Annotated in this window: 56 protein-coding genes (1 of these 56 only partly in view); 25 read left to right on the forward strand and 31 right to left on the reverse strand. The window is 55.3% G+C overall.

Features of this window, described 5'->3' with window-relative positions; all coding sequences use genetic code 11:
• The 3 genes from V7Q41_RS09750 to glmS form a co-directional block, all read right to left on the reverse strand.
• Positions 1–1,202: type I restriction-modification system subunit M (locus V7Q41_RS09750; RefSeq protein ID WP_333845635.1), on the reverse strand; the 1,202-nt coding region annotated here is incomplete at its 3' end.
• Between the two features lie 47 nt (positions 1,203–1,249).
• Positions 1,250–1,582 carry a hypothetical protein gene (locus tag V7Q41_RS09755; protein WP_333845636.1) on the reverse strand — a complete coding sequence of 111 codons (333 nt, stop codon included), beginning with the start codon at positions 1,580–1,582 and terminating at the stop codon, positions 1,250–1,252.
• Between the two features lie 7 nt (positions 1,583–1,589).
• Positions 1,590–3,509, reverse strand: a complete 1,920-nt coding sequence (gene glmS, locus V7Q41_RS09760) for a glutamine--fructose-6-phosphate transaminase (isomerizing) (protein ID WP_333845637.1) — start codon at positions 3,507–3,509, stop codon at positions 1,590–1,592.
• 136 nt (positions 3,510–3,645) lie between these two features.
• Here glmS and V7Q41_RS09765 point away from each other — a divergent pair, with 136 nt between their 5' ends.
• On the forward strand, positions 3,646–4,137 hold the full coding sequence (locus tag V7Q41_RS09765; RefSeq protein WP_333845703.1) for an Lrp/AsnC family transcriptional regulator: 492 nt from the start codon (positions 3,646–3,648) through the stop codon (positions 4,135–4,137).
• 27 nt (positions 4,138–4,164) lie between these two features.
• On the opposite strand, the gene V7Q41_RS09770 is transcribed toward V7Q41_RS09765, so the two are convergent.
• Complete coding sequence (locus V7Q41_RS09770; RefSeq protein WP_333845638.1) at positions 4,165–6,543, reverse strand: bifunctional metallophosphatase/5'-nucleotidase; 2,379 nt, start codon at positions 6,541–6,543, stop codon at positions 4,165–4,167.
• A 328-nt stretch (positions 6,544–6,871) separates the two neighbouring features.
• Between V7Q41_RS09770 and V7Q41_RS09775 the strand changes: the two genes are divergently transcribed.
• On the forward strand, positions 6,872–8,689 hold the full coding sequence (locus tag V7Q41_RS09775; RefSeq protein ID WP_333845705.1) for a bifunctional metallophosphatase/5'-nucleotidase: 1,818 nt from the start codon (positions 6,872–6,874) through the stop codon (positions 8,687–8,689).
• Positions 8,690–8,765: 76 nt separating this feature from the next.
• On the opposite strand, the gene glmU is transcribed toward V7Q41_RS09775, so the two are convergent.
• Entirely contained in the window at positions 8,766–10,175 is a 1,410-nt protein-coding gene (glmU, locus tag V7Q41_RS09780) for a bifunctional UDP-N-acetylglucosamine diphosphorylase/glucosamine-1-phosphate N-acetyltransferase GlmU (protein ID WP_442918844.1), read from the reverse strand.
• Between glmU and V7Q41_RS09785 the strand changes: the two genes are divergently transcribed.
• Positions 10,165–11,055, forward strand: coding sequence for a DUF6279 family lipoprotein (locus V7Q41_RS09785; RefSeq protein ID WP_333845639.1), 891 nt, complete (start codon positions 10,165–10,167; stop codon positions 11,053–11,055). The genes glmU and V7Q41_RS09785 overlap by 11 nt on opposite strands.
• A gap of 4 nt (positions 11,056–11,059) precedes the next feature.
• Here V7Q41_RS09785 and V7Q41_RS09790 read toward each other — a convergent pair whose 3' ends face one another.
• On the reverse strand, positions 11,060–11,635 hold the full coding sequence (locus tag V7Q41_RS09790; RefSeq protein ID WP_333845708.1) for a 5-formyltetrahydrofolate cyclo-ligase: 576 nt from the start codon (positions 11,633–11,635) through the stop codon (positions 11,060–11,062).
• 13 nt (positions 11,636–11,648) lie between these two features.
• On the opposite strand from V7Q41_RS09790, the gene V7Q41_RS09795 reads away from it, so the two are divergent.
• The 4 genes from V7Q41_RS09795 to groL all read left to right on the forward strand — a co-directional run bounded on the left by V7Q41_RS09795 (position 11,649) and on the right by groL (position 16,376).
• On the forward strand, positions 11,649–13,691 hold the full coding sequence (locus V7Q41_RS09795; protein WP_442918845.1) for a transglycosylase SLT domain-containing protein: 2,043 nt from the start codon (positions 11,649–11,651) through the stop codon (positions 13,689–13,691).
• Between the two features lie 110 nt (positions 13,692–13,801).
• The gene (locus V7Q41_RS09800; protein ID WP_333845640.1) at positions 13,802–14,185 is read left to right on the forward strand and encodes a hypothetical protein; all 384 of its coding nucleotides are present in this window, start codon (positions 13,802–13,804) and stop codon (positions 14,183–14,185) included.
• A 213-nt stretch (positions 14,186–14,398) separates the two neighbouring features.
• The gene (groES, locus tag V7Q41_RS09805; RefSeq protein WP_333845641.1) at positions 14,399–14,686 is read left to right on the forward strand and encodes a co-chaperone GroES; all 288 of its coding nucleotides are present in this window, start codon (positions 14,399–14,401) and stop codon (positions 14,684–14,686) included.
• A gap of 34 nt (positions 14,687–14,720) precedes the next feature.
• Positions 14,721–16,376 (forward strand): chaperonin GroEL, encoded by a 1,656-nt coding sequence (gene groL, locus V7Q41_RS09810; RefSeq protein ID WP_333845642.1) that lies wholly within the window; start codon positions 14,721–14,723, stop codon positions 16,374–16,376.
• A gap of 182 nt (positions 16,377–16,558) precedes the next feature.
• On the opposite strand, the gene tal is transcribed toward groL, so the two are convergent.
• Positions 16,559–17,524, reverse strand: a complete 966-nt coding sequence (gene tal / locus V7Q41_RS09815; protein ID WP_333845643.1) for a transaldolase — start codon at positions 17,522–17,524, stop codon at positions 16,559–16,561.
• 55 nt (positions 17,525–17,579) lie between these two features.
• On the opposite strand from tal, the gene V7Q41_RS09820 reads away from it, so the two are divergent.
• The 3 genes from V7Q41_RS09820 to V7Q41_RS09830 all read left to right on the forward strand — a co-directional run bounded on the left by V7Q41_RS09820 (position 17,580) and on the right by V7Q41_RS09830 (position 20,547).
• Positions 17,580–18,494, forward strand: coding sequence for a complex I NDUFA9 subunit family protein (locus V7Q41_RS09820; RefSeq protein WP_333845644.1), 915 nt, complete (start codon positions 17,580–17,582; stop codon positions 18,492–18,494).
• 86 nt (positions 18,495–18,580) lie between these two features.
• On the forward strand, positions 18,581–19,282 hold the full coding sequence (locus tag V7Q41_RS09825) for a glutathione S-transferase family protein (protein WP_333845645.1): 702 nt from the start codon (positions 18,581–18,583) through the stop codon (positions 19,280–19,282).
• A gap of 35 nt (positions 19,283–19,317) precedes the next feature.
• Positions 19,318–20,547, forward strand: coding sequence for a multifunctional CCA addition/repair protein (locus V7Q41_RS09830; protein WP_333845646.1), 1,230 nt, complete (start codon positions 19,318–19,320; stop codon positions 20,545–20,547).
• 304 nt (positions 20,548–20,851) lie between these two features.
• Here V7Q41_RS09830 and V7Q41_RS09835 read toward each other — a convergent pair whose 3' ends face one another.
• Together V7Q41_RS09835 and V7Q41_RS09840 are read right to left on the reverse strand one after the other, a co-directional pair.
• Entirely contained in the window at positions 20,852–21,046 is a 195-nt protein-coding gene (locus tag V7Q41_RS09835) for a DUF2905 domain-containing protein (RefSeq protein ID WP_333845647.1), read from the reverse strand.
• Between the two features lie 8 nt (positions 21,047–21,054).
• On the reverse strand, positions 21,055–22,188 hold the full coding sequence (locus tag V7Q41_RS09840; RefSeq protein WP_333845648.1) for a class I SAM-dependent methyltransferase: 1,134 nt from the start codon (positions 22,186–22,188) through the stop codon (positions 21,055–21,057).
• A 68-nt stretch (positions 22,189–22,256) separates the two neighbouring features.
• Here V7Q41_RS09840 and V7Q41_RS09845 point away from each other — a divergent pair, with 68 nt between their 5' ends.
• The 4 genes from V7Q41_RS09845 to ttcA are packed head-to-tail and all read left to right on the forward strand — an operon-like array spanning position 22,257 to position 24,718.
• A complete protein-coding gene (locus V7Q41_RS09845; protein WP_333845649.1) occupies positions 22,257–23,048 on the forward strand; it encodes an SDR family oxidoreductase in 792 nt (263 codons plus the stop codon).
• Entirely contained in the window at positions 23,045–23,434 is a 390-nt protein-coding gene (locus tag V7Q41_RS09850) for a dihydroneopterin aldolase (RefSeq protein WP_333845650.1), read from the forward strand. The genes V7Q41_RS09845 and V7Q41_RS09850 overlap by 4 nt, the downstream gene beginning before the upstream one ends.
• A gap of 1 nt (position 23,435) precedes the next feature.
• Positions 23,436–23,804, forward strand: coding sequence for a dihydroneopterin aldolase (locus V7Q41_RS09855; protein WP_333845651.1), 369 nt, complete (start codon positions 23,436–23,438; stop codon positions 23,802–23,804).
• Between the two features lie 2 nt (positions 23,805–23,806).
• On the forward strand, positions 23,807–24,718 hold the full coding sequence (gene ttcA, locus V7Q41_RS09860) for a tRNA 2-thiocytidine(32) synthetase TtcA (protein WP_333845652.1): 912 nt from the start codon (positions 23,807–23,809) through the stop codon (positions 24,716–24,718).
• A gap of 321 nt (positions 24,719–25,039) precedes the next feature.
• Here the strand turns inward: ttcA and V7Q41_RS09865 are convergent, their stop codons facing one another.
• From V7Q41_RS09865 to V7Q41_RS09880, 4 genes are all read right to left on the reverse strand, one after another.
• Positions 25,040–25,903 (reverse strand): fumarylacetoacetate hydrolase family protein, encoded by an 864-nt coding sequence (locus tag V7Q41_RS09865; RefSeq protein WP_333845653.1) that lies wholly within the window; start codon positions 25,901–25,903, stop codon positions 25,040–25,042.
• Positions 25,904–25,983: 80 nt separating this feature from the next.
• The gene (slmA, locus tag V7Q41_RS09870) at positions 25,984–26,622 is read right to left on the reverse strand and encodes a nucleoid occlusion factor SlmA (RefSeq protein WP_333845655.1); all 639 of its coding nucleotides are present in this window, start codon (positions 26,620–26,622) and stop codon (positions 25,984–25,986) included.
• A gap of 15 nt (positions 26,623–26,637) precedes the next feature.
• Positions 26,638–27,510 carry an acetylglutamate kinase gene (gene argB / locus V7Q41_RS09875; RefSeq protein ID WP_333845656.1) on the reverse strand — a complete coding sequence of 291 codons (873 nt, stop codon included), beginning with the start codon at positions 27,508–27,510 and terminating at the stop codon, positions 26,638–26,640.
• A 36-nt stretch (positions 27,511–27,546) separates the two neighbouring features.
• Positions 27,547–28,413 (reverse strand): hypothetical protein, encoded by an 867-nt coding sequence (locus V7Q41_RS09880; RefSeq protein ID WP_333845657.1) that lies wholly within the window; start codon positions 28,411–28,413, stop codon positions 27,547–27,549.
• Positions 28,414–28,551: 138 nt separating this feature from the next.
• Between V7Q41_RS09880 and galE the strand changes: the two genes are divergently transcribed.
• From galE to V7Q41_RS09935, 11 genes are all read left to right on the forward strand, one after another.
• Positions 28,552–29,574 (forward strand): UDP-glucose 4-epimerase GalE, encoded by a 1,023-nt coding sequence (gene galE / locus V7Q41_RS09885; protein ID WP_333845658.1) that lies wholly within the window; start codon positions 28,552–28,554, stop codon positions 29,572–29,574.
• A complete protein-coding gene (locus V7Q41_RS09890; RefSeq protein WP_333845659.1) occupies positions 29,571–32,312 on the forward strand; it encodes a sugar transferase in 2,742 nt (913 codons plus the stop codon). Before galE ends, V7Q41_RS09890 begins: the two co-directional genes overlap by 4 nt.
• Positions 32,313–32,316: 4 nt before the next feature.
• Positions 32,317–33,336, forward strand: a complete 1,020-nt coding sequence (locus V7Q41_RS09895; protein WP_333845660.1) for a glycosyltransferase family 4 protein — start codon at positions 32,317–32,319, stop codon at positions 33,334–33,336.
• Positions 33,337–33,383: 47 nt separating this feature from the next.
• Positions 33,384–33,656: a BrnT family toxin gene (locus tag V7Q41_RS09900; RefSeq protein ID WP_333845661.1), complete on the forward strand. Its 273-nt coding sequence runs from the start codon at positions 33,384–33,386 to the stop codon at positions 33,654–33,656.
• Positions 33,616–33,885, forward strand: coding sequence for a BrnA antitoxin family protein (locus V7Q41_RS09905; RefSeq protein ID WP_333845662.1), 270 nt, complete (start codon positions 33,616–33,618; stop codon positions 33,883–33,885). Before V7Q41_RS09900 ends, V7Q41_RS09905 begins: the two co-directional genes overlap by 41 nt.
• A gap of 9 nt (positions 33,886–33,894) precedes the next feature.
• On the forward strand, positions 33,895–34,977 hold the full coding sequence (locus tag V7Q41_RS09910) for a glycosyltransferase (RefSeq protein WP_333845663.1): 1,083 nt from the start codon (positions 33,895–33,897) through the stop codon (positions 34,975–34,977).
• Positions 34,978–34,979: 2 nt separating this feature from the next.
• The gene (locus V7Q41_RS09915) at positions 34,980–36,287 is read left to right on the forward strand and encodes a hypothetical protein (protein WP_333845664.1); all 1,308 of its coding nucleotides are present in this window, start codon (positions 34,980–34,982) and stop codon (positions 36,285–36,287) included.
• 110 nt (positions 36,288–36,397) lie between these two features.
• Entirely contained in the window at positions 36,398–37,507 is a 1,110-nt protein-coding gene (locus tag V7Q41_RS09920; protein ID WP_333845665.1) for a DegT/DnrJ/EryC1/StrS family aminotransferase, read from the forward strand.
• A gap of 4 nt (positions 37,508–37,511) precedes the next feature.
• Positions 37,512–38,087, forward strand: coding sequence for an acyltransferase (locus V7Q41_RS09925; RefSeq protein ID WP_333845666.1), 576 nt, complete (start codon positions 37,512–37,514; stop codon positions 38,085–38,087).
• Positions 38,084–38,818 (forward strand): class I SAM-dependent methyltransferase, encoded by a 735-nt coding sequence (locus V7Q41_RS09930; protein ID WP_333845667.1) that lies wholly within the window; start codon positions 38,084–38,086, stop codon positions 38,816–38,818. Before V7Q41_RS09925 ends, V7Q41_RS09930 begins: the two co-directional genes overlap by 4 nt.
• A complete protein-coding gene (locus V7Q41_RS09935; RefSeq protein WP_333845668.1) occupies positions 38,818–39,780 on the forward strand; it encodes a glycosyltransferase family 2 protein in 963 nt (320 codons plus the stop codon). Before V7Q41_RS09930 ends, V7Q41_RS09935 begins: the two co-directional genes overlap by 1 nt.
• Before the next feature lie 13 nt (positions 39,781–39,793).
• On the opposite strand, the gene V7Q41_RS09940 is transcribed toward V7Q41_RS09935, so the two are convergent.
• The 18 genes from V7Q41_RS09940 to wecC all read right to left on the reverse strand — a co-directional run.
• Positions 39,794–40,750 (reverse strand): glycosyltransferase family 2 protein, encoded by a 957-nt coding sequence (locus V7Q41_RS09940; protein WP_333845669.1) that lies wholly within the window; start codon positions 40,748–40,750, stop codon positions 39,794–39,796.
• Positions 40,750–41,328 (reverse strand): class I SAM-dependent methyltransferase, encoded by a 579-nt coding sequence (locus V7Q41_RS09945; RefSeq protein WP_333845670.1) that lies wholly within the window; start codon positions 41,326–41,328, stop codon positions 40,750–40,752. The genes V7Q41_RS09940 and V7Q41_RS09945 overlap by 1 nt, the downstream gene beginning before the upstream one ends.
• Positions 41,329–41,341: 13 nt before the next feature.
• Positions 41,342–42,301, reverse strand: a complete 960-nt coding sequence (locus tag V7Q41_RS09950) for a glycosyltransferase (protein ID WP_333845671.1) — start codon at positions 42,299–42,301, stop codon at positions 41,342–41,344.
• 3 nt (positions 42,302–42,304) lie between these two features.
• Positions 42,305–43,138, reverse strand: a complete 834-nt coding sequence (locus V7Q41_RS09955) for a glycosyltransferase family 2 protein (RefSeq protein WP_333845673.1) — start codon at positions 43,136–43,138, stop codon at positions 42,305–42,307.
• A gap of 7 nt (positions 43,139–43,145) precedes the next feature.
• Positions 43,146–43,697 (reverse strand): dTDP-4-dehydrorhamnose 3,5-epimerase, encoded by a 552-nt coding sequence (gene rfbC, locus V7Q41_RS09960; protein ID WP_333845674.1) that lies wholly within the window; start codon positions 43,695–43,697, stop codon positions 43,146–43,148.
• Complete coding sequence (locus V7Q41_RS09965) at positions 43,694–44,479, reverse strand: GSU2403 family nucleotidyltransferase fold protein (protein ID WP_333845675.1); 786 nt, start codon at positions 44,477–44,479, stop codon at positions 43,694–43,696. The genes rfbC and V7Q41_RS09965 overlap by 4 nt, the downstream gene beginning before the upstream one ends.
• A gap of 213 nt (positions 44,480–44,692) precedes the next feature.
• Positions 44,693–45,568: a glucose-1-phosphate thymidylyltransferase RfbA gene (gene rfbA / locus V7Q41_RS09970; RefSeq protein ID WP_333845677.1), complete on the reverse strand. Its 876-nt coding sequence runs from the start codon at positions 45,566–45,568 to the stop codon at positions 44,693–44,695.
• 17 nt (positions 45,569–45,585) lie between these two features.
• The gene (gene rfbD, locus V7Q41_RS09975; RefSeq protein WP_333845678.1) at positions 45,586–46,482 is read right to left on the reverse strand and encodes a dTDP-4-dehydrorhamnose reductase; all 897 of its coding nucleotides are present in this window, start codon (positions 46,480–46,482) and stop codon (positions 45,586–45,588) included.
• Between the two features lie 20 nt (positions 46,483–46,502).
• The gene (locus V7Q41_RS09980) at positions 46,503–46,721 is read right to left on the reverse strand and encodes a hypothetical protein (protein ID WP_333845679.1); all 219 of its coding nucleotides are present in this window, start codon (positions 46,719–46,721) and stop codon (positions 46,503–46,505) included.
• Complete coding sequence (locus tag V7Q41_RS09985) at positions 46,708–46,935, reverse strand: DUF2281 domain-containing protein (protein ID WP_333845680.1); 228 nt, start codon at positions 46,933–46,935, stop codon at positions 46,708–46,710. Before V7Q41_RS09985 ends, V7Q41_RS09980 begins: the two co-directional genes overlap by 14 nt.
• Before the next feature lie 38 nt (positions 46,936–46,973).
• Positions 46,974–48,035, reverse strand: coding sequence for a dTDP-glucose 4,6-dehydratase (gene rfbB / locus V7Q41_RS09990; RefSeq protein WP_333845681.1), 1,062 nt, complete (start codon positions 48,033–48,035; stop codon positions 46,974–46,976).
• A 64-nt stretch (positions 48,036–48,099) separates the two neighbouring features.
• On the reverse strand, positions 48,100–50,298 hold the full coding sequence (locus tag V7Q41_RS09995; protein ID WP_333845682.1) for a hypothetical protein: 2,199 nt from the start codon (positions 50,296–50,298) through the stop codon (positions 48,100–48,102).
• A 66-nt stretch (positions 50,299–50,364) separates the two neighbouring features.
• Positions 50,365–51,330, reverse strand: a complete 966-nt coding sequence (locus V7Q41_RS10000; RefSeq protein ID WP_333845683.1) for a hypothetical protein — start codon at positions 51,328–51,330, stop codon at positions 50,365–50,367.
• Between the two features lie 123 nt (positions 51,331–51,453).
• The gene (locus tag V7Q41_RS10005; protein ID WP_333845710.1) at positions 51,454–53,499 is read right to left on the reverse strand and encodes a polysaccharide biosynthesis protein; all 2,046 of its coding nucleotides are present in this window, start codon (positions 53,497–53,499) and stop codon (positions 51,454–51,456) included.
• A gap of 107 nt (positions 53,500–53,606) precedes the next feature.
• Complete coding sequence (locus tag V7Q41_RS10010; RefSeq protein ID WP_333845684.1) at positions 53,607–54,167, reverse strand: sugar transferase; 561 nt, start codon at positions 54,165–54,167, stop codon at positions 53,607–53,609.
• A complete protein-coding gene (locus V7Q41_RS10015; protein WP_333845685.1) occupies positions 54,164–55,105 on the reverse strand; it encodes a UDP-glucose 4-epimerase family protein in 942 nt (313 codons plus the stop codon). Before V7Q41_RS10015 ends, V7Q41_RS10010 begins: the two co-directional genes overlap by 4 nt.
• Positions 55,102–56,262, reverse strand: a complete 1,161-nt coding sequence (locus tag V7Q41_RS10020) for a glycosyltransferase family 4 protein (protein ID WP_333845686.1) — start codon at positions 56,260–56,262, stop codon at positions 55,102–55,104. The genes V7Q41_RS10015 and V7Q41_RS10020 overlap by 4 nt, the downstream gene beginning before the upstream one ends.
• Before the next feature lie 88 nt (positions 56,263–56,350).
• Positions 56,351–56,988, reverse strand: the 3' portion of a protein-coding gene (gene wecC, locus V7Q41_RS10025; RefSeq protein WP_333845687.1) for a UDP-N-acetyl-D-mannosamine dehydrogenase. Its footprint extends 586 nt past the window's final position; only the last 638 of its 1,224 coding nucleotides appear in the window; the start codon falls outside the window, past its right edge — the gene reads right to left on this strand; its stop codon occupies positions 56,351–56,353.

Consider the following 56,988-nt stretch of genomic DNA (forward strand, 5'->3'; position numbering starts at 1 on the left):
TCTTTTAATAAATCGATTGATGATTCTGAGTGCTTGCCCGTGTTGTAAAACATTTCTGTTGGGAGAGCGATGATCGCTTCAAGCAAGTCATTTTCAATTACCCATTTGCGAATTTCGCTTTCACCTGACCCTGCACCGCCCGTGAACAGTGGAGAACCATTTAGAACAATAGCAACTCGTCCACCACCTTTTTCAGGCTCACGCATTTTGCTGATGAGGTGGAGTAAAAAGAGCAAACTTCCATCACTAATTCGTGGAAGACCTGGACCAAAGCGTCCAGCAAAGCCAAGGCGCTCATGCTCTTCCTTGACTATCTTCTCGACATTTTTCCATTCCACCCCAAAAGGAGGGTTAGCGATGCCGTAGTCAAACTTGGCACCAGCATGACCGTCGTTTGACAGAGTGTTTCCGAACTTGATGTTGCTTACATCCTGCCCCTTAATCAACATGTCGCCTTTGCAAATGGCGAATGACTCAGGGTTAAGTTCTTGACCACTCACAATTAAAGTTGCATCGGGGTTCAATCCATGAACGCCAGACAAATACTCTTCAGCCACTGAGAGCATCCCGCCAGTTCCAGCGGTCGGGTCATAGATGGTTCTGATAACACCAGCCTTTGACAAGGCTTCGTTATCTCCATGAAACAACAAGTCGACCATGAGTCGAATAACTTCACGAGGCGTGAAATGTTCACCTGCTGTTTCGTTTGAGAGTTCAGCAAATTTACGAATAAGTTCTTCGAAAACTCCACCCATGTCGGCGTTAGAAACAACTTCTGGATGAAGGTCTACTTCAGCAAATTTCTGGGCTACGAGAAATAGCAAATCTGCACTTGCCAGCTTTTCGATTTGGTTGTCGAAATCGTATTTTTCGAAAATGTCCCCAATGTTGCTTGAGAACCCATTCACATAACTTATCAAGTTCGCCTTGATGTGTGATGGGTCAGTCAGCGTTTTGGAGAGGTCTAGCGGCGAAGTGTTGTAGAAGCTTTGCTTTGCAATTCGGGTCAGAAATGGAGTTGGGTCAACACCTTCTTTAGTGCGTTTGGCATGTTCAGCTAGTACCGCTGCCTTCGTTGGCTCAAGAACGCAATCAAGGCGACGAAGAATCGTGAATGGAAGGATGACCTTGCCGTAGTCACTCTGACGGTAGTTGCCACGTAATAGGTCGGCAACCTGCCAAATAAATCCTGAAAGTTCCACACTAACCTCTATTAATTCTTTTATCGAATCTAGATTATGCGGGTCATTCAGCGATCAATCATTCCCTTCTGAAGACTCACCTTAACTAAATCTAGCTCGCTTGCCTGAGCCAACCGCTCAATCTTTATTTTGGCTTTCCTAATGATGCCGTAGATCAGTTCTGGGTAGAACTGTTTGCCTGACCATGAGTTCACCCCTAGGGCACTCAGGTGCGCTGCAATCTTCTTGGGAATCCAGCCCCTTTCATGGAGTTGCATGATGCGGTCTATTAGGGCTTGATGGTCTGGATTAAGGTAGACCAAGGACAGCGCCTTGGTTTTTACCTCTATTTGAACACAAAGGTAGTAATTAATTTCAACTTTGACCCCAAAGAAGGTCAAAAGGAAATTATTCCACCGTCACACTCTTGGCTAAGTTTCGCGGTTTGTCGACATCTGTGCCCCGCGCACACGCCGTGTGATAGCTCAGCAACTGCAAGGGCACCACATGCAAGATGGGTGACAGCACGCCGTAGTGTTCGGGCATGCGGATGACGTGCACGCCTTCGCTGCTTTCAATCTTCGTGTCTCCATCTGCCAGCACATAGATCACGCCGCCGCGAGCGCGAACTTCTTGCATATTGCTTTTCAGCTTTTCCAGCAATGCGTCGTTCGGGGCCACCGTTACCACGGGCATGGCGCTGGTGACGAGTGCCAAGGGGCCATGCTTTAACTCGCCAGCGGCATAGGCCTCGGCGTGGATGTAGGTGATTTCTTTGAGCTTCAAAGCGCCTTCTAGCGCGATAGGGTAATGCGTGCCACGGCCCAAGAACAACGCATTTTCTTTGCTGGCAAAGTCTTGCGCCCACGCCATGATTTGCGGCTCAAGCGCCAAGACAGCTTGAAGCGCGGCAGGCAAGTGGCGCATGTCTTTGATGTGGGCGGTTTCTTCTTCCTCGCTCAAACGGCCTTTGGTTTGCGCCAAAGCCAAGGTGAGCAAAAACAAACCCGCCAATTGTGTGGTGAAGGCTTTGGTGGACGCCACACCAATCTCCACCCCAGCGCGGGTCACGTAGGCCAGCTTGCACTCGCGCACCATCGCGCTGGTGGACACATTACAAATGGTGAGCGTTTGCGTCATCCCCAAGCTTTGTGCGTGGCGCAGAGCGGCCAAGGTGTCGGCCGTCTCGCCCGACTGGGTGATGGTGACCACCAAGCTGTGGGGGTTAGGCACCGATTCGCGGTAGCGGTATTCGCTGGCAATCTCCACTTGGCAAGGGATTTTGGCAATCGATTCAATCCAATACTTTGCCACGCAGCCGCTGTAGTAACTGGTACCGCAGGCGAGGATGAGCACGTTGTCGACGGCTTTGAAGACCGAATAAGCGCCGTCGCCAAACAGCTCAGGCGTGATGCCCTCGATGCCTTCCAGCGTGTCGGCAATGGCGCGCGGCTGCTCGAAAATTTCTTTTTGCATGTAGTGGCGATAGGGCCCCAAGTCGGCTGCGCCGCTGTGCGCTTGGACGGTTTTGACCTCACGGGTGACGGCTTTGTGGTGGCGGTCTTGCACCCAGTATTTGCCGATTTGAATGTCCACCACATCGCCCTCTTCAAGGTAGACGATTTGATCGGTCACGCCCGCCAAGGCCATGGCGTCGCTGGCGAGGAAGGTTTCGTTGTGTTCTTTGCCAACCCCCAAGATGAGCGGTGAGCCCGCACGCGCGCCAATCACACGATGCGGTTCGTCTTTGTGAAACACGGCGATCGCGTAGGCACCTTGCAGTTGTTGAACCGCGGCTTTGACCGCTTCGAACACATCGCCGTTGTAGAGGTTATCCACCAAGTGGGCAATGACCTCGGTGTCAGTTTGGCTCAAAAATTCATAGCCCTTGGCTTGCAGTGCAGCACGCAGCTCGTCGTGGTTTTCGATGATGCCGTTGTGCACCAAGGCGACCCGCCCTGGCTTGGCTGGGGTGGCTTTCACGTTGTCCCCTGGCTTGGCTGAGCCCGCGCCGGCCCCCGTTCCATGGCTGAAGTGGGGATGCGCGTTGTGCATCGCTGGCGCACCATGTGTGGCCCAACGCGTGTGGGCAATGCCGGTGCCGCCTTCGATGTGCTCGGCCTGGACTTGTGCCATCAACTCTGACACGCGTGCCGTGCTGCGGGCACGCTGCAAACCGCCTTGCAGCTCGCTGGGCGTGGCGCCAAGGCTGGCCGAATGCACCGCCACACCGCAGGAGTCGTAGCCACGGTATTCCAGCCGCTGCAAGCCCTGCACAAGAATGGGAACGATGTTGCGGGTAGAAACGGCGCCGACGATGCCACACATAGAAATACTCCAAAACAAAGAATGTGATGGATACTAAGACGATCAGCGAAAAATATCTGACTGATTTTTTGCTTATATTGACGATTTATTTCATTTAGAAATGAAAATGAAATAAAAAAATTTTAGGCTGATGAATATGAAATTTATCCCACTCGATGCTGTTGACTTGCAGCTGCTGGACATCTTGCAACACGATGCCAGCCTGAGCAATGTGGCGCTGGCCGAGAAGGTGGGTGTCTCTGCGCCCACCTGCTTGCGCCGCGTCAAGCGTTTGCGTGTTGAGGGCTGGATAGAGCGCCAAGTGGCGGTGCTCAACGCCGACAAGCTCGGTGCCGCCCTGGGCCATGGCCTGACGGCCTTGGTGGAAGTCTCTTTGGACAAACAAGGCAGCGAACACCTTGATGATTTTGAGGCCCGTGCAGTCTCCCTAGACGCGGTACAGCAATGCTGGCGAGTCTCTCCAGGACCAGATTTCATGTTGGTGCTGCAGGCTCGCGACATGCCGCACTACCTCAGCATTAGCCAGGCCTTGTTTACCCAAGACGCCAATGTGCGCAATGTGAAGGCATTTTTTGCCACCAAACGGGCGAAGATGACCACCCAAATTCAACTCCCCCTCACGGTTTAAAAGAGGGGCAAGCCGAACTGAGCAGTTTTATTGATTCAGTATTTGGATACGTGCAGATGGCGCTGCCACAGGCGATTTGTCGCGAAGATAAGCAAACATAGCGTCCAAGTCTTTTATTTTGGTGTCCAGCACGTCGGTGCCTTGCTGGGCCAAGATTGTGAAGTTGTCGCCACCTGAACCGAGGGCCAAGAAGTTGTTCGTGACGACCGTGTAGGTTTTGTTCAGATCAAGGCTGACACCTTTGATTTTGACCGTGGAGACAACCACGCGACGACCGGCGCCAGCAGCGGCGCAATTGTTTGGTGAACTTCCGCTGGTCCACGGGTTGATGCTGTTGTCAAAGGCATAGTTCAGCGTGCTGGAGACTTGCAAAACGCGACCATATTGCTTGGTGGTTGGGTTAATAGTGGCGGTGCAGTTGGGCGCCTCCCACTGCTGCTCCAACAGACGAATGAGTTGCGCTCCCGTGATGTTCACCTTGACCAAGGTGTTTCCAAACGGGGACACTGTGTTGACTTGCGCGTAGCTGACTGGGCACGGTGGCGTGACACCCGATGCGCAGGTCAAGTCTGCTCGCACACCCCCCGGATTGACCACAGCGAGGTCTGCATCGCCAGGCGCACCATACAGATACATGTCCGCCAGCACCGAACCCATGGCCCCTTCGACCAGGTTGGTGCTACCCGTGCGCATCAGGTTGGCCGAAATGCTACCCACTTGCTTTTGGGCCAGTTTTTGAGAAATGGCGGTGTAGTTGTTCACCAACGCATCGACAGATGGGTCTTTGGCAAAGGTCTTGAAACCAGCAGGAATCGTTTTGCCCGCATTGTTGTCCGCTTGAATCACGGGGACCGTATTGGCAGACCAAGCAGTCACGCCTTTCTTGGGATGAATGTTCAGGTTGATGTCGGTCAGCGAACTGCCATAGAAGCCTGTTTGAGTGACCAGGTACTTTTTCTTGCTGCCAGCACCGGTGTATTCACACACGTATTCTTGGTGGCTATGGCCAGTGACCACCGCGTCGACCTCCTCACCCAGTCCATCGAGAATCTTGCCCAGTTCCCCAAAGCTGACGGGGCACGATTTGTCGTTCAGGTAAGTGGCGTTTGACACACCGCCTTGGTGGATCAACACCACCACGGCTTGAACTCCAGAAGATTTCAAGGCCCTTGCGTTGGCGTTGATGGTGGTGATTTCGTCATTGAAAGTCAAACCAACCACCCCAGAGGATGCGACCACGTCAGGCGTTGCCTTGAGCGTCAAGCCCACAAAACCAACGCCCACTGGGCCAAAGCGTTTGACATAGGTGGCTGGGAACAAGGTTTGTCGGCTGCTTGTGTCAACCACATTGGCTGCGAGGTATTTGTACTTTGCACCACGGAAGGTCGTGCCTGTGGCCGAATAAGTCCCCGTCACCGGGTCCATGAAGCAGGTGTCGACGCCCACCTGACCTTGGTCGCCCACTGCTGGAAAACAGCCTCCATGTTGTTTGCGCAACAGTTCGGCTTTGCCGTAATCAAACTCATGGTTGCCCACCGAGGTAACGTCCAAGCCAATTTGATTCAGAACGTCTACGGCCGCCTCATCATGGGTGATGGAGGACACAAAAGGGGTGGCACCGGTCATGTCTCCCGCCCCAACCACCACACTGTTGGCAGCGGATTGCTTCAAGCTCTTGATGGCCGTGGCCACATACGCAGCCCCTCCAACCCTCACCGCTACACCAGCGCCGCCATTGGGCAAATTCACTGTGCCGCCATTGGAGGCCGATGGCGCTTGGATGTTGCCGTGAAAATCGTTCATGGCAATGATCTTCACAGCAAAGCTCTGCGCTTGAAGGCTGTCCAACAATTGGGCATGCGCATTGCCTGTGGCGTTGGCTGAGGTCGCCACCAGCGGATTGGCGATGAGGTTGTTCAGATCCGTTGGAATGGAAACCCCGTTCGCGCTGAGATTGTCAAACACAGCTTTTTGCGCATCGGCCACCAAGGTCGACGTCAGTTTGGCGGCGGCTGTTGGTTCAAAGCCCGCAAAATAAGCGAGAGGATCCGTGCTGATCTGATTGACCAAAGCCTCTGTCAATGGCGTCACGTTGGCGGTGACTGATTGACCTGTGCCCGAGGCGATCGAATGCAAAGCCATCGTGGCACTTTGGACTTGCACCACACAGGGCAAGCTGCTGTTCAATCCAACGCTGTAGGCGCCTGTCGCGTCCGTGGTGGTGGTGTAGGTCTGGGCATCAGCGCACTTCACCGACACGGTGGCATTGGACATCGGCTCGCCGTGAGCGGCGACACCGGAGACCACCGTCGCAAACTCACTCCCCCCACAAGCGACCACCAACAAAGCGACCAGGCCTGCGCCCACCAGCGTTTGAAAGCCCGTTTGATTGACTCGACGCAACATATCCATCCATCCTTTTAGTAATTACAAAGTATTACTATAGGTTTTGGATATTTCACTTTGGTGAAAGAAGCTTGGGGTGGCGCTGAACCGAGTGGACTGACTCAGATGGCGCTTTTTCGACCCCATGTCATTGGCCATGCTCACCTGCTTGCGTCGCAGAAAGTGAAATCAAATTTTCACATCGCGTGGAAAAATTTAATCTATTTGTCATATTTCAAAATTAAATTTCACCCTTCACCTTCAAATATCTTCGATCACTATGAGACAACTATTCACCCACAAAAGAACTAACTTCATTAAATCTCTGTTCAGCATCAGCCTGCTATCGATGGTGTTGACGAGTTGTGGAGGGGATGAATACACAACACCCCCAATCATCTTGACCTTGCTGCATATCAATGATCATCACTCACGGTTGGATGAGGAACCGATCACACTTCAAATGTCCAATGCAGCAGGGGCCGCCAAATTTGTGGCCTTGCCCATCGGTGGATTTGCGCGAGTGGCGGCGGCCATCAGCGAAGAGGCTGCAAAGAGCACCAACGTCATCAAATTGCATGCAGGCGATGCGTTGACAGGCGACTTGTACTTCACTCAAAGTGAGGGTGAGGCCGATGCTGCTGTCATGAACACCGTTTGCTTTGACGCCATGACTTTGGGCAACCATGAGTTTGACTCTGGTGATGCCGGACTTTCCAAGTTCATGGGCTTTTTGAATAAGGACCCTAGCAAGTGCAAAACACCTTTGCTGTCCTCCAACGTCAGCACCAGCAGCACGTCCCCCATTGCTGGCAAATTTCTGCCTTACACAACAGTGACACGAGGAGGGCAAAAAATTGGCGTTGTGGGGGTCACGATTTCAAATAAAACCAAAAATGCTTCTCGCCCTGACGAAACTACGCTCTTCGCCGATGAGGTGAAAAGCACGCAAAACGCCATTGACGAACTCACCCTCCAAGGCATCAACAAGATCATTGTGATGAGCCATGTTGGCTATGAGTTTGACATCACCAAACTGGCCCCTAAACTCAGAGGAGTGGACGTGGTTGTCGGCGGTGACTCCCACAGCCTGCTGGGACCTGACAGCTTGAAGCCATTTGGCCTCACACCCGAAGGAACATACCCCACCAAGCTCACCGATCTCGATGGGCGGCCAGTTTGTGTGGTTCAGGCTTGGCAATACAGCCACGTCGTTGGAAAGCTCACGGTAGATTTTGACAACCGAGGACATGTCAGCGCTTGTAATGGTGCGCCTATGGTGCTTGTCGGCGATACCTTCAAAGATGGCAACACCTCTACTACCGCGACCGCCACCCCCTCAGCGGCAGATGCCGCTGCATACAAGAAAGCTTTGAATGATTCCGGCATATTTAGGATCACCACGCCACTTGCCGAAACAGTGACGGCATTGAAGCCTTTCAGCGATGCCAAAGTCGCGCTGGGTTCGGTCAAGGTTGGCGAGTCTTCACAAAACCTCTGCCTGCGACGCGTCCCAGGCGTTGGACCCAAAAGCGACACCACGCGCTCGCTCTTAGGCAACGTCTGCAACCAGAATGCTGATGTCATTGCCCGAGGTGGCGACATACAACAACTCGTCGCACAAGCCTATTTGGCGCAGGGCCAGACTTTTGGCGGGGCGGACATTGCATTGCAAAACGGTGGTGGTGTCCGTGTTGACATTGCTGCTGGAGACATCACGGTTGGTAGGGTCTACACACTTTTGCCATTCAAAAACGTGTTGGTGCGCATCAACATGACAGGACAGCAAGTCAAAGACACGGTGGAAGATGGCATTGATTCCATGCTGGGCAACAACGGCGGGACGGGATCCGGTGCCTACCCCTACACGGCTGGTTTGCGTTTTGATGTGGACATCACCAAGGCCAAAGGCTCACGCGCCACCAACCTTGAAGTCCAAAGCAATGGCCAGTGGGTCAGCTTTGACACGAGCAAAACCTACAAAGTCATTACCAACGACTTCACAGCGGGCGGCGGCGACAACTATTTGACGCTCAAAGGCATCGACAAAAACCTGAAGGAAAACACCTTCTTGGATTACGCGGACTCATTCCTCCAGTTCGTCAAGAAGAACACGCCTTTGTCAAAACCCACCACATTCAGTACAAAATCTTATAAAGAACAGTAATTCGTTGCACGCAATTAAAACGCCAAGTCTTTGCAGACTTGGCGTTTTTTTTATTGCCTTTACTTTATTGAGGGTCCTAGGGTGATTGAGGTTTTTTCTCAGGCCGCGTGTAATTGGCCACACTCACCTGTTTGCCCCGCGCCACGCTGAGAGCGCCAGCCTCGGTGCTTTTGGTAATCGTCGAGCCACCGCCCACCGTGCCGCCCGCGCCGATAGTGACAGGCGCCACCAACACGCAGTTGCTGCCCACATGCACATCGGCCTCGATCACCGTGCGGTGTTTGTTGGCACCGTCATAGTTGGCGGTGATGCTGCCTGCGCCAAAGTTGACGCGCTCGCCCACCGTGGCGTCACCCAAGTAGGCCAGGTGGTTGGCTTTGGCGCCCTTGGCCAGGGTGGCGTTTTTGACTTCCACAAAGTTGCCAATGTGCACCTCGGCCGCCAGTTGCGCGCCGGGGCGCAAGCGGGCGAAGGGGCCAATGCGCGCATCCGCGCCCACGGTGACGCCCAACAGTTCGCCGTCGATGTGGGTGAAGGGGTGAATCACCGCACCCGCCTCGATGGTGCAGTTGGCGATCACGCAATTCGCGCCAATCTTCACGCCTTGGCCCAAGCTCACGCAGCCTTGAAAGATGCAATTCACATCAATCTCCACATCCTGCGCGCAGCTCAAATGGCCGCGCACATCAAAGCGCGCGGGATCGATGATGCGCACGCCCTCGGCCATGAAGGCCTGCGCTTGGCGATGCTGATAAGCGCATTCGAGTTCGGCCAACTGGGTGGGACTGTTCACGCCTGCCACTTGGGTGGCATCGCTGATGGTGTGGGCCACCACAGGCACGCCGTCGGCTTGGGCAAACTTCACCACGTCGGTTAAATAAAACTCTTGCTGCGCGTTGTGGTTGTCCAGCCGAGCCAGCCAGGGCTTGAGCAGTTTGGCAGGCACGGCCATGATGCCGCTGTACACCTCTTGGATGGCGAGCTGCTCTGTGTTGGCATCTTTGTGTTCGACGATGGCGTGCACTTGGCCGCTGGGGCTGCGCACGATGCGACCGTAGCCGGTGGGGTCGTCAAAAGCAATCGTTAGCAATGCCAGTTGTTTGCCGTCGCACAGATCGACCAAGGCTTGCAGCGTGTCCGCTTGCGTCAAAGGCACATCACCCGACAGCACCACCACCACGCCGTCATCGGCCAACAAGGGCACCGCTTGTTGCACCGCGTGGCCTGTGCCGAGTTGGGGCATTTGACGCGCAAATTGCAAATGGTCGGCCGCATTGGCAGCAGCCAGTGCAGGCTCGACTTGTTCTGCGCCGTGGCCCGTGATCACAATGGTCTGGCGCGCCTTCAAGCTGCGGGCCGTGTCGATGACATGCTGCACCAAAGCCTTACCCGCCAGCCGGTGCAGCACTTTTGGGATACTGCTCTTCATGCGGGTGCCTTTGCCGGCAGCCATGATCACCACATCCAAAGCTTTCATGTCATTCATCCTTATCTTGCGCAGAATTATCCGCCATGCCTCTGCCTGCTTTGCGCTGGCGGCGCTGGTGGGCTTGAGTGCATGCAGCACCGTCAAAGTGGCTTACAACAACAGCGACGACGTGATGTATTGGTGGCTCGACAGCTATGCCGATTTGCAGGACAACCAAAAGCAATTCACCCGTGAAGCGCTGGCTGATTTGCTGCGCTGGCACCGCCAACAGCAACTGCCCGAGTACGCAGCCTTGCTCAAACGCATGCAAACACTGTTGGCCCAAGACATCACGGCTGCACAAGTCTGCAGCGTGACCGAGGAGATGAGAACCAGCTTTGTCACCTTGCTGCGCTATGCCGAACCCGCCAACATCAAGCTGGCCACTCAGCTCAAGCCTGAGCAACTGCGCAGCATCCGCCAGCGCTTTGACAAGACCAACAAAACATGGAAAGAAGACTGGCTAGACCCCAGCGCCGAAGACCGCCTGCAATACCGCAACAAACAAGCGGCCAACCGCCTAGAAGATTTTTATGGCCGCCTCGACAAGCCCCAGCGCGAGGCGCTGAACCTGTGGCTGAGCAAATCCAAATTTGACCCCGCCCTGAGCTTTGCAGAGCGCGAACGCCGCCAAGCTGACAGCATGCAAACCTTTCAACGCATGGCCCAAGAAGGCAGCCCCACCCCGCAAGCGCAAAACATGCTGCGCGGCCTGACCGAGCGCACCTTGAACTCACCCAACGAGCGTTACCGCACTTACAACCGCGAACTGTGGGACCAAAACTGCGAAGGCTTTGCTAAGTTTCACAACAGCACCACGCCTGCTCAGCGTCAGCGCTTGGCGGAAGCCCTGCGCAGCTACGAAAACGATTTCAAAGCCTTGGCTGCACCAAAATAAGGGCTCAGCCCATTGGCCAAACCACGCCGTTGTCGTTGAGCAATGCATCGAGTGGCATGTCGTGCGGCTCGGGCATCAAGTCTGGCAAAAAGCCATGGGTAAAGCCCAGACCCGTTGTGAACGGCTTGGGTTGCAAAGTGGCCAAGGTCCGGTCATAAAAGCCTCCGCCATAACCTAGGCGAAAACCACCAGGCCCATACCCCACGCACGGCACAAACAGCAAGGTGGGCACGATCACTTCGGTGTCTTTGGGTTTGGGAATGCCGTAGGCGTCCTCTTCCATCGGGCAGCCGGGATACCACGCGTGAAAGCTGAGTGTTTTGTGGGCCTTGTCAATCACTGGCAAACCAATGCGTCTGCGTTGAGGCTGGTCCAGCAACTCGCCGTCTTCCTTCCAGCGGTGCAGTGCGGGCAATGGATCAAATTCGCCTTTGATGGGCCAGTAGGCACCAATCACCGTGTCAGGACGGCTGAACAACCAAATGCGCATGACGCGCTGCAAAAGATCTGCCCGCTCCAGCCGATCGGGCAAATTCAAACGCTCTTCAATGAGCCGTTGTCGCAATGTCTTTTTGTCCACAGATAATCCGTGCATGAAAGTTCGAGCCATTGTGTCATTGTTTGCCTGCGTCTTATTGACGTTGGCTGCTGTTCAACCCAGCTTGGCTGCGCCTGCGTCCAGCACCGCCCAAGCCGACGCCGTCATCACCGACATGGCGCAGGCCTTCAAGCGGGGAGACCGCAAGCGCCTCTCGGCCCTGCTGCCTCAAGCCAAAGGCCACCCGTTGGAGCCTTGGGCTGCTTATTGGGAACTCAAAGCCCGTTTAGACGAAGCCTCACATCAAGAAATTCGCTCCTTCTTTGGCCGCTACCCGGCCACCTACCAAGAAGACCGCTTGCGCAACGATTGGCTGCTGCTGCTGGGCCAGCGCCGTGATTGGACCACCCTCAGCGACGAACACGCGCATTACCGCATGCGCGACGACCGTGAATTGCGCTGCTACATCTTGACCGTGGAGCTGTTAGAAAAAGGCGCCCAAGCCAACCCTGGCATTGCCGATGAAGTACGCAAAAACTGGATGGGCATGAAAGAAGCAGACGACGGCTGCACCTTGGCTGCTGACCGCCTCTACTTCACCAAACAATTCACCAGCTTAGACATTTGGCGCAAAGCCCGTTTGATGGTGGAGCACAACCGTCCTCGCAGCGCCCGCAACGCGGTACAAATCGTTGCGCCTGACTCGGCCCAACTGGTAACCGACGCCTTCAACAACGCCGACAAGTTTTTGGCCAAACACATCGCTGCGCCCCAAAAGGTACGCCAAGAGTTGCTGGTCATGGCCCTCATCAAAGTGGCCACCGCCGACGCTGACAAAGCCGACAAGCTGATGCGCAACAAGTGGCAGCCCTACCTCACCACCGAAGAGCGCCATTGGGTGTGGGGCGTGATTGGTCGGCAAGCCGCCATGCGTTTGGATGACGATGCGCTCGCGCACTTTTCCCGCGTCGCGCACGACAGGGATTTGAACGACGACATGCTGGGTTGGAAAGTACGTGCTGCATTGCGTGCGGGCAACACCCCCAAGTGGCTGGTCGTTGAAAACGCCATCGCCGCTATGAGCCCCGAAGCGCGCAAAGACCCCACGTGGGTCTACTGGCATGCACGGGCCATGTTGGCCCGCAAAAAAATAGCCCCGCAAGTGCAACAAGATACCACCGCCATGCTCGAGAGCATCGCGGGCGTGCGCGGCTTCTACGAGCAACTGGCCCTTGAAGAGCTCGGCCGAAAAATCACCGTGCCCGCGCGCCCCCCTGCCCCTAGCGCTGAAGAAATGGATGCGGCCCGCCGCAACCCATCGCTGCAACGCGCGCTCTATGCCATTGGCATGGGGCTGCGTGCTGAAGGCGTGCGCGAATGGAACTACGCCACCAATCTGGTGGATGCCCAAGGCAAAGCCGGCATGATGAACGACCGCGAACTGCTCGCTGCCGCTCAACACGCCTGCGACAACCAAGTGTGGGACCGCTGCATCAACACCAGCGAGCGCACCCGCTTGAGCATCGACTTTGAACAGCGCTTTCCCATGCCGCACAAAGACGCGGTGCTGGCCCGCTCTCGACAAATCAACCTCGACCCTGCTTATGTGTACGGTTTGATTCGACAAGAAAGTCGCTTCATCACTGACGCGCGTTCACATGTGGGCGCGTCTGGGTTGATGCAAGTCATGCCTGCCACCGCCAAATGGACGGCCAAGAAAATTGGTTTGACCCAGTTCACAGCCGATCAAATCAACGACCGCGACACCAACATCGCCATCGGCACCGGCTATTTGAAACTGGTGCTCGACAGCTTCGAGGGCTCCATGCCCTTGGCCGCAGGCGCTTACAACGCAGGGCCCAGCCGCTCACGCCGCTGGCGTGCGCCCAGCAACGGCACAGGCCCCGTGCTCGAAGGCGCGATTTGGGCTGAGAACGTGCCCTTCAATGAAACCCGCGACTATGTGAAAAAAGTGTTGTCCAACACCACCAACTACGCTGCTTTGATCACTGGACAACCCCAGTCTCTCAAGGCCAGACTGGGCTTGGTAGGCCCACGCGATGCAACCGCACCCGCTGAAAATTTAGACTTGCCTTGAATGGTGTGTGAGCTCACGACTAAGTGATAACCCTAGGAAGCCATGAGGATTAGGGTAATCCCTATACTTCAATCTTCATTTAGTCTGACAACGACCACTTAAGGAATCCCATGACCACCTTCGTCAACATCAGCCATCCCACTGAACACCGTGGCGTTGCCCGCTTTGAGCGTGCATTTGTCACACTCAACAACCTTTTGCAACGCCTGCAGCAAGAAAGCACGTTCGCTGTCTTGTTGGGCATGTTTGGGGCGCTCAGCTTTTTGGCTGCCTTGTATGACATCGCCGACGCGTCCCCACATGGTCAGGAGCTGGGCGCTTGGGTGGTGCTGTGGGCTGCTGTATTGGCCATGTTGGTGGTGTTTGCCAAATACTGCACCCGTCAATGTGTGGCCTGGCTCAAAGCCGACCGCGAAGCCCGCATGTGGGAGAGCGCCATGACCGATTACCGTGTCATGGCAGACATTCGCAGCGCACAAGACCGCAGCCAATAAACCAGCGCAAACGTGGCGCTTCGCGCCAGCCGATTCAAAAGCACCGCCCCGTCGGTGCTTTTTTCATGCCTGAGGGACTTGAAATGGCGAGAGATACCCTAAAATTAGCACTCAATGGCGGCGAGTGCTAACAACCAACCGCCAGTGGCTTTTCTTGTGAACACCTGGGTGTTCGCATTCTTTTCAAACCCCTAGCTCTTATTTGGAGATGCAATGAAACTTCGTCCTCTCGGCGACCGCGTGATCGTGAAACGTATCGACAGCGAAACCAAAACCGCCTCTGGCATCGTCATCCCTGACTCAGCCGCCGAAAAGCCTGATCAAGGCGAAGTCTTGGCCGTCGGCCCAGGCAAAGCCAACGACAAAGGCGAGATCAAAGCCTTGTCAGTGAAAGTCGGCGACCGCGTGTTGTTCGGCAAGTACAGCGGTCAAACCGTCAAAGTGGCGGGTGACGAGTTGCTCGTCATGAAAGAAGAAGACCTCTTCGCCGTCGTCGAATAAGTTCACGAACTCAGAAATTTAAGGAAATATCAAAATGGCAGCAAAAGACGTAATTTTCGGCGGCGAAGCCCGCGCACGCATGGTTGAAGGCGTGAACATTTTGGCCAACGCGGTCAAAGTGACTTTGGGCCCTAAGGGCCGTAATGTGGTGTTGGAGCGCTCGTTCGGCGCCCCCACCGTGACCAAGGACGGTGTGTCCGTGGCCAAGGAAATCGAACTCAAAGACAAGTTGCAAAACATGGGCGCACAGATGGTCAAGGAAGTCGCTTCCAAGACGTCTGACAACGCAGGCGACGGCACCACCACCGCCACCGTGTTGGCCCAAGCCATCGTGCACGAAGGCATGAAATACGTGGCCGCCGGCATGAACCCAATGGACCTCAAGCGCGGCATCGACAAAGCCGTGCACGCTTTGATCGAAGAGCTGAAGAAAGCCACCAAGGCCACCACCACCACCAAAGAGATCGCCCAAGTCGGCTCCATCTCTGCCAACAGCGACCACAGCATCGGCGAAATCATTGCCAAAGCCATGGACAAAGTGGGCAAAGAAGGCGTGATCACCGTGGAAGACGGCAAGTCGTTGGACAACGAACTCGACATCGTGGAAGGCATGCAATTCGACCGCGGCTACCTGTCACCTTACTTCATCAACAGCCCAGAAAAGCAAGCCGCTTTGTTGGACAACCCCTTCGTGTTGTTGTTTGACAAAAAGATCAGCAACATCCGCGATCTGCTGCCTACCTTGGAAGCCGTTGCCAAAGCGGGCCGTCCTTTGTTGATCATTGCCGAAGAAGTCGAAGGCGAAGCCTTGGCAACTTTGGTGGTCAACACCATCCGTGGCATCTTGAAAGTTGTGGCTGTGAAGGCTCCAGGCTTTGGTGACCGTCGCAAAGCCATGTTGGAAGACATCGCCATCTTGACCGGCGGCAAAGTGATCGCTGAAGAAGTGGGCCTGACCCTCGAGAAAGTGACTTTGGCTGACCTCGGTCAAGCCAAGCGCATCGAAGTGGGCAAAGAAAACACCATCATCATCGACGGCGCTGGTGCAGCGGCTGACATCGAAGCCCGCGTCAAACAAGTGCGCGTGCAAATCGAAGAAGCCACGTCTGACTACGACCGCGAAAAGCTGCAAGAGCGCGTGGCCAAGTTGGCTGGCGGTGTGGCCGTGATCAAGGTCGGCGCTGCCACCGAAGTCGAGATGAAAGAAAAGAAAGCCCGCGTCGAAGACGCCCTGCACGCCACCCGCGCTGCCGTGGAAGAAGGCATCGTGGCTGGCGGTGGTGTGGCTTTGCTGCGCGCACGCCAAGCGGCTGGCGTCATCAAAGGCGACAACGCTGACCAAGAAGCTGGCATCAAGCTGGTGTTGAAAGCCATCGAAGCGCCTTTGCGCGAGATCGTTTACAACGCCGGTGGCGAGCCATCGGTGGTGGTGAATGCAGTGTTGGCCGGCAAAGGCAACTACGGCTTCAATGCAGCCAACGACACCTACGGCGACATGATCGAAATGGGTATCTTGGACCCCACCAAAGTGACACGCACTGCCCTGCAAAACGCAGCGTCGGTGGCTTCTCTGATGTTGACCACTGAGTGCATGATCTCTGAAGCGCCAAAAGACGAGTCTGGCGCTGGCGGCATGCCTGATATGGGTGGCATGGGTGGTATGGGCGGCATGGGCGGCATGGGCATGTAAATATGCTCCTTGCCTGAGAGCACAGGGCGGCGTTGCAGCCGCTTGCCGTGGCCATGCCACTGTCAGCGCGTCTGCGCCTTGCCCTTTACTCTCATGCTGCGTCGGGATGCTTTTTGGCAGACTGACAAACCCAATAAAAAAGCCCCGCAGTGCGGGGCTTTTTGTCGTCTGTGCTCAGGTACTTAATGCATCAGGGCTTCCAACTTCACCGCATCCGCGCAAAAAGCGCGAATGCCTTCGGCCAACTTCTCTGTCGCCATCGCATCCTCATTCATCGCATAACGGAACGACACCTCGGTGTGATGCACCGCTGGCAAGTCCAGTTGCATGGCGGCAGGCGCGCTCAAGGCTTGCGTCAATGGCTCAGTGGAGGCGCCCAATTGCGCCAACAACTCAGGCGCGATGGTCAGCAAATCGCAGCCTGCTAAGGCGGTGATTTGGCCCACGTTTCTAAAGCTCGCGCCCATCACCTCGGTCTGGATGCCGTGGCGTTTGTAGTGGTTGTAGATGGCACGGACAGACGTCACGCCGGGGTCGTTGGCGCCCGCATTGTCGGCTTCGACCCACCCACCGCTTGCGGTGGCTCCTGGCACTCCGCCAGCCGACTTTTTGTACCAGTCGTAAATGCGTCCAACGAACGGGGAGATGAGTTGCACCTTGGCATCGCCACACGCCACCGCTTGGGCGAAGGAGAACAACAAAGTCAGGTTGGTGCGAATGCCCTCGCGCTCGAGCGCGGCAGCGGCTTGAATACCTTCCCACGTCGAGGCGATTTTAATGAGCACGCGTTCGCGCTTGACGCCTTGTGCCTCGTAGAGCGCCATGATGCGTTTGGCACGCGCCACCGTGGCGCCAGTGTCAAAACTCAAACGCGCATCCACCTCGGTGGACACGCGGCCAGGGATGGTGGCCAAAATTTCGCAGCCAAATCGCACCAACAGACGGTCAATCTGCGCCTCCATGGGCGCGTTGCCGTGTGCCGAGACAGTGTCTTTGAGCAAAGGCAGGTATTCGGGCTTTTGCACCGCCTTCAAAATCAAAGAAGGGTTGGTGGTCGCGTCTTGCGGCTGGAACTGAGCGAGCTGCTTGAAGTCGCCCGTATCGGCCACAACGACGGTGAATTGCTTGAGGGCGTCGAGTTGGTTCATGGTGTGATTATCCTGCGTCACCACAGTCTAGTGGCTTGGCGCTACAGTGTGATTTATGCAAACTTTTACGCCTCAAAAAATTCTGGTCCTCGGTGGCAGCGGCTTTGTCGGCCGCCATGTGTGTTCACGCCTCAGCCTGCAACACCACCAAGTCACCGTCCCCACCCGCCGCTTGCCTGCGCGCCACATCCAAATGATGCCAGGCGTCAGCGTGGTGCAAACCGATGTGCACGACGCCCAACAACTGCAAGCCTTGGTGCATGGCCATGATGTGGTGATCAACCTCATCGCCATCCTGCACGGCACAGAAGAAGAGTTCAACCAAGCCCATGTCACCTTGCCTGCCAACTTGGCGCGCGCCTGCCAAGCAGAACACGTGACTCGACTGATTCACATCAGTGCGCTAGGGGCTGATGTGCACGGGCCCTCGATGTACCAGCGCAGCAAAGCGCGGGGTGAGTTGGCCTTGCTAGCGGCCGCAGCCAAAGCGCCGCTGGCTTTGACCCTGCTGCGCCCGAGCGTGATCTTTGGCAAAGACGACCAGTTCATCAACCTGTTTGCCAAGCTGCAAAAGGTGTTCCCCATCATGCCGCTCGCGGGCGCGCACACCCGCTTTCAGCCGGTGTGGGTACACGATGTGGCGCAGGCCATCGTGCATTGCGTCAACACACCCAGCACCGAAGGCCATCTGTTTGAGCTGTGCGGCCCCGACATCATGACCTTGGCTGAACTGGTGCAACTCGCTGGGCATTGGGTGGGCAAAGAACGCGCCGTCATCCCTCTGCCCTACGCCATCGGATGGCTGCAAGCCCTGTTGATGGAGTTTGCACCTGGCCCCACACTGATGAGCCGCGACAACTTGGACTCGATGAAGGTCAACAACATCGCCAGCCCAGATGCGCTTGGCTTGCCTGCGTTGGGCATTGCCGAATCCAAGTCCATCAAACGTTTGTTTGTGCCGGGGCATTGAGGTGCTATTTGATATTTTGTAAATTGGCCATAAGGAAAATCTAAATTGATGCGGGATGATGCTTATCCACTTCTAAGGACTTGCACATGGCACTCACCTTAATCATCGGCAACAAAAACTATTCCTCATGGTCTATGCGCCCTTGGGTGCTCATGACGCAAATGAGAATTGCGTTCACAGAGCAGCGCATTCGCCTTGATAACTTTGACGCAGACTCTGACTTCAAACAAACAGTGCTGGCCGTTAACCCAGCGGGCAAAGTTCCTGTGCTGATTGATACGTCATTGAGCGCAAACCACGCAATCTGGGACACGCTAGCCATTTGTGAATACCTCGCGGAAACCTACCCCGAACTTCAGCTTTGGCCCGCAGATAAAGTTGCGAGATCACGTGCGCGTAGCCTGTGCGCCGAAATGCATTCGGGCTTAGGTCAACTGCGCTCGCACTGCCCCATGAACATCGAAGCCGAACTGCCTGAGGTTGGCGCACGTTTACTGCGTGAGCAGGCAGGGCTACGTACAGATTTGGAGCGCGTGGTTCAGATGTGGCAAGGTGAGTTAAACCAAAGCAGCGGTCCCATGCTGTTTGGCAAGTTCAGTATTGCTGATGCGTTCTTTGCGCCAGTGTGCATGCGCCTTTTCAGCTATGCACTGCCCTTGCCATCCGATGTGCAGGCTTATGTTGCCCGTGTGTTGGCTCTACCCAGCGTAGCGCAATGGATGAGTGAAGCTTTGGCAGAAAAAGACTTTATTCAGTCTCAAGAGCCTTATCGCTTAGCCCCGCAATAAATCAAGCAGTACTGCCACGTTTTACACTGTGGTCTATGAAAACATACCTGGTCGGCGGCGCAGTCCGCGATGCCCTGATGGGCCTCGCAGGATCTGACCGCGACTGGGTGGTGGTGGGCGGCACGCCCGAAGCCTTGGTGGCGCAGGGCTATCAGCCCGTAGGTCGCGACTTTCCAGTGTTCTTGCACCCCGACACGCACGAGGAATACGCGCTGGCCCGCACCGAGCGAAAAACGGCACCCGGCTACCACGGCTTTGCGGTGCATGCGGCACCGGATGTGACGCTGGAAGAAGACCTGGCCCGACGCGACCTGACCATCAACGCCATTGCCCAAGACGCGTTCGGCCAGCGCACCGACCCTTTTGGTGGCGAGCGCGACATTGCCGCCAAAGTGCTGCGCCACGTGACCGAGGCCTTTCGGGAAGACCCCGTGCGCATCCTGCGCTTGGCCCGATTTGCGGCACGCTTTCCCGATTTCACCGTTGCACCCGAGACGATGACGCTCATGCGCGAGATGGTGAGTGAGGGCGAGGTCGATGCATTGGTGAGCGAGCGTGTGTGGCAAGAGTTGTCGCGCGGCTTGATGAGCGCCAAGCCCTCACGCATGCTGCAAGTGTTGCGCGCATGCGGAGCCTTGCAACGCCTGCTGCCCGAAGTCGACCGCCTCTACGGCGTGCCGCAACGCGCCGACTACCACCCCGAAATAGACACTGGCATTCACCTCGAAATGGTGCTCGATGTGTCAGCCCAAACAAACGCACCCCTCGAAGTGCGCTTTGCTTGCCTATGCCACGACCTGGGCAAAGGCACCACCCCTGCCGATGTGCTGCCCCGCCACATCGGCCATGAACAGCGCAGCGAACAACTCACCCGCGCTGTGTGCACCCGTTGGCGCGTGCCGGTGGAGTGCAAAGAACTGGCCGAGTTGGTGGCGCGTGAGCACGGCAACATCCATCAGAGCTTGGGTTTTGGTGCAGAGGCGGTGTTGCGCTTATTGGTTCGCTGCGATGCGCTGCGACGGCCCGAGCGGTTTTTGTTGGCGTTGCAAGCCTGTGCGTGTGATGCGCGTGGGCGATTGGGCAAAGCGGACGAGGTTTATCCGCAACAGCCTCGATTGGCTGCGTTACTCAAGGCAGCTCAGTCGGTGGACAGTGCGGCTGTGAGTGCGCAAGCGTTGCAAGAAGGTCTGCAAGGGGCTGCTATTGGGGCGCGTATGGATGCGATGCGGTTGGCGGCTATTTCTTCGGCTCTTTCTTCTCTTTAAGTTGGGCGCAGCGAAGCGGCAAGGGCGGTAACCGCTCTGCTCCGCCGTCGCTTCGCGCCTAATGTCGCTGCCGCGGTCACCGCCCTTGCCGCTTCGCTGCTTTGGGCTTGCGTTGCTTTGCATCTCACGCCAGCAGTTTGGCTACGAAAAGTCAGATAGCTCACGCGCTCAATACTTAAAAAACTCTCCTCTACCGCGTCAAGCGGTGTGGGGTGTGCCTGCGGCAGCGACATTAGGCGCGAAGCGACGGCGGAGCAGAGCAGGCACACCCCACACCGCTTGACAAAAAAGGGAAGTCTAAAAACTACAAAACCTGAGCAATCCCAGCACACACCAAGCTGAGAATGATGGTCGACGCAAACGGAATGAATATCTCCCGCCCAAACACCTTGAACCGAATATCGCCAGGCAATCGCCCAAAGCCGAGCTTTTGCAACCAAGGCGTCAACGCGTTGATCAACAACAACGCCACAAAAACAACAATCAGCCAGCGCGCCATACCGCCGCTTACAACGCGTAACTTCGGTCACCTTGTGCAAAGCCCATGGGCTCCCACTCGGTCGTGCCAAAGGCCAAGACTTTGAACAGCTCACCCATTTCGTGCTCGGTGATGAGCTTTTGGGCCATGCTTTTTTCGGCCAGTGGCGCGTCTACCAGTGGAGGCAGCAAGCCGCAGTTGATCAAGAAATGCGCTTGGGTGGTGTAGCCCAACACCTGCAGGCCCGCGTCTTGCGCTGCCAGTGCCACGCCAGTGAAATTGACGTGAGCGGTGATGTCTTTGCGGCCCACATCCACCAAGGGGTTGGCGTCTGACTTGTGCCGCTGATGGCACATCAGCGTGCCCATGCTGCGCTGGGGGTGAAAGTATTCGCTTTCAGGAAAACCGTAGTCGATCAAAAACGCCGCGGCGCCTTTGCCCGTGGCGGCCTCGCCCGCTTTGAAACGGTCCGCCAAGGTGGCCACGAATGCTTGGGCTTGGTTGTGAATTTCGGTCAAGTAGTCATGCTCGCCTGGCACCTCCATGGGTGGGCGCAAATCGCTGACACGGTCTTCCCATTGCAACGCATCTGCACGCCACACCACACCGCGCTCATGCCACACGCCAGCTTTGCGCACCAACAGTTGCACGGGCATGGCGTCCAGCACCTCGTTGCCCAGCACCACGCCGCTGAGTTGTTCGGGCAGCGCATCGACCCAATGCACCTTGGGCGCGTGGGCCACAAGCGTGGCTTGTTGGCGCGCGCGCAAGCTGCCCGATAAATCGACGATGGTGTAGCGCTTGACGCTCACACCCATCTGACCCAGACTGTCCAGCAGCTGCAAAGCCAAAGCACCAGAGCCAGCACCAAACTCCCACACCTCGTCAGTGCCCGTCACGTGGAGCGCCTCCGCCACTTGCTGGGCCAGGGTGCGCCCAAAGTGCTGGGACATTTCGGGAGCGGTGGCAAAGTCGCTGCCACTCTCAGGGCTGAGGCCAAACTTGCGCAAGCTGTTGGCGTAGTAGCCCATGCCCGGGGCGTAAAGCGCCAACGCCATGAAACGGTCAAAGCCCAGCCAACCGCCTGCATCGGCGATGCTGCGCTGAATCAGGGTATGCAAAGCCTGTTGGTCCGGGTCGTTGGATAATTGGGGGATATTCATTGGGTGTCGATCGTAACTCGAGCGTCACCACCCTCCCCATCGTTCTCACACCACAGGCACCTCACACCATGCGCTCTTGGGCACTCATCACTGGCGGCAGCGTTCGCTTGGGTCGCGAAATTGGACTCGCTTTTGCGCATGCCGGGTGGAATGTGGCTTGCCACTACAACCGATCAGAAACGCAAGCACACGCGCTGTGCGCCGAGCTGCGCACACTTGGCGTGCAGGCCATCGCGGTGCAAGGCGAGCTAGAAGACGAGGCCAGCTGCCAACACATCTTTGACACCACCGTGGCCACCAGTGGCACGGCCCTGCAATGTGTGGTGAACAACGCCTCGTTGTTTGTGCCGGATGAGGGCGCTGACTACGACGAGGCGCAAGCCTTGGCGCAGATCAAGGTCAACCTCATGGCGCCCATGCGCTTTGGCAAATGGATGGCGGCGCTGCATGCACAGAGCGCTGAAGCGCCGCCTCATGCCAAGCCCAGCGTCATCCATGTGTTGGACCAAAAGGTGTTCAACCTCAACCCCGATTATTTTTCGTACACGCTCTCCAAGCTTGCCCTAGAGCGCGCCGTCAGTCTGCAAGCGCAGTCGCTCGCGCCCACCTTGCGCGTGAATGCCGTGGCCCCCGGTCTGTTGTACCTGAGCGGGCCCCAAACACAAGACAACTTTGACCGAGCCGCCCAAGCCAACTTGCTGCGCCGCCCCATCAACCCAGCCGATGTCGCCAGCAGCGTGGTGTTTTTGGCAGGTAACGCCAGCATCACCGGCACCACCGTGCGCGTAGACAACGGTCAACATTTGTTACCACTCGCACGTGATGTGATGTTTGTGGTCGAGGATCTATTTCAATCATGAACGAATCACTCTTGCTCAACTACCGCCGCTTGTTTTTGCGCGGCTTCACCGTTCAAGCGCACATCGGCATCCACGACTTTGAGTTGCAAGCCGCGCAACGCCTTATTCTCGACGTGGACTTGTATGTGTCGTTCGCGGGCACCAGCCCCAAAGACGATCGCATCGACGAAGTGGTGGACTACGACTTTGTGCGTGCCGTGGTGCATGCGCGCATCGCACAAGGCCACATCAACCTGCAAGAAACGCTGTGCGACGACATCCTCACGCGCTTGCTCGAGCACACGGGCGTGATGGCTGCGCGCGTGTCCACCCGCAAACCCGATGTCTACCCCGACTGCGACGCGGTGGGCGTAGAAGTGTTTCGCGCCAAACCTGGAGTGCTTTGACATGGCCAGCAAGGGCACCCAAATTCTTCACCTCACCGGCCTGCGCTTTGATGCCAACCTGGGCATCTTGGAGCACGAAAAACTTGAGCCGCAACCGATTCAAGTCGATGCCGAATTGAACCTGGGCACACAACCCCTGATGCCCCACGACGATGACATTTGCCATGTGCTGGACTACCGCAAGGTGCGCCAGATCATCATCACCGAATGCACCGCCGAGCACGTCAACTTGCTCGAAACCCTGATTGGCAAACTCGCCCACCGCCTGATGCAACTGCCGGGGGTGTTGGGCGTGCGGGTGAAAATCGCCAAGCTCGAAATTTTTGATGACTGCGAAGTGGCCATTCGCATGGAAACAGGACAATGGTGACTATGACAACCGCTGAAAAAGACCTCCACAAAGACACGAAGCAAATCAAGATCGAGCACGAAAACCACAAGCTCGAAAAACGCCTGTGTCGCCAAGTGGGCCAAGCCATCGTGGACTACAACATGATCGAAGAAGGTGACAAGATCATGGTCTGCATGTCGGGCGGCAAAGACAGCTACGCCATGCTCGATATTTTGCTGATGATGCAGCAACGCGCACCCATCAGCTTTGAGCTGATTGCCGTCAACCTCGACCAAAAGCAACCCGGCTTTCCTGCCGATGTGCTGCCCACCTATTTGGCGCAAGTGGGCGTGAAATTTCGCATCGAAACGCAAGACACCTACTCCATCGTCAAAGACAAAATTGCCGAAGGCAAAACCATGTGCAGCTTGTGCTCGCGCCTGCGCCGCGGCATTTTGTACCGCGTGGCAGGCGAGTTGGGCTGCAACAAAATTGCGCTGGGCCACCACCGCGATGACATCTTGCAAACCTTCTTCTTGAACATGTTCTTTGGCGGAAAACTCAAAGCCATGCCGCCCAAGTTGGTGAGCGACGGTGGCGACCACATGGTGATTCGCCCCCTGGCCTACGTGGCTGAAAAAGACCTAGAGCGTTGGTCCAAAGTGCGTCAGTTCCCCATCATCCCGTGCACGCTGTGCGGCAGCCAAGACGGCTTGCAACGTCAGGTGGTGGGCGAGATGCTGCGCGAGTGGGAGAAGAAGCACCCAGGGCGTATCGAGAACATGTTTGCGGCGCTGCAAAACGTGGTGCCTTCGCATTTGATGGATCACACGAAGTTTGATTTCAAGTCCTTGGTGTCAACGGGCGAAGCGTCCGAGGATGGTGACAAGGCGTTTGACCATGAAGAGTTTCCTATGGCTTCGTTGCCGGGGATGCAGGTGGTGTCGCTTTAAGTCTTTGCACTGATTTTCTGAGCTCGCTTCGGAGAGGGACTTAGGGCAGGTTCCTCATGCTGGAGTACCAGAAATCGTCACCTGCCCTAAGCCCCTCCCCGAAGTCTGCGTCCGACATTGCTTCGCTCGTCTGGTTGGGCGCAAACGTTTGTTGCTACGAACCCCCAAAGCGTTGCGTGCATGGGGTGTGGCGGCTGACGATTTCTGGTACGCCAGCATGAGGAAGCCGCCATACCCCATGTGCGCAACGCGCCTCACTCGAAGCACACAAACAAAAAAGCCACCCAAACAAGGTGGCTTTTTCAAGGGAAAGCAAAAGGATCAGAGCTTAAAAGCCACCACCTTTTGATGCTGCTCACCCAGACCTTCAATGCCCAAAGCCATCACATCGCCACGCTTCAAAAACACAGGCGCTGACTTGCCGTCTTTCTTTACCCCCATGCCCACGCCTGGCGGAGTGCCCGTGCAAATCACGTCACCGGGCTTCAAAGTCATGAACTGGCTGAGGTAACTCACGATTTTGGCGACCCCAAAAATCATGGTTTTGGTGCTGCCGCTTTGCATGCGCACGCCGTTGAGGTCGAGCCACATGTCCAGCTTTTGTGGATTGGGCACTTCGTCACGCGTGACCAACCAAGGACCGATGGGGCCAAAGGTGTCGCAGCCCTTGCCCTTGTCCCAAGAGCCGCCACGCTCGAGCTGGTATTCACGTTCGCTCACATCGTTGATCAGGCAATAACCCGCCACGTAGTCGAAGGCGGCTTTTTGCGACACATGGCGCGCTTCGGTGCCAATGACGATGCCCAGCTCAACCTCCCAATCTGACTTGACCGAGCCCTTGGGCAACATCACATCATCGTTCGGGCCTTGGATGCAGCTGATGGCCTTCATGAACACGATGGGTTCTTTGGGAATGGGCATTCCCGATTCGGCAGCGTGGTCGGCGTAATTCAGGCCAATTGCCAAGAACTTGCCCACGTTCGCCACAGGGCAGCCCATGCGGGGCTTGCCTTTGACCAAAGGCAGCTTGTCCGTGTTGAGCTTGGCAAGTTTGGCCAAGGCTTTGTCGCTCAATTGATCGGGCGTCACATCTGCAATGACTTTGCTCAAGTCGCGCAGCTTGCCTGCCGCGTCAATAAGGCCTGGTTTTTCTTTGCCGGGATTGCCATAACGCACGAGTTTCATAAGTCGCCTTTGGAATTTAAAAAATGGGGTTGGAAGAAGCGGCTAGATTTTGTCGTCACGCCGCGGTCGCACCAAGCACATCAGCGACACATGAGCGCAAGCGATGCTTCCACATGGTCGAGCGGCGAGCGCTTAAAACCCGAACGCGAAAAGCGCTGCAATTGCCCCAAGGCAAAGGCCAGCAACACCGCGGCTCGCACTTGCGCGTCAGCCGTGGGCGTGGCTGATTGATTCGCTTGAGCCGCGGCGCGCAGCACTTGGCGCAAAGCCGACTCAATCCGCTCAAACAGTTGGTTCATGCGTTGATGCAAGCGCTCGTTTTCAAACACCAAAGCGTCGCCCACCATCACGCGGGCCATGCCTGGGTTTTTTTCGCCAAACTGCAGCAGCACGGTGACCATGCGAGCGGCTTTTTGTGCGCCGTCGCCTTCGCGCTCGGCAATTTGGTTGATCAGGCTGAACAGGCTGTGCTCGATGAAATCAATCAAGCCTTCAAACATCTGCGCCTTGCTGGCGAAGTGGCGATAAAGCGCCGCCTCGCTCACGTCCAGCTTAGACGCCAACAGCGCGGTGGTGATGCGCTCGGTGCCTGGCTGCTCCAGCATGCTCGCCAGCGTTTGCAAAATTTGCTCACGCCGCTGGCCTGGCTTCATGCGTTGTCGAACCTTGGGCTCGTCGCGATCGTGCGTGGTTTCGTCAGGCGAGGCGTTGTCGGACATGGCTTTGTAGAAAAGTTAGTACGAGCGAATCATCGTGCCGAAGGCCTGTTCGGTCAACACCTCCAGCAGCATGGCGTGTGGCACGCGGCCATCAATGATGTGCACCGCATTTACACCGCTCTTGGCGGCATCCAAAGCGCCTGCGATTTTGGGAATCATGCCGCCGCTGATGGTGCCGTCGGCCACCAACTCGTCAATGCGACGCGGTGTCAGCTCCGCCAACAGCTCGCCTTGCTTGTCCAGCACGCCGCGGATGTTGGTGAGCATCAACAGTTTTTCAGCGCCCAGCACCGTCGCGAGTTTGGCGGCCACCACATCGGCATTGATGTTGTAGCTCTCGTTGTTCGCGCCAAAACCAATCGGGCTGACCACGGGAATGAAGGCATCGTCTTGCAACGCCCTCACCACGCTGGGGTCGATGCTGACGATGTCGCCCACTTGGCCTACGTCGTATTCTTTTTCGGGGTCTTTGCTGTCATGCACCATCAGTTTTTGGGCGCGAATCATGGCGCCGTCTCGGCCCGTCAGACCCACCGCTTTGCCGCCCGCTTGGTTGATCAAGCCCACGATGTCTTGTTGCACCTCGCCGCCCAACACCCACTCCACCACTTCCATGGTTTCGGCGTCGGTCACGCGCATGCCTTCGATGAACTCACCCTTTTTGCCCAAGCGTTGCAACAAGCCTTCAATTTGCGGACCACCACCGTGCACGACCACAGGGTTCATGCCCACGAGCTTGAGCAAGACCACGTCTTCGGCAAAGGCTTTTTGCAAGGCCGGGTCGGTCATGGCGTTACCGCCGTATTTGATGACGAGGGTTTTGCCGTGAAACTTGCGGATGTAGGGCAGCGCCTGGGCCAAGATGTCGGCGGGTGAAAAATCGCTCATGGTTTGCAACTTTGTAGAGGTTAAGGGGCGTTCAACTTACTCGGCGTGTTCCACCGCCGACGCAGGCGCCGTGGCTTGAGCCGCTTGTGGGCCCAGCACCAGCTCGCGCACCATTTCGCGCAACAGTTTTTTCTCTTGGAAGCTCAGCGCGCGCTCCAACACGCGACGCACGCCCAACAGCAACTGACGGTCCACCTCTTGTGGAATGCCGCGTGTGTTTTGCAGCTCTTCGCGCAACTCTTCACGCAGGTCTTCGGGCTCATCGGCCCACCAGGTGTGGATGACGGTGTTGAGTTGCTCGCGCAACTGCTCGGGGTCGGCCTGAGGCGCGGCATGCATCGAGGTGCTGTGGCGTGAGCCTCCTTCGCGCGAGGCTTGCGCGCCCAACACCACGCGTTGGTCCGCTTGCGACAACAAGCGGGCCCAGCCTGGGTCTTCGCGGTTGAGTTGCGCCATGTTGCGCGAAGCTTCGTCGGCCAACAGGTGCACTGACACGCCGTGCAACTGGGCTTCGTCAATCAGGCTGATCAGTCGCTCGTCGTCGCTGCCCACCAACAGGTGGTCACAAGCGCCGCGCTCGGCCAAGCGCTTGAGGTCAGCGCCCAAGGTGCGCAACATCGACAAACCCCCATCTTGGCTGTGCGGCAACACGGCGCGACAGACTTGACCGCCAATGGCTTGGTCGTCCAAGGCGTCGCTGTACCAATACACGCGGCGCAGGTTCAGCTCCAAGCCGTTGTGGGTCAAGGCGTTGTTGAGTAAGGCGTGCAACTGCGGGCGCACAGGGTCTTGTGCAGCATCGGTATGGCCTTGCAGCCAAGCTAAGAAACGGGCATCAATGAGGGCTATGCAAGATTCAGCGCCAGCGTGCGCTGAAGCGTTGGAGGAATGTGTGCGTTTCATGAAAGTACTAAAAAGGTAAAAAGATAGAAATCACTTGCTTGTGCACTAACTGTGCGCACGGGCAAGCTGGAATTATTTTAGGCCGCTGACCGCATTTTCGCGGGGGATAATCACCAAAACCTACAAATTTTTTACACCATGACTTCACCCATTTTGATCACTGGCGGCACGGGCTTCATTGGCTCGCACACCGTTGTCGCGCTGGCACAAGCTGGTCAATCCGTGGTCATTTTGGATAATCTGTGCAACTCCAGCCCCAAGGTGTTGGACCGCTTAGCCAAGCTTGGCGCCAGCCCGCTCGAGTTTGTACAGGCTGACATCCGCAATTCAGCCGCCTTAGACGCCCTGTTTGCGCGCTACACGTTTGCAGGCGTGATCCACTTTGCGGGCCTCAAGGCGGTGGGCGAATCGGTGGCCCAGCCGCTGCGCTACCTCGACAACAACGTCAGCGGCACCCTTAGCCTGCTGCAAGCCATGGACCGCGCCCATGTGCGCCGCATCGTCTTTAGCTCGTCGGCCACTGTGTATGGCGACCCTGTGAGCGTGCCCATTCCCGAAACCGCGGCATTGACCGCCACCAACCCTTATGGCCGCACCAAGCTCATGTGCGAAGACGCGCTGCGCGAGCTGCACGCGGCTGACCCGCGCTGGAGCATCGCCATCCTGCGCTACTTCAACCCCGTAGGCGCGCACGAAAGCGGCCTGCTGGGCGAAGCGCCCAATGGCATACCCAACAACCTCATGCCCTACATCACGCAAGTGGCCTTGGGTCAGCGCACGCACCTGCAAATTTTTGGCAACGACTACGACACACCCGACGGCACCGGGGTGCGCGACTACCTGCATGTGTGCGACTTGGCTGCTGGCCACTTGGCTGCGCTGCGCGCCTTGCATGAACCCAAACTCTTAACCGTCAACCTCGGCACCGGCCAGGGCGTGAGCGTGCAAGAAATGGTAGATAGCTTTGCCCGCGTCAACGGCATGCCCATTCCCCACCAAGTGGTGCCGCGCCGCCCTGGCGATGTGGCCCAGTGCTTGGCCGATCCTCGCCAAGCCAAGGCCCTGCTCAATTGGCAAACCGTGCTGGACCTGGACCGCATGTGCGCAGACGCATGGCGCTGGCAGTCCATGAACCCACAAGGGTTTGACACACCCCTATGAAAAACCAAGACGACGGCACGCTGTCCCTGTTTGACGACTTCCCACCGGCTCCACAACCCGCAACCTTGCCGGCTGCGGAGTCGGTTAAAAAGCCTCGCGCCAAACGCAAGGTGGTCGAGCCTGTGATCGAGCCCGTGATCGAGCCCATGGCCGAGCCCGTCGTCCAGCCCGTGATCGAGCCGGTCTTGCAACCCGTGGTTGAACCAGAGGTTCACGTCGAAACCACATTGCACCTCGCTGGCTTGGTGGCGCCGCAACGCCGCCGCAACAGCCCCTGGGCCAAGCGCCACACCGACGACTCAGCGCCGCCTGCCACCAAAATTCCGCACGTGATGATCGTCATCACCAAAGGCGAGACAGGTGGCGCCCAATCGCATGTGTTGGCGCTGTGCCAAGCGCTACAAAAACAAGTCAAGTTCACCGTGGTGATTGGCGGGCCTGTTGAAGCATCCGCCTTGGGTCGCGACCTGGGCGCACTTGGCATCACCGTCTGCCCCATGCCCCACATGGTGGAGTCACTCAACCCGTTCAAGCTCTGGCCCGCCGTCCAGCAATTGATTGGCTTGATTGAGGCATTTCCGCCAGACATCATTCACGCGCACAGCGCGATTGCGGGCTTGACGTCTAGGCTGGCTTGTAAAAGCACAGCCCGCCCCGTGGTCTACACCGTGCATGGCTTTGGCTTTAAGCCCGAAGTGCCTTGGATGCGCCGAACAGCTTCGGCCATGGCCGAACAACTGTTGGCGCGCTGGACCACGCAAATGATTTGTGTGTCCAAGCACGAGCGCGATCTGGCCTACGACTTGGCCATCGACCCCGCTCGCGTGCACATCATTGCCAACGGCATTGCACCCTTGCCAGCCGCTGAGGTGGCTGAGGTGGCTGAGCAAACCCCCTCTGCACTGCCACGCCTCATCATGGTGGCTCGCATGAAAAGCCCGAAGCGCCACGACTTGCTTCTAGAAGCCTTGGCCCAGGTGCGCACCACCTTAGGTGTCGAGCTGCCCGTCACTTTGGCTGGCAATGGTCCGTTGACCGCGAAACTCCAAGCGCAAGCCAAAGCCCTCAACCTGCACCACATCACCTGGGCGGGCGACGTGCACCACGTTAGCGCGTTGTTGGCGCAGCACGATGTGTTTGTGCTGCTGTCTGACCACGAAGGCATGCCCATCACCGTGCTCGAAGCCATGCGCGCGGGTCTGTGCGTGTTGGCCAGCGATCTGCCTGGCATTCGCGAACAAATCCACACCAACCAAGAAGGCCTGTTGGTGGCCAACACCGCTGACGCGGTGGCTGCACAGCTTGTGCGTTTGGTGCGCGAACCGCATTTACGCCAACGCCTTGGGCGTGCAGCACAAACTGTCTTCAACACCTCGTTCACGCAAACGCAAATGGCCAGCCGCGTGTTGGAGGTGTATCAAACATGCCTCACGCACGATGCCCCCACCTCGCGTCCGATTGCACAACTGGGGTCTGCCTCGATGCGCATGCGCGATGCGCTGCAACACTGGGCCTTGTGGGGCGTGTGGATGATGGTGCCCAGCCTCATGGCCGCACAACTGTTGGAAGATGCGGGCCTCATGACCTACCAGTTTGGCGAAACGCTGTGGTGGTGTGTGCTGCCCTACGCAGTGGCCACGCACTTGCTGATGCGGGCATCGCACTTGCCCGTGGCCGAGCGCAGCGGGGTGTTGTGGGTGTCCACCACCGCGCCTTTTGTGTTCACGCCTTTGGGCTTTGCGTTGCTGCAACAGCCCTACTCACGCGCCGCCGTGGTGTGGGCCTATGCCGCCACCACCTTGTGGCTGTGGTGGGGCTATCGCCGCCACGTCAAGCAACGCGCCTTGCGCTTGGTGCACATCGACGCCAACGTGCCCGCGCAGCTAGACGCATGCCTCAGCCCCAACACGCTGGCCCCCCAAGCCGTGCAGCTCATCGCGTGGAACCCCAACAGCGACACCCCCCTGCCCGCTTGCGACGGCGTGGTGCTGGACCGCCATGTGCGCAGCACCGATGCGCGCACCCGCTTGTTGGGTGAACTCAAAATGCAACACCTGCGCTTGTACAGCGTTGAATCGGTGGCCGAGCTGACCAGTGGCCGCAAGATGCTGCCCACCGCTGCTGACTCGTTGTGGGAAATCGACAACGACCCCAGCTACGACCGTGCCAAACGTTTGCTGGATGTGGCCACCGTCGTCGCTCTGTCGCCCCTGTGGTTGCCCCTCGCTGCGGGCGTGGCGCTGGCCGTGCGCTTTGACTCCAAAGGCCCGGCCTTGTATTCGCAACCCCGCGTGGGGCGCGATGGCCAAGTGTTCACGCTGTGGAAATTTCGCAGCATGGTGCACGGCTTGCAAGCGCCAGGCGTGCACTTTGCGCAAGCCGACGACCCGCGCATCACGCGCGTGGGCCGCGTGTTGCGCCGCAGCCGTTTGGACGAATTGCCACAGCTCTTCAACGTGCTGTTGGGCCACATGAGCCTGATTGGCCCGCGCCCCGAGCAAACCGCGTTTGTGCGCGACTTTGCGGCCACCATCCCGAGCTACCCTTACCGCCACCTGGTGCGACCTGGCCTCACGGGCTGGGCGCAAGTGCAGCAAGGCTATGCCGACAGCGCCGACACCACACGCATCAAGCTCAGCTACGACTTGTATTACGTGGCGCACTACTCACTTGCGCTTGATTTGCTGATCGCTGCTAAAACGGTGAAGACCATTTGCACTGGTTTTGGCGCGCGCTAAACACATGAACGCACGCCGCATCCTGCTGCTCGAAGAGCCCACCTGGGGCGGCGTGCACACCATGACGCGCACCTTGGCAGACGCACTCATCGCGCAAGGCTGGCACATCACCGCGCTGGCTTGGCGACAAACGCCATGGTCCGCTTTGGTCCACGCAGCCCAACAACATGAGGTGATCGTCGCCAGCCACAACTTTGGCCCCACCTATTGCGGCGCTGCACTCAAGGCCATCACGGGCACGCCGCTGGTCAGCTGGGTACATGGCCCGTTGATCGACGTGCTGCATGAAGCAGGCGCATCGGCGCTCAAACAACTATGGCTCCGACTCATCTATAAACAGGTGAACCAGTTTGTATGCGTGTCGCGCACCACGCAAGACACGTTGCTCAGCTTCATCACCCTGGGCCAAGGCCAACGCTGCAACGTGGTGCCCAACGGCATTGCCCCAATGCCCGAAGGCCAGCCTCTTCATGTGCACGCGGGCCACGGCGGCGGAAGTCTTCCCCCCTTGCTGCTGGGCTACGTGGGCCGCTTGTCTGCCGAAAAACGCCCTCGTTTGTTGCTCGACACCATGCGCCATTTGCCCACCGAAGCGCAACTGGGCATCGTGGGCGAAGGCCCCATGCATCGGCAAATGATTCACGAGGGCATGGACTTGATGGTGCAAGGCCGCGTGCATTTTTTGGGCAAACACCCCAGCGGCCAAAGCCTCTACAAACCGTGGCAAATGACGCTGCTGACCTCCCGCTACGAGGGCTGCCCCATGACCGCGCTAGAGTCGCTCGCCTGTGGTGTGCCCTGCGTGTCGCTGCCCATCCCCGCCCTCCGCGAGCTGTACGACTTGGACGCGCCTTATCTGCTGGCCCGTGGTGACGCGCCTGTGTCTTTGGCCGAAGCGGTGATGACGGTGCTCAGCTTGCCCGAACAACAAGTGCGCGATGACATGGCGCGCATCGTGGCGCGGCATCACATCGATGGGTTTGTGGGGAATTGGCAAGAGGTGCTTCAGGCCATGAAAGTGTGACAAGCCAAGGTCTTGACATCTAATTTATTGGGTGTACATTAAATATCATGAAAATTGAGTTTGATCAAGCTAAGCGAGAGAAAACATTAGATGAGCGTGACTTGGATTTTGCTCGTTCGGACGAAGTTTTTTCTGGCGTGCACTTCACCGCACAAGACTCGAGAAAAGATTACACAGAAGACCGATTCATCACCATGGGCAATTTGGATAACCGTTTGGTTGTATTGGTCTGGACCCCGCGCGACGAGGTGCGTCGCGTTATCAGCATGAGGAAAGCAAATGACCGCGAAAAAGCCTTCTACGACCGCTACGTGGACTGACCCTGACGACGCCCCAGAATTGACCGAGGCCTTTTTTAAAAATGCCGATCAATATGTAGGGACGCAATTGAAAACCCGTGGTCGTCCAAAAGCGTCTGTCACCAAAGAGCCCGTCAAAATTCGCCTTGATGCCGATGTGCTGGCAGCGCTGCGTGCCAGTGGCGAGGGTTGGCAAACGCGTATTAACGACACCTTGCGAGCTTCTCTCAAGCTCGCTGGAAGGGTGTAAACCGAATTCATGCAGAGCATCGCAGCGCAAACCATTGCGCCTTATAGTTCAGCCGCCAAAAAACCCACCGTCTGCATCCACTTCGTGCGCAACGGCCCCGCCTATTTGCCCGAGATCGATGCGTATGTCGACTTCATCGCTTCACACGGCCACCAAGCCGTGGTGCATGACACGGGTGCGTCGGTGCCTGCCAATGCGCAGGTGGTGTGGTGGATGTGCGGGCGGGTCTCTGGCTCAGAAGCAAGCCGTTTAAAAACAGCATTCCACATCCACGAATACGCGTCTTCCTCCGCGCCACCCCACGCGTGGCTCAAAGATTTTGTCAAACACTGGACCCAACCCAAGCCCGACTACCGTGTGTTTCAAAACGGCTGGGTGCGTGAGCGCATGGGCTACAACGACGGCGTGCCCCACGCCCTGCGCGACATGGGCTTGGGGCAAGCGTTTTTTGATGCGGCAGCACCTGCACTGCCAGCGCCTTCTTATGCAGACGATGCACCTGCCCGCATACCACCCAACGAATTTGACCTGGTGTTTTTGGGCGAGATGACCCGCTTGTTGCCCTTCGTGCCGCTGCTGCACAGCATTCACGACGCTAGCCGCACGTTGCTGCTGGTGGGTGATGTGCCCGATGCCCTGCGCACACAACTGCCCCCCAGCGTGAGCTGCAGTGGCCGTGTGCCGCATGCCGATGTGCCGCACCAATTGCGCCGCGCACGCTTTGGCTTGAACCTTGTGGGCAACATCGAGCCCTACAACCAACAAACCTCCACCAAACTGCTGGAGTACTGCGCAGTGGGCCTGCCCGTGGTCAGCAACGACTACGCTTGGGTGCGCTACTTTGCGGCGCACTACCAAGGCAACTTTCATGTGCTGCGCGACGACCCTGCCAGCTGGCAACACAGCTTTGGCCAAGCGCTGGACGCCTACCCCTATGTGGTGCCCGATGTGCGCGAACTGGCTTGGCACACGCTGCTGGGTAAGCTGGCCATTTGGAGACACCTGCACATCGTGCCTGAAGCGGCAGACCCCTATGCACATGCACACGCACTTGCCCAGGAAATCGCTAGGCAGCAAGGCGCAAAGCGTTGAGCATGTTTAAACGCATCAACTTCAACAACATCAGCAGCACCAGCCGCGTGGTGGCGCTCTCGAGCGCCGTGGCCTTTGCCACGCAAGTGGCGTTTGCGCTGCTCATGCTGCGCTGGTTCACACCGCAAGAAGTGGGTGAGTTTTCGGTGATCAGTCAAATTGGTTTTTTCTGGATGACGCTGGCCTTGGCGCAAGCACCATTGGGGCTGTTGGCCAACCAGCATCTGCCAGCACACACGGCCGCTCAACACGCTTGGCGCACCAGCGCTATGCGCGGCATGGGCTTGTTGCCTGTGGCTGCGCTGGCCGTGTGGTTCAGCCAACTGGCCCTGTGGCCCGCCTTGCTGTGGGCGTCACTGTTGGCGTTTTGTCAGATGGGGTGGATGTTGGCGCAAAGCTTCACGCTGCGTGCGGGATCGGCTTGGCAACAAGCCGCGGTGCGGGTGTTGCCGCCACTCACGGCGGCAGCCGCCGCACTCACGGCTGGGCTATTGGGTGCATCTGTTGGCTGGAGCGGCCCGACTTTGGTGGTGTCCGCTCTGTTGGGCTATGCCTTGGGCGCGGTTTGGCTCGTGCCCGCTTTGCGCGAACACGTCGAGCAAGGTCACAGCACCCCGCCATCGCGATCGACAAGCGCTGCCGCTGATTCGGCCGCCACAGCGCCACCCACTCAAAGCCATCAATCCGACCCCCGCAGCGCCAGCCTGCGCATGGCCCACACCTTGGTCGATGCCTTGCTGGCCACCGCCATCATCGTGGTGTGGCAACGCCTGTATGGCGCAGAAGAAACGGGCTGGATGAGCGCCCTGTTGCGCGTGCTGGGCTTTTTACCCGCCGTGGTGCACATGGCATGGGCGCAAGTGGCGCTGGCGCAAGGCCCACATTCACCGACTGGCAACACGCGCTTGGCCAGCCCATGGTGGCTGGGCCTGGGTGCATTTGCCTGCGTCATGGTGTTGGGCCTCTCGTGCGCCGCGGCGCTGTACCTGGGATGGTTAGATCCGCGCTGGGGCGGTGTTTGGCCCTACATCGCACCACTCGTGTTGTGGCAAGGCAGCGCCTGCCTGTCGGCGGCGTTTAGCCACAGGCCTTTTCAGACGCAATCGGCCAGCGCGTATTCGTGGGCCTGTATGGCATTGGGGACTTTGCAAGCCGTGGTGCTGTTCGTGCCTGTGGTTTTGGCGCAGCCCATCAGCGCGGAGCAGCACATGGCTGGCTTGGCTTGGGTGAGTAGTTTGGGGTTGTTGGGGTTGACGGTTTGGATGGCGCGTCAGCCATACGCAACTCGATCTCGAATCCATACAAAATAAAGAAAGTAAAAAAATTAACTGTCTCCCACCTAGGATTGATACTTCTACTTAAAATTAAAAAATATCCATGACGTGCTGGATAAAAATATAAACAAGAGAAGTAATTAATTATGGGTAAAAAAATATATGTAACGAATCCATTTTTACCGCCATTAGAAGAGTTCTTGCCATCTCTTGAAAAAATTTGGGAATCGCGTGTCCTCACCAACGGCGGTCCTTTTCATCAAGAGTTAGAAGCCAAGCTGTGTGAATATCTGGGCGTAGAGCATATTTCTCTGTTCACCAATGGAACCATTGCCTTGGTCACGGCGTTACAGGCCTTGCGCATTTCGGGTGAAGTCATTACAACCCCCTATTCATTTGTTGCCACATCTCACTCTCTGATATGGAACAGCATCAAACCCGTGTTTGTTGACATTGACCCTCAAACATTCAATCTTGACCCCAAACTGATTGAGTCAGCAATAACGCCCAGTACAACGGCCATCATGCCTGTCCATTGCTATGGGATTCCTTGTGACGTGCAAGCAATCAAAAAAATTGCGGACAACTACAACCTCAAAGTTATTTACGATACAGCGCATGCCTTTGGTGTCAAACATGAAGGCCATAGCCTTTTAAATTATGGCGATCTCTCGGTGTTAAGTTTTCACGCCACGAAAGTATTTAATACATTTGAAGGCGGCGCCATTATTTGCCCAGATGCTGCAACTAAGAAAAGAATTGATAACCTCAAGAACTTTGGATTTGTGGATGAAACAACCGTTGTTGCACCTGGCATCAACGGGAAAATGAGTGAAATCAACGCTGCACTTGGCTTGCTGCAGCTTAAGTATGTAGACGTAGCTATAGAAAAAAGAAGCGATATAGCCGCTTCATACAGAGATGCATTTTCCAAAGTCAAAGGGGTTATTGTTCCCCCTGCAAGCAAAGCCACAAGGCACAACCACTCGTATTTTCCAATACTGATTGATGAAACTTATGGGATGTCGCGTGACGAGTTGTATGATTTGCTTCGTACATATGATGTATTTGCGCGACGCTATTTTTACCCTCTGATTTCCGAATTCCCCATGTACAGGGCATTAGCAAGCTCAAAGCCATCCAACATACCAGTGGCCCATCAAGTAGCGAGTCGAGTCTTGTGTTTGCCCATTTACCCTGATCTATCCAAAGAAGATCAAGATCGGGTTATTTCAATCATTTCAGGAAAAAAATAACGAAATGGCTTATTTGGATTCAAACCAATTGGCATCATTAGGCCTTAAAAGCTATGGCCAAGATGTAAAAATATCTGAATGGGCTAGGATTTACAACCCAGCCAACATCATCATTGGGAACAATGTAAGGATTGATGATTTTTGTATTTTATCGGCAGGGGATGGTGGGATTGAGTTGGGAAGTCATATTCATATTGGTGCTTATTCGTCTATTATTGGAAATGAATTAATTGTGATTTCAGATTATTGCGGCTTGTCGAGTAGAGTTTCAATTTACAGTAGCAGTGATGATTACTCTGGGCAATATTTGACCAATCCAGTCGTCCCAGGGCATCTTACCAACGTCAAACATGCCCCTGTTCAAATAGCGCCTCATTGCATCATTGGCTGTGGCAGTGTCATTTTACCAGGCGTTATGATTCATAAAGGCGTAGCTGTAGGCGCATTGAGCCTCGTCAGAAGTCAACTAGAAGAATTTAATATTTACTCTGGAAATCCGCTTAGAAAGATAAGCGCTCGCTCTAGAGAGCTAATTAATTTGGAAGCACAGCACACCTATCCAAGTGGTGGTAAAGAATGAAATTCAGGAAACTTCTCAATTTATTTGGTAAAAAAAGTTGCCCCGGTTGCAACAACTCGATAAGAAAATTTAACCAAATAGAAAAATCCGTCAGCTCCAGCCTGAGTTCAATCTATTCTGCACCGCAGGGATTCGAAGCATTAAGTGTGGATAGTTATTATTGCCCTATCTGCGGTGCAAACGATAGAGATAGGCTTATATTATCTTACATCCAGCGCAACCACACCTCACACTGCAGCATTCTTGAAATAGCGCCATCAAAAGCGGTCAGACAACAACTAGTCAAAAATAAATTTAGCTATAGATGCTGCGATTTATTTATGCATGGCGTAGATGATCAATGTGACATCACGAATATGACATGCTATGCGGATCAGAGTTTTGATATTGTGATTTGTTCACATGTTCTTGAACACATTCACGATGACTCAAAGGCAATCTCAGAAATTGCAAGGATTTTAAAACCAAATGGGCAAGCATTGATACTGGTTCCAATTCCTATTGGGTTGCAAGCTAATTTGTATGACGCTGCGATTGAGGATAGTGAGACACGGATAAAGATGTATGGACAAGCCGATCATGTAAGGATGTACAGCAGATCCGGATTAACCGACTTGATAAAAAATTCAGGCTTAAGCCTCAAGACATGGACGCGCTCGGATGATGAATTAGCATTCGAAAAGATGGGACTGTCTTCTACATCAACCTTATATATAGGCATAAAACAATAATGACAAGCGCAAAGGTCAGCGTTGTTATACCTGCATTTAACCAATCTGGCTACTTGCTTTTGGCACTTCAGTCAGCACAAAATCAAACTTATTCAAACCTTGAAATCATCGTTGTTGATGACGGGTCTACAGACAACACACGTCAGATTGTTGAAGATTGTGCAAAAAATGATTCAAGAATTATTTATATATACCAAGAGAATGACGGCTCTTACGGTCTTGGCGCCCGAAACTGGGGCATGCTCTGTGCGACTGGGGAATGGATTGCATTGCTTGACCAAGATGATGTTTGGTATCCAAGCAAAATTGAAGAACAACTTGATTTATCAATTCAGCATCCCGAGGTGGGTTGTATATTTTGCCCAATAGACTTTATCGATCAGAATGGGATAAAAACAGGCGCTCAAAATACTTTGGAATCATTCACTTGTTCATACGAGACATTACTGGCTGATAACAGGATATATGTATCATCAGGCATTTTTAAAAGAAAATTATTAGCAAAGGCAGGGCTACCCAATGAAAGCTCAGGCTATGCAGACTGGTCTCTTTGGTTAAGTCTATCAAAGCATACCAAGGTGATGAGCACTCAAAATGCGCTAGCCGCATATCGATTGCAAGAACAATCCTATCAGCACCAACAACTAAAGACTGATTTGCATAAATTTGCACTGGATAACGTACTCACCACATTAAGTCAACAACCCAGGGCCGTCATTTCGCCTCGTATCAATAAAATTTATATCAAATCAATGAATAGACGGGCCAAGCTTTACTTACGCGCGTCTTATAACGATTTGGCTCATTTAAAATTATTCAATTTTCTACAAGCTGGGCATAAATCTATTCGCTTTACAATCGGACTGCCTAACAAAATCTTTATCGCAATCAGGCTCGTTATTGAAGCTCCGCTCAAGGCTCTGTCTCTTCGTTTTAAACTAAAAAATAGACGCTCTGTATAGATAATTTCGAATGTTAGATGTCTTCTAGTACGATGGTACCTAAGAAATAAAATGTAGCCAGACTACACCTGAACCGAATTGATTTATGTTCTTGATTTTGTTTTTTATGAATCAAGCAAAGATGTGCATGGGCTTTTGCAAATGATTTAATGCCACGCGTTGAATTGAATAGCCCCAAATGAATCAACCCGCTCATGCCGTGGCCTAGTCCACGTAACAACAAGCCTAGCTTTGATTTCTTTTCGTACCCATACTTACTTAAAAATATTTGTTTAGATCTGTTGTAGTGTAGGGTTTTGATATAGCTCACACGCCAAGATGGTGTGGATGAAGATTGACTGAAATGATTCACATAGGTGTTTGCTGACAATACGCAATCACCACCCGCAGCAATGACTCGTTGGCAAACATCCAACTCTTCATAATACATAAAGAAATTTTCATCAAACCCACCCAACTCTTGAAATGGTTTGACTCGAATCAACAAGCAGCAGCCAGATAAAAACATGGTTGATAAGTCGCCATCGGGTTCGGTATATGGATGACTCGGATTGTCAGGATAGCGCCACCCATACGAAATATCTTGCGTCTTTTGCCTAGAGTCAAATATTTGGGCTCCTACAATGATCGCTTGTGGATATAAATCCGCCGTAGCGATCATCGCATTGATTGACGAAATATTCAGCTCAACATCTGGGTTAATAATCAATGCGAATTCTGAGGTCACATAGGACAATGCAAGATTATTACCACCTCCATAACCTCTGTTTATTTTATTGTGAGGATAAACACCCTTGCTGAAAAGTTTTGAAAGCTCTGCTACGACAGATTGACTCTCGTTTGCTGAATTATCAACCAGCACAAAGTTGGAGAAGCACTGTAAATTTTTAACGATTTGAGGAATCAAAGGCCTGCTTCGATAAGTCACCATGACGGCACTGACTCTGTTCAAATCGTGATCTGACAACATTATTTTGTCGCTGCCAGTTGCCAAACCAAATGCGTTTTGCCTATTTTTATATTATTTTTATGCCAATTTTTCAAACGCATCAGCCAATCACGGTGTGGCGTCTCTGCATAAGATGAATAAATCCAATCCGCCTCAATAAGTTTGAATTGCCCTTTGAACCCATATCGCTTGGCATAGGCGTCCTCGTCGCAAAAATATTGATGGGTGCCTTCCGAAATGAAGTTCACATGCGTCGGATCTTGAAATGCCTTTGCAGAAGGGTAAGCCGGCGTCAATGCATACAGCTTGCCGTTTGGCTTCAAAATTCTCCAAATTTCCGACATTAAATTTATAAATGGGAGCTTGACTTCGCCAGACTGAAAGTCGATTGCTTGGCGTGGGATATGTTCCAACACATCAAATGCTGATACGGAATCAAAAAAATTACTTTCGTAAGGCAAGGTATCTAGGGCAAGGTTGGCTTGCTTAAAGTTGATCCCTAAATCAACCACCCCAGGGTGTATATCAACACCATAAACCTCATCAGCGCCGTAAGGGTTTCGAGGGTTATTTCCGCAACCTATGTCTAAGTGTTTCATTGTTGACCTTTGATCATCTTCTTTTTGCCAGCATGACGCTATTGTGTAGCCAAGAAAATGTCGAGAATTGAAAAAACCTAAAACGTTTAGCAAATGGCAAGTCTGTTGCCTTTGTCAAAAGCATGAACTTTGCATACACAGATGATGCACTGAGCATCTGCAATATATAGTTTTCTAAACGCAACTTTTTATCCAACACCTGGAGGATGTCCTGATTTTGAAGACTTGACTGCTGGGCATCACGCATCATTTGTTGGCATTCAAGTATTCCACCGTGGGCTGAATCTATCATTTTCTGACGCTTGATTTCGTAATTGTAATTTTTCGCCTGCTGTGACACGCCACCGCGCCTGTGTTTGACCAAGGGCTGTGCAATGCGTACAGCACCACCCATCAACAATGCACGAAATAAAAAGCATTGGTCTTCGTACATTAAGTTTGGATTTAAATCATTGAACGCAATTAATCGCCGAGTCATCATGTGGCTTGCACCAAATATATAGGGTCTTTTTTGGCCCCAACGGGTGAGATCCCACGTTCCTAACTCATCTGTTTTTTTCACGCCCAAGTCATGCCCATCCAGGGTCATGTCATATCCATCAGCCGCTACCAAATCAGGCTTTGTTTCGAAGGTTTGCCAATAGGCCACGCATGCACTGCAGCGTGAAGGAAGAGAAACGTCATCCCCTGCAGCTGTAAATATCAAGTCACCAGAAGTTAGATGAAATGCTTTTGTGTAATTGCCGACTAGCCCAAGATTTACCGGGTTACGGTTCAGAATAATTTTCTTGCTACCTGAATAAGCCTTTGCAAGCGACTCGACGATGGGCCATGTCCCATCTTTGGAGCCATCATCCGACACCACAATTTCAATCTTGTCGTCGTCTTGGTCCAACCAACTTTGCAGCGCCTCTTTGACGAATGCTTCTTGGTTGTACGTCAGCAAAACGACTGAGGCACGAACAGGCTCCATCGCTCAAATCCACTCCCAAGCAGTGCCTGGCTTGCGGTTCAGCGCGTGCACTGTCATGTCGTACGCCGTCAACTCTTGCTGGCGTGCTTGTGCCAGCCAGTTGCGCCGTTTGTAGCGTGCTAATTTGCGGCCTACCCATGTTTGGTTCATGTACAAACGCATCAAGTTGCGGTTGCCCAAGCTGTCGCGCTGGTCCATCGCCTTTTCGAGTTTGAGCGCTTTTTGCGTGATCATGCCGTAGTGATGCAACCAAGCATCCGACGTGATCCCCATGGTCAGCCCCTGTTCGATGGCGCGTTGGAAAAAGATGCCATCCTCGTAGCCCAACAGTTTGGGCACGGGCATGAAATAGCCAATATCGCTCCACACCTCTTCATGAATCGCCATGCACACCGCATGCGCCACGCCCTGACGCACATAGCCTTTCATTTGCGCGCGGGCTTGGCACACAAAGTCAGCTTGGTTGTAGTTCAGGTCGCCTTCAATCATGGCGGGGCTGGCAATTTTTAACTGATGCTGCTCAGCCGCTTGGATGAGGTTGCGCAGCCAGCCAGGTTCGCACACCACGTCGTTGTTCATCACGATGGTCCATTTGGACTGAATGGCCAACGCCCCTTGGTTCCACGCAGCACCGCAGCCGAGGTTGCGCTCATTCAAAATCACCGCGCCAAACCCCTGTTGTTGCAGCCATTCGCGCGTGCCATCGGTGGACCCGTTGTCAACCGCCACGATGCGCGAAAAATCAACTTCCGTACGGTCTAGGCTGGCAATGAACTGCTGGGTGTAATCCAGTTGGTTGTAGCAAGCAAAGGTGATGGTGTAGTTGGGCAGCGTCATCAGCCCATTATCCGCCGACGCACTCTGCCCAGCTCATGGCTTGCGCATCTTTGGCGGCCAGCTGAGGCGCACCCTGCAACAAATGCAACGGCCATTCAACCCCAATGCTCGGATCGTTCCACAACAAGCTGCGCTCAAACTCGGGGTGGTAGTAGTCGGTGGTTTTGTACAAAAACTCTGCGCTCTCGCTGGTCACCAAAAAACCGTGGGCCAAGCCCTCGGGTATCCACATTTGTTTGTTGTTCTCGGCCGACAGCTCTTGGCCAAACCATTTGCCAAACGTGGGCGAGCCTTTGCGAATATCCACCGCCACATCAAACACCGCGCCCTGTGTCACGCGCACCAGCTTGCCTTGCGCATGTTGGGTTTGGTAGTGCAGTCCGCGCAGCACACCTTTGGCCGACTTGCTGTGGTTGTCTTGCACAAAGGTGCGCTGCACGCCCGTGGCTTGCTCAAAGTTGCGGGCGTTGAAGCTTTCAAAAAAGAAGCCGCGCGCATCGCCAAATACTTTGGGTTCGAGCACCAGCACGCCGTCAATGGGGGTGGTTGTGATTTTCATAATAAGCGTTCATCTAAAAGTTTTTGCACAATAGTTGCCTGCCGTTGATCTCGTCGGCGCTTGATGGGATCACGTTTTTCTGCCACCTCTGCCAGCCAAAGTTTGAATTCGACGAAAGTTTTCGGGGCGATCGTTTTCATTTTTGCCATGCGTCCATTGCTGGCCACGACGATGCATTCAAACTTTGGCGCACTGGTCAGCACAGCGGCTCGCATGGCCTGAACAGGCCAAAGATCGTCTTCATCGTCTGAGAATCGAAATGGGTGCGGATCATCTGCCTCTTGCATACGTCGTAAAAAATCAACTTCAAATCCTTTGTCGTTGATTGCCGTCTCGTTTTGTCCTTCTTTGCGGACAAATGTGCGATCTGCTTTTTGCAAAACGCCCAAAATTGACTCATCCAATTTGGCGATGTCACTGAAAAACTGCACCTTCTTGCGCGCATCCCACAGCAAATCGACATCCAAAGTTGCCATGGCCGCTTGTTCAATCCTCACCCCAGCCGCCATTTCGAAAGCATACAAGGCATGCGTTCCCACCACGATGAAATGATCTTGCAACCCGCTGTCTTCTAGCGCGCGAATGATGTCGATCAGCAGCGCTGGAGCTCTGCCCACTTTCAAGGCCCTGTTGAGCCTTTCCGACTCCTTGACTGCGTTGCGCAATGCGCGCAAACGTGTTTCGATCGCCAGCTTCTTTGCTGTGAACTCCCGATAAATCAACTCTGTATCAGGCGATCGCGGCCCTATGCGCTGTTGGCGGTTGTCTAGCAGCGTTTTCACCAGGTACTCATACCCCGCTTGCTTTTTCCAATACATCCCGCCCGCGTAAGACTTGGCTTTGGCCTGCGTGGTGACAAACTCTTGGAAAACAGCAGACGAATCTAGCCACTGTCTGCCTGCGTTGTCGGGAATCAGTGTCCAATCCATTGGCCGTATTAAATCATGAACTTAGAAAAATTACGGCCAAAGAATGTTGACGATGTTGCGTTTGAGTTATTTCACCAAATTCAACAGATATTGACCATAGCCATTTTTAGCCAGCGGCGCCGCCAGTTTTTGCACAGCGGCGGCGTCAATCCACTTTTGGCTAAACGCGATTTCTTCAGGGCAAGCCACCATCAAGCCTTGGCGTTTTTGCAGCGTGCCAATGAAGCTGGCCGCTTCCAGCAAACTGTCGTGCGTGCCCGTGTCCAGCCACGCATAGCCGCGACCCATGATCTCGACATTCAACTGGCCCAACTCCAAATACCGTTTGTTGACATCGGTAATCTCTAGCTCACCGCGGTGCGAAGGCTTCACAGCCGCGGCAATGTCGCACACCTGCTCGTCATAAAAGTACAGGCCTGTGACGGCGTAGTTGCTCTTGGGCTGGGTGGGTTTTTCTTCGATGCTCAAGGCACGAAACTGCGCATCAAACTCCACCACGCCATAGCGCTCGGGGTCGTGCACATGGTAGGCAAACACACTGGCGCCAGACGTGCGTTGGTCGGCGTTGTGCAGCTGCTTGACCAAGTCGTGGCCATAAAAAATGTTGTCGCCTAGCACCAGTGCACTGGGGTGATCGCCCACAAAGTTTTTGCCAATGATGAAGGCTTGCGCCAAACCATCGGGGCTGGGCTGCACCGCGTATTCAATGTGCATGCCCCACTGGCTGCCGTCACCCAGCAACTCGGCAAAACGCGGTGTGTCCTGCGGGGTGGAGATCACCAGCACCTCCCGAATGCCACTGAGCATCAACGTGGTGAGCGGGTAATAAATCATCGGCTTGTCGTACACGGGCATCAGCTGTTTGCTGACCGCCTGGGTGACGGGATACAAACGGGTGCCAGAGCCGCCCGCGAGGATGATGCCTTTGCGTTGTTGGGTCATATGTGCCTTATTTTTGCTTAAAGTATTTCCGCCAACATCCTGTTCACCCCCTGCTGCCAAGGTGGCAGCACCAAGCCAAAGGCTTGTTGCAGTTTGGTGTTGCACAGGCGTGAATTCAGTGGGCGGGTGGCGGGTGTGGGAAACGCGCTGGTGGGCACTGCCGCCACTTCCGTGACCTTCCAGTCCAAAGCGGGGCTCAGGCGTTTGCCGTGCTCAATCACATGGTTGGCATAGGCGTGCCAAGTGGTTTCGCCCGAGGCCACCAAGTGGTAGAGGCCTCCCAATGCAATGTTTTGAGTGTTGACCAAGCGGCGAATGGCGTGCGCCGTGACATCGGCGATCAGCTCGGCCCCGGTGGGCGCGCCGTGTTGGTCGTTGATGACGGTCAGTTTTTCGCGGTCTTGTGCCAAGCGCAGCATGGTCTTGGCAAAGTTGCCGCCGCGTGCGGCATACACCCAGCTGGTGCGAAAAATCAAATACTTGCAGTCACTGGCCACGATTGCTCTTTCGCCGTCCAGCTTGGTTTGGCCGTACACGCTGAGCGGGCCCGTGCCCTCGCCCTCTTGCCGCGCGTGGTTGCCGCTGCCGTCAAACACATAGTCGGTGGAGTAGTGCACCAGCCAGGCGCCTACTTGCGCAGCGGCTTGGGCCAACGCGGCTGGGGCTTGCACGTTTAAAAGCCGCGCCAGCTCGGGCTCTGACTCGGCCTTGTCCACCGCCGTGTGGGCCGCGGCATTGACGATGAAGTCTGGCTTAAAGCTTAGCACTGTTTGCGCCAGCTGCTCGGGCTGGCTCAGGTCACCACAGTGGGGCGTGCTGTAGCGGTCCAGTGCCAGCACCTCGCCCAAGGGGGCCAAGCTGCGTTGCAGCTCCCAGCCGACTTGGCCGTTTTTACCGAGTAGTAATATTTTCATGCGATCTGGAAAACGCTTGGTTACAGGGCTTCTTTGCCGACCGGTCTACCAAAGCCAACCTCGTTGTGCGAGTTATCTTCGTTGACGCTACGAATCAGACCATCAAGATCATATTTGTCTTCACTCTGAATATCCTTAGCCAAAGTAAGCAGCTGCTTATCAAGCGAGGGTAGTTCTAAATTGTGCTGTCGTGCCATAGCAGCAGTAATTGCTGGTTGCAAATACTTAATGCCACTCATCGCGCAACTGCTGCTGAATCGTCAACGGATCGGCGCAGAATGAAGCTGAGGCCTCCAACCCACCGCAAAGAGCAGCCAAGCGCGTAGGTAGCTCAACAGCATCCACAACCCCACGCTTCGTGCGCAAGAACTCTGCGAAGTCCAACACTTCTGCCAGCAAGGGCTCGGGCAGCGTTCGCGTCGCTTCCCATAGTTTTTCAGCTGTTGTTGACATATGGCCTCCCGTGTTAGAGCTTCATCTTACAAGAACACTCATCCCCCGTACTGCTTCCCCACCCACTGCCGATAAGCCCCACTCGTCACGCCCTCCACCCACGCTTGGTTGGCCAGGTACCACTGCACGGTTTTGCGAATGCCGGTCTCGAAGGTTTCTTGTGGTTTCCAGCCGAGGTCGCGCTCGATCTTGCGGGCGTCAATCGCGTAGCGGCGGTCGTGGCCGGGGCGGTCTTTGACGTAGGTGATTTGCTCGGCATAGCCTTTGCCGTCGGCACGGGGCTGCAGCGCATCCAGCACGGCGCACAGGGTGTGCACCACCTCGAGGTTGGGCTTTTCGTTCCAGCCGCCGATGTTGTAGGTTTCGCCCACTTGGCCCGCTTCCAGCACACGAGCAATGGCGTGGCAGTGGTCTTGCACATACAGCCAATCGCGCACTTGCTGGCCGTCGCCATAAATGGGCAGCGGTTTGCCCGCCAGCGCGTTGAGCAACACCAAAGGAATCAGCTTTTCTGGAAAGTGGTACGGCCCGTAGTTGTTGCTGCAATTGGTGGTCAGCACCGGCAAGCCATAGGTGTGGTGCCAAGCGCGCACCAAGTGGTCGCTGGCGGCCTTGCTGGCCGAGTAAGGGCTGTTGGGCTCGTAGGTTTTGGTCTCGGCAAACGGCGGGTCGGTGGGCGAGAGCGTGCCATACACCTCGTCGGTGGACACATGCAAAAACCTAAACGCTGTTTTGTCAGCCGCAGGCAACTCTTGCCAATACGCACGCACGCTTTCTAGCAAGTTGAAGGTGCCCACCACGTTGGTGTCGATGAAGTCACCCGGGCCGTGGATGGAGCGGTCCACATGGCTTTCAGCCGCAAAGTTGAGCACCGCGCGCGGCTGGTGCTCGGCCAGCAGCTGGCCCACCAACGCGCGGTCGCCGATGTCGCCTTGCACAAACACATGGCGCGGGTCGCCCTTCAGGGCGTCTAGGTTGGCCAAGTTGCCTGCGTAGGTGAGCTTGTCGAGGTTGATCACCTTTTCGTCAGAGGACGCCAACCAGGTGTGGACAAAATTGCTGCCGATAAAGCCGGCGCAGCCGGTGACGAGAAGGGTCATGGTGTTATTTTTAAATTGAGATATTTGTTATAAATTTTATCGCTTGATAACCCAGGAACGCCGCTTACCTCACCGCCATCCGATCCCGCAGCCCAGCCCAAAAACGATGCATATTGGCTTCTAAATAGCCCACGTCACCGCGATCGTAGTCTGTCACGTCGGCTTGCAAACCGTGGCGAATGGATGGGAACAGGCCGTAGCCTGGCTCGATGTAGTTGTCCTTTTCTTGCACCTTGGTCTCTAGGCCTAGCGCCCACTGGTCGCGGCCGCGCACGGTCACGGGGCCAATCGCGTACGACTCTTTGGGGCCGATGGGCAGCGTCCAGCTAAAGCCTGCAAACGCGCGCTGGTTGGGTGTGGTTTCATTGCCTGGGCCCGTTTTGCGGTAGTAAAAGCGCAAGCGGTGGTCCCCAAAGAAATGCGTGGTCATCAAGTGAATGCCACTGTCGTTGTTCAAAAACCGACCCTTGGTGGCTGACAGCGCCCACTTGCCTGGCAGCACGGCGTAGCGCAGCGTGACATACGAGGGCTGCAAGGGGTCTGCTTGCGGCGCATTGTCGCGGTGGTACACCCCATTAAACCCAGTCACCTTCCAGCGGTTGTCTGGCGAATCCCACACCATCGTCACATTGCTGCCCTTCACCCCAGACGCCAAGTAGCCCGTGGTGGCCTCGGCCCACAGACCCGTGTAGAGCGGCCGCGTGTACGACAACATGTTGGCACCCCAGGCGGTCTTTTCGCCCAGGCCCACACGCCTAAAGTAGCTTTGCGGATCTCTGAAGTCATCCGATTGCGTCACAAATTGCGTGTGAAAGCCGTGCCACACCAAGCCCTTGTAGAGCGGCAACTCCCAGCCCTTGGAGAGGCCCAGCGAATAGTCGGTCAACCCAAACTCTGTGCCCACGGTGTAGGTGGCACTGGGCCCGATTTCTAAATCAGGACGCAAGAACTGTGAACCGTCCCCACGCACCGTCCATTGCACAGCCTCAAGGCTTTTTGCCATGGCGATGGGCTCGCTCTTAAGCTGGATGGGCTTGAGCTTGTCACACAGCCCCACACCTTTGGCGTAGTGGTAGAGGCAAGCACTGTTGGTTCTGGCTTGCAACACAGGGTTTTGCAAATAGGTCAGCGTGTACAGCACATCCTGTGTGCTTTCGCCTTGTACCTTGAGCCACACGCCCAAGGCCGCAGCCAACGCGTCTAGCCTATTTTTGCGCCACACCCGGGGCTCGGCGCGCACATGCCAAAGCATGCCGTCGCGCCCCACCGACACCTCAGAAAAACCTGCGGCCACCATGGCGTCGGCAATGCCTTTGGCCTTGCTGTTATCGTCTATGTCAGCAGTGCGTTCTGCTTCAGGGGCAGCAGTTAGAACGGCCATGCCTCCTGCCATGCTCTCTACTATGCTTTGTGCTTGGCTTTGTGCCAAACCCTCTACCAATCGTTTTGGCTCAGGCTGGCTCTGCACCACCCTTGTTGGGCTAGGCGCTGCAGACGGCTGGCCTTTGCGAATGGCATAGCCATCCATGTCGTACGACAGCGTCACCATCAGCTGCTGCGCTTGCTGCGGTGTGTTGTGCGACAGCTTTCGGCTGGCCGCCACCGCCACGCCCCAGTCTGGCAGTGGACGCCAGCCCACAGAGGCGCCCACACGCGATTCGCGTGAATCGTTTTCGGCCAACAGCTTGATGTGGTCGGTCACATGGAGCGCCACACCCGCAAACTTACCCTGTATCAAGCCGCCACCATGGTCACTAGGCTGGGCTTTTGAAAAGCCCACGCTCACATCCAGTGGGCCTAGCGTGGACGTGCCCACACCATACGCCTGTCGGTACAGCGTGGCTGCACCGCCGTAGTCGCTCATGCCCACGGCAAAACGTGTGTTGAAGGGCAAGCGGGGCAAAGGCAGCCGAACCTTGCCGTTGACTGAAATGTCACGGGTTGAGCTTTTGCAGTTTCCGTAATACAAGTCGCAATTCAAATCGCCGTCGTAGCTCAGCCGTGCCACGGCCTCTACATTGGGTAGCACACCAAACCCGAGGTTGTAGCCACCAAATGGCCCGTAGCCCTTGTACAGGCGGGTGGACTCTGGGTTGGAATTGCTCCAACTGCCCACCATCGTGCCGTACGACATCACATCCGCATGTGGCACATTGATGATGCCGCTGTAGCCCGAGGGCGCCAGCTGCACTTGCGCTACAGCGCCCTGCGCACACATGGATAACAGCAGGGCTGATGCAACTTTGGCAGAGAGTTTTTTCAAGAACATGGGCATTGAATAGACAAAAAAAGGGGCCCACGAGGAGCCCCTTGCTTTGAGCAGGTGAGTTTACACGCCGCCTGAGCCCGAACCTGAGCCCGAACCCGAACCTGAACCTGAACCTGAGCCTGAAGCACTAGGAGCTGTACCAGCAGTCACTGCAGCCTTGAGGGAAGTAACAGCAGTAGCCAATTCGGTTGGAGTTGGGTTCCACTTAGGTGTCACTGTGGTCACACCCAAAGCGGCGGCCTGTGTAGCCACTGACGCCTGAAATGTTGTTAAACCAGTTTGCAAGGCAGTAACTTGTGTGCTGTCGAGTGTTGCCTTTCCGTCAGAGGCAACGGTTGCTTTGGGTGTTGCAGCAATCAAGGTTTGGAAGTAAGCCATCGCGCCGCCTGCGCCTGCATTTTGACCAAGCAAAGCGATCAAACGTGCGTTTGCATCAGCACCAGCGATATCGCTGGTGCTTTTGATGACTGTTGTCGGGGCTGCAAAAATGTTGAAGTCACTGGGCAAACCCATAGCCAACAACAAACGCGCGCCACCTTCGGTGATTGTGTCTGCTGTCAGACCTGCAGGAACTGCATTGGCCTGACCAAGTGCAGCTGTATCAATGCCAGACAAACGGGCTGCCATAGTGGTGAGAGGGGTAACACCCGCCGATGTTGCACTTGATTGCACAGCAGTCACCAAGATGCTGGTGGTGCCAAATGAAGCATTTGCGCCTGTTTGCTCGTCAAAGTACTGAGAAGAAGAATTGCCCTTAACCTGAACAATTTTGATACCGGTGTAAGTTCCGATATTGACAGTGGACTTACCTGCGTTGGTATCTGATGAGCCAAATGTTGTACCTGTACCAGCCGAAGTTGTTCCGTTAGATTGATACACAGTCACATCAGCAAGATAGATCGCGCCCTTGGCAGGCACAACACTCAAAGAAGAAGTTGCTGGCGCAGAGCTACCGCCACCACCGCAAGCCACAAGCACTGCAGTTGCAACGCTGACCAATGTCAAACCAAAAATACGACGTTTCATGTTCATTCCCATGTGTTAAATGATTGAGCGTAGGTGCGTGATTGCTATCCTGCCTAATCCAATTCTACACAACTTCAGCAAATTTCTTGGTTTTGGCAAATCTTTGATAAAAACGACCATTCATCAAATTGACACGGGGGCCAGCGCTTCGCGCTCCAGCGCCATGTGCACCCAGTCGACCACCTCGCCACTGGGTTGGTAACCCGACACCAACTCTTGCAGCAGGCCCCGGATCACCGGCACGTCGTTCACCCTCATGGCAATGCTCAGGGCATTGAGCTTTTGCTCCAGCTGCGGCCAGCTCGTAAACTGCTCATGCGCCTTCATGATGCGTGCATGCTGGGTCGGTTTGGGGTTGTCGCCTATTAGCAGTTCTTCATACAGCTTTTCCCCGGGGCGCAGGCCAGTCACCGTGAGCTCGATGTCGCCATCTGGCTGAAGCTCGTCACGCACCGTCATGCCCGACAACTCCACCATGCGCCGGGCCAGGTCGATTATTTTGACGGGCTGGCCCATGTCCAGCACAAACACATCACCGCCCTGCCCCATGGCACCGGCCTGGATCACCAGCTGCGCCGCCTCGGGGATGGTCATGAAGTAGCGTGTGATGTCGGCATGCGTCAGGGTGATGGGGCCACCGTTTTTGATCTGCTCACGAAACAGCGGCACCACAGAGCCGCTTGAGCCCAGCACATTGCCAAAACGCACCATGCTGAAAGTGGTGCGCGTGTTGGGAGCCCTTCCCCCCTGCACGGCCACGGCCGGGTTCACCTCGGCAAGGGCTTGCAGCACCATCTCTGCCAAGCGCTTGGTGGCGCCCATAATGTTGGTGGGGCGCACGGCTTTGTCAGTGCTGATCAACACAAAGTTGCGCACGCTGCTGCGCATGGCGGCTTCGGCACACACGCGGGTGCCCCACACGTTGTTGCGCACGCCCTCGGCAGGGTTGTGCTCAACCAAGGGCACATGCTTGTAGGCTGCCGCGTGGTACACCGTTTGCGGCTTCCAGGTGTCCATGATCTCGTGCATGCGCACCGCATCGCACACCGAGGCCAACAAAGGAACGATCTCTATGCCTAGCCCGCCACTGGGCTCCGGCGTATCAGGCGCATCCCCCTCCACCGGCTCACTCACGCTCAGACGCTCCCCCGCCAAAGTCGCCTGCAACTCCTGGTGAATCTGGTAAAGCGCAAATTCACTCATCTCGACCAACAGCAACTGCTTGGGGTTGGTCTTGATGACCTGGCGACAAAGCTCGCTGCCAATGCTGCCCCCCGCCCCCGTCACCAACACGGTTTTGCCATGCGTGTTGAGGTTAAGCAACAAGCCATTGGGCTTGACCGGATCGCGTCCTAGCAGGTCGTCAATGTCTAGCTCGCGGACATCACTCAAAGTCACCTTGCCTGTGGCAATGTCGCTCAGGCCTGGCAAGGTACGAACTGCTACCTTGTGGGGCTTGAGCGCGTTCAAAATCTCGTTACGCCGCTGGCGCGACACACTCGGCACCGCCAACAGCACGTCGGTGATGGGGGAGACGCTCAACAGCTCGGCCAAGTCAGCCGGGTTGTAGATCGGCAAGCCATTGAGCACGTGACCATGCAGCCGATCGTCATCGTCCAAATAACCCACCACCCGAATCTCGGGGCTGGTAGCCATGGCCGAGGCCAATTGCCGCCCTGCACTGCCAGCACCGTAGATGAGTGCCTGAGGCAATGACGCCTTGCGCAGCTGCTGGTGATAAAGCCCGCCCAACCACACCCGTGCCGCAGCACGTGAAGCCCCCACCAACAGCAGCAACAAAATGGGCTGAATCAAGCCCACTGTGCGGGGCACGCCATCCACACCCCATAAAGTGAAAATAGATGCAAAAGCCAAGCCATACAACAGCATGGCGCGCCCCACAGCCACCATGGCTGGCAGGCCGCTGTAGCGGAAGATGGCGCGGTAAAGACCTGAGGAAATGAAAATTGGCAAAGCCAACACCACAGACGCCATAGCGGGCCAAATGGCTGGGCCAGACAAAGGCGTGAAACTGCCACTGCGGAGGTAAAAAGCCAGCCATACCGACACAATGCAAAGTGCTGCATCCAAGGCAAGCACGAGACAGCGCTTGACTTCACGTGGCAGCGCCAAAGCCGGTGCTGCAAAACGACTCAAGGTGCGAATCATGGTTTCACCCATGATGTGAAATCCGCCGAGTCCCGAGTCCCGAGTCCCGAGTCCCGAGTCCTGAGTCCTGTTTTTCATTTAAAAAATCCTTTCACTAAGAATAGCCGTCAATGTGACACCCCGTCCCGCCGCAGCACCTTGACGAAGGTCAGCCACAAAATGCGAACGTCAAACCACAGAGACCTGCGCTGGAGATAGACCACATCTAGCTTGACCTTATCTGGAATCGGCAACTCGTCGCGGCCATTGACTTGCGCCCACCCGGTCAGGCCAGGCACCAAAGTGTGCACACCATGCTTTGTACGCAGGGAAATCAAATCTAGCTGATTGAACAGCGCCGGGCGCGGACCTACAAAGCTCATGTCACCCGTCAAAATGCTCCACAACTGCGGTAGCTCGTCAAAGCTGCTCTTGCGCAAGAAGGAACCGATTGGCGTCAGGTGTGAACTGGCATCGACCAGCAGATGCGTGGCCACCGCAGGTGTGCCCACACGCATGCTTCGAAACTTCGGCATTTTGAAGATCACATTGTTCCGGCCAACGCGGTCAGACCAATACAAAGCTGGGCCTTTGGATGTCAAACGGACGGCCATAGCCACAAGTAACACAGGCATAAACAAGATCAAAGCGGCCAGAGAGCCCAGAAAAATATCGAAGACTCTTTTCATATCAACATAGACCGTCTCAGCCCCTCTTCCACAGAGACCGGCGGCACCCAACCCAACACGCTGCGAGCCTTTGACGCATCAATCTGCAAATTACCGCATAAGCGCTGTACCACATCACCCTTGCCCAGTAACGAAGCCCCCGCCTGCAACGCCCACACCGGCACTGGCAGCAAACGCGCAGGCACACCGGCTGCTTGCGCTAACCCACGCACCAGCTCGGCGGTTGACAGATCTTGCCCGTCACTGACTAAAAAAGTCTGGTTCGCAGCTTGGGGATGAGTGATGCAGGTGACGATGAAATCCACCAGGTTGCTAAGGGCCACTAAGCTGCGTTGGTTATGCACCGACCCCAATGGCAATGGCCAGCCGCGCTGCACGGCGTGCATGAGGGTGGCAAAGTTAGCCTTCACGCCAAGACCATAAACCAACGGCGGGCGGATGATCACAACCTCCATGCCCATGTCTGAGCTGAGTTGCCGCAAACCCTGCTCGGCTTCGTGCTTACTTTGGCCGTAGGCATCTTGCGGCATGGGTGCATCGGCTTCAGTGAAAGCTCGCCCAGGCGCTGTAAATTCACCATTGACCTTGACCGAGCTGACGAACACAAACCGCTTGACCCCTGCGACAGCAGCTTGACGGGCTAAGTTTAGAGTGCCGTCCACGTTTACTGCGCGAAATGCTGTCAGCGGGTCAGCCTCTGAGTCTTTCATGACATGAACGCGTGCGGCAAGATGAATAACGACATTCACATCGCGCAAAACATGAGTCCAAGCTGTTGAGCCATTTATATCGCCAACCTCGAATGACTCAATGCAACTTGGCACCTCTACTCGTACGCGAGTAGCACCTTTGACACAAATACCGTAGTGCACAGCCTGCTTGCACATTGCATTGCCGACAAAACCGTTGGCGCCACTTACTAAAATGCACTGAGTCATAAATTATTTTTATGATTCAAAATTAAATCAATTATTTTTAATACGTCATTTGCCAGTTCATTGGCGATGTTCTTCCGGGCGAACTTGGCTTCGAATCGAACTCGGGACTCATCCTGCAACCGTAGCTGGCCAAATACCCGTTCAGCCTCCGCTGCATCGCCTGGATGGAAAACAGCTGAATTATCCAATTCAGCATGCACAAACTCAGCCGCATAACCAGATACCCCCGCCCAAATTGGCTTACCCAATGCACCATACTCGAAGAGTTTCGAGGGCAAAACCTTTTTGAACGCATCGTAATCATTCAGATGCAGAAATAGCACATTAGCTGCTTGATATGCCTCGATCAATTGCTCTCGCTTCATCGGGGGCAACAGCTCGACATTGTCAACGCCGGTTTTTAATAGTGCCTCGCGCAAGGCTGATTTGCGCCCTCCGTCTCCAATGATCTTGAACCGAATTTTTCCCTGCATTCGCTTGGCCAGATCAGGAATGATCGCATGCAAGCCTTGTCCTTCACCCAAGTTCCCGGCATAGAGCACCTCCACCACATCACACTGTCGCGGTGCCGACTCGGGTTTCGGTAGCGACAAGAACTCGTCATCAATACCATTGGTGAAGAAAGAGAATCGTTGCCTAGGATACCTTGCCGAAAAATACTCAGCAAACCCTTTCGATACCAAATTTACTTTAATTGCGCTATTGATCGCCCAGCGTTCAAGAAGATCAAATACGGGTTTAGTTAGTATTGCCAAATGTCTGGGAAGCACATCTTTGATCGTATCGACAAAGATGTCGCGTATATCCAAATACAACGGTGTCCGATTTTTGCGTACGATCCACGCGCCCAATAAGGCCGTCATCAACCGAGATGATGTAACAAAAACGAGGTCATATTGCTGACCCCGGGTCTGGCGTAAAACCTCGTGTGCAAACGAGATGAACGCCTTGGCTTGGTCGAGCATACCGCTTTGATGGGGAGGCAACTCGATACGAACGATCGACAATCCAGGCAATTTCTCTTCTGCAGGAGCCTCTACCGAGAAACTGTTGTACCGGTTAGGCAGGGTGGTCAGCACATCAATTTGCCCATGGATAGGCATTTTCTCCATTAGAGCATTGACAAACGCTGTGGTGCGAAACGATCCTGCGCTCAAGTCCGGCCTGAAGTAAAAACTTAGCACCAATATCCTCAATCGTTTTATCTCCATTTGATGATCTTCCTAACTTGGGAACGAGTAACTTTCACCCACACCCCACGCCACAAAAATCAACTGCCTTTAGTTGGCTCAGCGTAGTCTTCACTGCATCGTTCAAAAACTCCCGGTGTTTGACCAGCACCGCGAGCACATCAGCTGTTTTCAAAGCTTCTTCCAGAGATACCAGCACAAACTGGTCGTGCGCCTCAATGTTGGGCTCCACTGCCACCACGTCATAGCCCTTCGATAGCAATGCCTCGGTAATGTGCACGGCAGGAGATTCGCGCAAATCATCAATATCAGGTTTAAATGACAAACCCAGACAAGCAATCCTGGGCTTGCGCCGAGTGCGGGCCGAAGCATCTGCAACCGCAATTTTGATTTGGTCAATCGCCCATTCGGTCTTGTAGTTGTTGACCTCGCGCGCTGTGCGGATGATGCGGGCGGTTTCGGGATCACCCGCTACGATAAACCAAGGGTCTACTGCAATGCAGTGGCCGCCTACGCCCGCGCCGGGTTGCAAGATGTTGACGCGGGGGTGCCGGTTGGCCAGTGCGATCAGTTTCCAAACGTCAATGCCAGACTTGGCGCACAGCATTGACAGCTCGTTGGCAAAGGCGATGTTCACATCCCTGAAACTGTTTTCAGTCAACTTGCACATCTCAGCCGTCTTGGCATCAGTTT

The sequence above is a fragment of the Limnohabitans sp. genome, assembly GCF_036804465.1.
Classification (GTDB): domain Bacteria; phylum Pseudomonadota; class Gammaproteobacteria; order Burkholderiales; family Burkholderiaceae_C; genus Limnohabitans.

Bases quoted from the DNA above. Each gene is read 5' to 3' on its own strand.
- V7Q41_RS09900 (WP_333845661.1), top strand. From the start codon at position 33,384: ATGAAAATTGAGTTTGATCAAGCTAAGCGAGAGAAAACATTAGATGAG.
- rfbA (WP_333845677.1), bottom strand. From the start codon at position 45,568: ATGACCCAACAACGCAAAGGCATCATCCTCGCGGGCGGCTCTGGCACC.
- V7Q41_RS09825 (WP_333845645.1), top strand. From the start codon at position 18,581: ATGGCACTCACCTTAATCATCGGCAACAAAAACTATTCCTCATGGTCT.
- rfbC (WP_333845674.1), bottom strand. From the start codon at position 43,697: ATGAAAATCACAACCACCCCCATTGACGGCGTGCTGGTGCTCGAACCC.
- V7Q41_RS09845 (WP_333845649.1), top strand. From the start codon at position 22,257: ATGCGCTCTTGGGCACTCATCACTGGCGGCAGCGTTCGCTTGGGTCGC.
- groL (WP_333845642.1), top strand. From the start codon at position 14,721: ATGGCAGCAAAAGACGTAATTTTCGGCGGCGAAGCCCGCGCACGCATG.
- V7Q41_RS09820 (WP_333845644.1), top strand. From the start codon at position 17,580: ATGCAAACTTTTACGCCTCAAAAAATTCTGGTCCTCGGTGGCAGCGGC.
- V7Q41_RS09930 (WP_333845667.1), top strand. From the start codon at position 38,084: ATGAAATTCAGGAAACTTCTCAATTTATTTGGTAAAAAAAGTTGCCCC.
- V7Q41_RS09895 (WP_333845660.1), top strand. From the start codon at position 32,317: ATGAACGCACGCCGCATCCTGCTGCTCGAAGAGCCCACCTGGGGCGGC.
- argB (WP_333845656.1), bottom strand. From the start codon at position 27,510: ATGAGCGATTTTTCACCCGCCGACATCTTGGCCCAGGCGCTGCCCTAC.
- rfbD (WP_333845678.1), bottom strand. From the start codon at position 46,482: ATGAAAATATTACTACTCGGTAAAAACGGCCAAGTCGGCTGGGAGCTG.
- V7Q41_RS09905 (WP_333845662.1), top strand. From the start codon at position 33,616: ATGACCGCGAAAAAGCCTTCTACGACCGCTACGTGGACTGACCCTGAC.
- V7Q41_RS09915 (WP_333845664.1), top strand. From the start codon at position 34,980: ATGTTTAAACGCATCAACTTCAACAACATCAGCAGCACCAGCCGCGTG.
- rfbB (WP_333845681.1), bottom strand. From the start codon at position 48,035: ATGACCCTTCTCGTCACCGGCTGCGCCGGCTTTATCGGCAGCAATTTT.
- V7Q41_RS09955 (WP_333845673.1), bottom strand. From the start codon at position 43,138: ATGACGCTGCCCAACTACACCATCACCTTTGCTTGCTACAACCAACTG.
- V7Q41_RS09855 (WP_333845651.1), top strand. From the start codon at position 23,436: ATGGCCAGCAAGGGCACCCAAATTCTTCACCTCACCGGCCTGCGCTTT.
- V7Q41_RS10015 (WP_333845685.1), bottom strand. From the start codon at position 55,105: ATGACTCAGTGCATTTTAGTAAGTGGCGCCAACGGTTTTGTCGGCAAT.
- V7Q41_RS09940 (WP_333845669.1), bottom strand. From the start codon at position 40,750: ATGTTGTCAGATCACGATTTGAACAGAGTCAGTGCCGTCATGGTGACT.
- groES (WP_333845641.1), top strand. From the start codon at position 14,399: ATGAAACTTCGTCCTCTCGGCGACCGCGTGATCGTGAAACGTATCGAC.
- V7Q41_RS09935 (WP_333845668.1), top strand. From the start codon at position 38,818: ATGACAAGCGCAAAGGTCAGCGTTGTTATACCTGCATTTAACCAATCT.
- V7Q41_RS09880 (WP_333845657.1), bottom strand. From the start codon at position 28,413: ATGAAACGCACACATTCCTCCAACGCTTCAGCGCACGCTGGCGCTGAA.
- V7Q41_RS09850 (WP_333845650.1), top strand. From the start codon at position 23,045: ATGAACGAATCACTCTTGCTCAACTACCGCCGCTTGTTTTTGCGCGGC.
- V7Q41_RS10000 (WP_333845683.1), bottom strand. From the start codon at position 51,330: ATGAAACGTCGTATTTTTGGTTTGACATTGGTCAGCGTTGCAACTGCA.
- V7Q41_RS09835 (WP_333845647.1), bottom strand. From the start codon at position 21,046: ATGGCGCGCTGGCTGATTGTTGTTTTTGTGGCGTTGTTGTTGATCAAC.
- V7Q41_RS09890 (WP_333845659.1), top strand. From the start codon at position 29,571: ATGAAAAACCAAGACGACGGCACGCTGTCCCTGTTTGACGACTTCCCA.
- V7Q41_RS09775 (WP_333845705.1), top strand. From the start codon at position 6,872: ATGGTGTTGACGAGTTGTGGAGGGGATGAATACACAACACCCCCAATC.
- V7Q41_RS09920 (WP_333845665.1), top strand. From the start codon at position 36,398: ATGGGTAAAAAAATATATGTAACGAATCCATTTTTACCGCCATTAGAA.
- V7Q41_RS10005 (WP_333845710.1), bottom strand. From the start codon at position 53,499: ATGATTCGCACCTTGAGTCGTTTTGCAGCACCGGCTTTGGCGCTGCCA.
- ttcA (WP_333845652.1), top strand. From the start codon at position 23,807: ATGACAACCGCTGAAAAAGACCTCCACAAAGACACGAAGCAAATCAAG.
- V7Q41_RS09765 (WP_333845703.1), top strand. From the start codon at position 3,646: ATGAAATTTATCCCACTCGATGCTGTTGACTTGCAGCTGCTGGACATC.
- V7Q41_RS09800 (WP_333845640.1), top strand. From the start codon at position 13,802: ATGACCACCTTCGTCAACATCAGCCATCCCACTGAACACCGTGGCGTT.
- V7Q41_RS10010 (WP_333845684.1), bottom strand. From the start codon at position 54,167: ATGAAAAGAGTCTTCGATATTTTTCTGGGCTCTCTGGCCGCTTTGATC.
- V7Q41_RS09770 (WP_333845638.1), bottom strand. From the start codon at position 6,543: ATGTTGCGTCGAGTCAATCAAACGGGCTTTCAAACGCTGGTGGGCGCA.
- V7Q41_RS09985 (WP_333845680.1), bottom strand. From the start codon at position 46,935: ATGTCAACAACAGCTGAAAAACTATGGGAAGCGACGCGAACGCTGCCC.
- V7Q41_RS09925 (WP_333845666.1), top strand. From the start codon at position 37,512: ATGGCTTATTTGGATTCAAACCAATTGGCATCATTAGGCCTTAAAAGC.
- slmA (WP_333845655.1), bottom strand. From the start codon at position 26,622: ATGTCCGACAACGCCTCGCCTGACGAAACCACGCACGATCGCGACGAG.
- V7Q41_RS09830 (WP_333845646.1), top strand. From the start codon at position 19,318: ATGAAAACATACCTGGTCGGCGGCGCAGTCCGCGATGCCCTGATGGGC.
- V7Q41_RS09910 (WP_333845663.1), top strand. From the start codon at position 33,895: ATGCAGAGCATCGCAGCGCAAACCATTGCGCCTTATAGTTCAGCCGCC.
- galE (WP_333845658.1), top strand. From the start codon at position 28,552: ATGACTTCACCCATTTTGATCACTGGCGGCACGGGCTTCATTGGCTCG.
- V7Q41_RS09795 (WP_442918845.1), top strand. From the start codon at position 11,649: ATGAAAGTTCGAGCCATTGTGTCATTGTTTGCCTGCGTCTTATTGACG.
- V7Q41_RS09945 (WP_333845670.1), bottom strand. From the start codon at position 41,328: ATGAAACACTTAGACATAGGTTGCGGAAATAACCCTCGAAACCCTTAC.
- V7Q41_RS09840 (WP_333845648.1), bottom strand. From the start codon at position 22,188: ATGAATATCCCCCAATTATCCAACGACCCGGACCAACAGGCTTTGCAT.
- tal (WP_333845643.1), bottom strand. From the start codon at position 17,524: ATGAACCAACTCGACGCCCTCAAGCAATTCACCGTCGTTGTGGCCGAT.
- glmU (WP_442918844.1), bottom strand. From the start codon at position 10,175: ATGAATGACATGAAAGCTTTGGATGTGGTGATCATGGCTGCCGGCAAA.
- V7Q41_RS09865 (WP_333845653.1), bottom strand. From the start codon at position 25,903: ATGAAACTCGTGCGTTATGGCAATCCCGGCAAAGAAAAACCAGGCCTT.
- V7Q41_RS09980 (WP_333845679.1), bottom strand. From the start codon at position 46,721: ATGAGTGGCATTAAGTATTTGCAACCAGCAATTACTGCTGCTATGGCA.
- glmS (WP_333845637.1), bottom strand. From the start codon at position 3,509: ATGTGTGGCATCGTCGGCGCCGTTTCTACCCGCAACATCGTTCCCATT.
- V7Q41_RS09785 (WP_333845639.1), top strand. From the start codon at position 10,165: ATGTCATTCATCCTTATCTTGCGCAGAATTATCCGCCATGCCTCTGCC.
- V7Q41_RS09950 (WP_333845671.1), bottom strand. From the start codon at position 42,301: ATGGAGCCTGTTCGTGCCTCAGTCGTTTTGCTGACGTACAACCAAGAA.